This window comes from Pseudomonas sp. ML96 (genome assembly GCF_000761545.1).
Classification (GTDB): Bacteria; Pseudomonadota; Gammaproteobacteria; order Pseudomonadales; family Pseudomonadaceae; genus Aquipseudomonas.
Window position 1 is genome coordinate 228,558 of sequence record NZ_JPMY01000002.1, and the last position, 57,671, is coordinate 286,228.

The 57,671-nt window shown below is 66.6% G+C and carries 49 protein-coding genes and 2 pseudogenes (2 of these 51 cut by a window edge); 39 read left to right on the forward strand and 12 right to left on the reverse strand.

Features of this window, described 5'->3' with window-relative positions:
* Window positions 1-994: the 5' portion of a response regulator gene (locus tag IP89_RS01285; RefSeq protein ID WP_043307080.1), read on the reverse strand. The gene continues 191 nt to the left of window position 1, outside the view; 994 of the gene's 1,185 nt are visible here — the first part of the coding sequence; it begins with the start codon at window positions 992-994; its stop codon lies off the left edge, out of view.
* Window positions 995-1,008: 14 nt separating this feature from the next.
* Complete coding sequence (locus IP89_RS01290) at window positions 1,009-4,500, reverse strand: response regulator (RefSeq protein WP_043307081.1); 3,492 nt, start codon at window positions 4,498-4,500, stop codon at window positions 1,009-1,011.
* A 115-nt stretch (window positions 4,501-4,615) separates the two neighbouring features.
* On the opposite strand from IP89_RS01290, the gene ada reads away from it, so the two are divergent.
* The 9 genes from ada (at window position 4,616) to IP89_RS01335 (ending at window position 12,261) form a co-directional block, all read left to right on the forward strand.
* Entirely contained in the window at window positions 4,616-5,650 is a 1,035-nt protein-coding gene (gene ada, locus IP89_RS01295; RefSeq protein WP_043307082.1) for a bifunctional DNA-binding transcriptional regulator/O6-methylguanine-DNA methyltransferase Ada, read from the forward strand.
* 55 nt (window positions 5,651-5,705) lie between these two features.
* The gene (locus IP89_RS01300) at window positions 5,706-6,008 is read left to right on the forward strand and encodes a nucleotide pyrophosphohydrolase (RefSeq protein WP_043307083.1); all 303 of its coding nucleotides are present in this window, start codon (window positions 5,706-5,708) and stop codon (window positions 6,006-6,008) included.
* Window positions 6,005-6,754 (forward strand): methyltransferase domain-containing protein, encoded by a 750-nt coding sequence (locus IP89_RS01305; protein ID WP_043307084.1) that lies wholly within the window; start codon window positions 6,005-6,007, stop codon window positions 6,752-6,754. Before IP89_RS01300 ends, IP89_RS01305 begins: the two co-directional genes overlap by 4 nt.
* Before the next feature lie 54 nt (window positions 6,755-6,808).
* On the forward strand, window positions 6,809-7,402 hold the full coding sequence (locus tag IP89_RS01310; protein WP_043307085.1) for a DUF4136 domain-containing protein: 594 nt from the start codon (window positions 6,809-6,811) through the stop codon (window positions 7,400-7,402).
* A 64-nt stretch (window positions 7,403-7,466) separates the two neighbouring features.
* Window positions 7,467-8,030, forward strand: a complete 564-nt coding sequence (locus tag IP89_RS01315; protein ID WP_043307086.1) for a DUF4136 domain-containing protein — start codon at window positions 7,467-7,469, stop codon at window positions 8,028-8,030.
* 117 nt (window positions 8,031-8,147) lie between these two features.
* Window positions 8,148-8,591, forward strand: coding sequence for a DMT family transporter (locus tag IP89_RS01320; RefSeq protein WP_043307087.1), 444 nt, complete (start codon window positions 8,148-8,150; stop codon window positions 8,589-8,591).
* Between the two features lie 84 nt (window positions 8,592-8,675).
* A complete protein-coding gene (locus tag IP89_RS01325; RefSeq protein WP_043307088.1) occupies window positions 8,676-9,803 on the forward strand; it encodes a GGDEF domain-containing protein in 1,128 nt (375 codons plus the stop codon).
* Between the two features lie 65 nt (window positions 9,804-9,868).
* The gene (locus IP89_RS01330) at window positions 9,869-11,215 is read left to right on the forward strand and encodes an MATE family efflux transporter (protein ID WP_043307089.1); all 1,347 of its coding nucleotides are present in this window, start codon (window positions 9,869-9,871) and stop codon (window positions 11,213-11,215) included.
* An 11-nt stretch (window positions 11,216-11,226) separates the two neighbouring features.
* Window positions 11,227-12,261 (forward strand): sensor domain-containing diguanylate cyclase, encoded by a 1,035-nt coding sequence (locus tag IP89_RS01335; RefSeq protein ID WP_043307223.1) that lies wholly within the window; start codon window positions 11,227-11,229, stop codon window positions 12,259-12,261.
* Window positions 12,262-12,287: 26 nt separating this feature from the next.
* Here the strand turns inward: IP89_RS01335 and IP89_RS23835 are convergent, their stop codons facing one another.
* Together IP89_RS23835 and IP89_RS23840 are read right to left on the reverse strand one after the other, a co-directional pair.
* Entirely contained in the window at window positions 12,288-13,025 is a 738-nt protein-coding gene (locus IP89_RS23835; RefSeq protein WP_371261926.1) for a methyl-accepting chemotaxis protein, read from the reverse strand.
* A 129-nt stretch (window positions 13,026-13,154) separates the two neighbouring features.
* Window positions 13,155-14,216, reverse strand: a pseudogene (locus IP89_RS23840) (cache domain-containing protein); the annotation flags it as partial.
* A gap of 492 nt (window positions 14,217-14,708) precedes the next feature.
* On the opposite strand from IP89_RS23840, the gene IP89_RS01345 reads away from it, so the two are divergent.
* Window positions 14,709-15,167 (forward strand): DUF2214 family protein, encoded by a 459-nt coding sequence (locus tag IP89_RS01345; protein WP_043307091.1) that lies wholly within the window; start codon window positions 14,709-14,711, stop codon window positions 15,165-15,167.
* A gap of 156 nt (window positions 15,168-15,323) precedes the next feature.
* On the forward strand, window positions 15,324-15,785 hold the full coding sequence (locus tag IP89_RS01350; protein ID WP_156114960.1) for a hypothetical protein: 462 nt from the start codon (window positions 15,324-15,326) through the stop codon (window positions 15,783-15,785).
* Between the two features lie 71 nt (window positions 15,786-15,856).
* Here IP89_RS01350 and speA read toward each other — a convergent pair whose 3' ends face one another.
* The 4 genes from speA to IP89_RS01370 all read right to left on the reverse strand — a co-directional run bounded on the left by speA (window position 15,857) and on the right by IP89_RS01370 (window position 20,116).
* The gene (gene speA, locus IP89_RS01355; RefSeq protein WP_043307093.1) at window positions 15,857-17,770 is read right to left on the reverse strand and encodes an arginine decarboxylase; all 1,914 of its coding nucleotides are present in this window, start codon (window positions 17,768-17,770) and stop codon (window positions 15,857-15,859) included.
* 118 nt (window positions 17,771-17,888) lie between these two features.
* On the reverse strand, window positions 17,889-18,260 hold the full coding sequence (locus tag IP89_RS01360; protein WP_043307094.1) for a translation initiation factor Sui1: 372 nt from the start codon (window positions 18,258-18,260) through the stop codon (window positions 17,889-17,891).
* A 252-nt stretch (window positions 18,261-18,512) separates the two neighbouring features.
* The gene (gene yfcD / locus IP89_RS01365; RefSeq protein ID WP_043307095.1) at window positions 18,513-19,046 is read right to left on the reverse strand and encodes an NUDIX hydrolase YfcD; all 534 of its coding nucleotides are present in this window, start codon (window positions 19,044-19,046) and stop codon (window positions 18,513-18,515) included.
* The gene (locus tag IP89_RS01370) at window positions 19,046-20,116 is read right to left on the reverse strand and encodes a DUF2333 family protein (protein ID WP_043307225.1); all 1,071 of its coding nucleotides are present in this window, start codon (window positions 20,114-20,116) and stop codon (window positions 19,046-19,048) included. The genes yfcD and IP89_RS01370 overlap by 1 nt, the downstream gene beginning before the upstream one ends.
* Before the next feature lie 230 nt (window positions 20,117-20,346).
* On the opposite strand from IP89_RS01370, the gene IP89_RS01375 reads away from it, so the two are divergent.
* From IP89_RS01375 to purD, 12 genes and pseudogenes are all read left to right on the forward strand, one after another.
* Window positions 20,347-21,978 (forward strand): PleD family two-component system response regulator, encoded by a 1,632-nt coding sequence (locus IP89_RS01375; protein WP_305809603.1) that lies wholly within the window; start codon window positions 20,347-20,349, stop codon window positions 21,976-21,978.
* Window positions 21,979-23,512: 1,534 nt separating this feature from the next.
* A pseudogene (locus tag IP89_RS23845) lies at window positions 23,513-24,022 on the forward strand (methyl-accepting chemotaxis protein); the annotation flags it as partial.
* 117 nt (window positions 24,023-24,139) lie between these two features.
* Entirely contained in the window at window positions 24,140-25,936 is a 1,797-nt protein-coding gene (locus IP89_RS01385; protein WP_043307098.1) for a protein-disulfide reductase DsbD, read from the forward strand.
* Window positions 25,937-26,058: 122 nt separating this feature from the next.
* Entirely contained in the window at window positions 26,059-26,502 is a 444-nt protein-coding gene (gene aroQ / locus IP89_RS01390; protein WP_043307099.1) for a type II 3-dehydroquinate dehydratase, read from the forward strand.
* A 25-nt stretch (window positions 26,503-26,527) separates the two neighbouring features.
* Entirely contained in the window at window positions 26,528-26,986 is a 459-nt protein-coding gene (accB, locus tag IP89_RS01395) for an acetyl-CoA carboxylase biotin carboxyl carrier protein (RefSeq protein ID WP_043307100.1), read from the forward strand.
* 16 nt (window positions 26,987-27,002) lie between these two features.
* Complete coding sequence (gene accC, locus IP89_RS01400) at window positions 27,003-28,358, forward strand: acetyl-CoA carboxylase biotin carboxylase subunit (protein ID WP_043307102.1); 1,356 nt, start codon at window positions 27,003-27,005, stop codon at window positions 28,356-28,358.
* Between the two features lie 123 nt (window positions 28,359-28,481).
* Window positions 28,482-29,360 carry a 50S ribosomal protein L11 methyltransferase gene (gene prmA / locus IP89_RS01405; RefSeq protein WP_043307103.1) on the forward strand — a complete coding sequence of 293 codons (879 nt, stop codon included), beginning with the start codon at window positions 28,482-28,484 and terminating at the stop codon, window positions 29,358-29,360.
* A gap of 64 nt (window positions 29,361-29,424) precedes the next feature.
* Window positions 29,425-30,789 (forward strand): DUF3426 domain-containing protein, encoded by a 1,365-nt coding sequence (locus IP89_RS01410; RefSeq protein ID WP_043307104.1) that lies wholly within the window; start codon window positions 29,425-29,427, stop codon window positions 30,787-30,789.
* Between the two features lie 212 nt (window positions 30,790-31,001).
* Window positions 31,002-32,000 carry a tRNA dihydrouridine synthase DusB gene (gene dusB / locus IP89_RS01415; RefSeq protein WP_043307226.1) on the forward strand — a complete coding sequence of 333 codons (999 nt, stop codon included), beginning with the start codon at window positions 31,002-31,004 and terminating at the stop codon, window positions 31,998-32,000.
* Entirely contained in the window at window positions 31,997-32,332 is a 336-nt protein-coding gene (gene fis, locus IP89_RS01420; protein WP_043307105.1) for a DNA-binding transcriptional regulator Fis, read from the forward strand. The genes dusB and fis overlap by 4 nt, the downstream gene beginning before the upstream one ends.
* 87 nt (window positions 32,333-32,419) lie before the next feature.
* Window positions 32,420-34,027 carry a bifunctional phosphoribosylaminoimidazolecarboxamide formyltransferase/IMP cyclohydrolase gene (purH, locus tag IP89_RS01425; protein ID WP_043307106.1) on the forward strand — a complete coding sequence of 536 codons (1,608 nt, stop codon included), beginning with the start codon at window positions 32,420-32,422 and terminating at the stop codon, window positions 34,025-34,027.
* A 222-nt stretch (window positions 34,028-34,249) separates the two neighbouring features.
* Complete coding sequence (purD, locus tag IP89_RS01430) at window positions 34,250-35,542, forward strand: phosphoribosylamine--glycine ligase (RefSeq protein WP_043307107.1); 1,293 nt, start codon at window positions 34,250-34,252, stop codon at window positions 35,540-35,542.
* A gap of 58 nt (window positions 35,543-35,600) precedes the next feature.
* On the opposite strand, the gene IP89_RS01435 is transcribed toward purD, so the two are convergent.
* A complete protein-coding gene (locus IP89_RS01435) occupies window positions 35,601-37,277 on the reverse strand; it encodes an MFS transporter (protein WP_156114961.1) in 1,677 nt (558 codons plus the stop codon).
* Window positions 37,278-37,639: 362 nt separating this feature from the next.
* On the opposite strand from IP89_RS01435, the gene IP89_RS01440 reads away from it, so the two are divergent.
* From IP89_RS01440 to IP89_RS01485, 10 genes are all read left to right on the forward strand, one after another.
* Complete coding sequence (locus tag IP89_RS01440) at window positions 37,640-40,363, forward strand: hybrid sensor histidine kinase/response regulator (protein ID WP_156114963.1); 2,724 nt, start codon at window positions 37,640-37,642, stop codon at window positions 40,361-40,363.
* A 68-nt stretch (window positions 40,364-40,431) separates the two neighbouring features.
* Complete coding sequence (locus IP89_RS01445; RefSeq protein ID WP_371261927.1) at window positions 40,432-41,025, forward strand: MarC family protein; 594 nt, start codon at window positions 40,432-40,434, stop codon at window positions 41,023-41,025.
* Window positions 41,026-41,182: 157 nt separating this feature from the next.
* On the forward strand, window positions 41,183-42,979 hold the full coding sequence (gene atzF / locus IP89_RS01450; RefSeq protein WP_043307111.1) for an allophanate hydrolase: 1,797 nt from the start codon (window positions 41,183-41,185) through the stop codon (window positions 42,977-42,979).
* A 4-nt stretch (window positions 42,980-42,983) separates the two neighbouring features.
* Window positions 42,984-43,685 (forward strand): GntR family transcriptional regulator, encoded by a 702-nt coding sequence (locus IP89_RS01455; protein WP_043307112.1) that lies wholly within the window; start codon window positions 42,984-42,986, stop codon window positions 43,683-43,685.
* 81 nt (window positions 43,686-43,766) lie between these two features.
* Entirely contained in the window at window positions 43,767-45,032 is a 1,266-nt protein-coding gene (gene urtA / locus IP89_RS01460; protein ID WP_043307113.1) for an urea ABC transporter substrate-binding protein, read from the forward strand.
* Window positions 45,033-45,187: 155 nt separating this feature from the next.
* Window positions 45,188-46,762, forward strand: coding sequence for an urea ABC transporter permease subunit UrtB (gene urtB, locus IP89_RS01465; protein WP_043307114.1), 1,575 nt, complete (start codon window positions 45,188-45,190; stop codon window positions 46,760-46,762).
* The gene (gene urtC, locus IP89_RS01470; protein ID WP_043307115.1) at window positions 46,762-47,868 is read left to right on the forward strand and encodes an urea ABC transporter permease subunit UrtC; all 1,107 of its coding nucleotides are present in this window, start codon (window positions 46,762-46,764) and stop codon (window positions 47,866-47,868) included. Before urtB ends, urtC begins: the two co-directional genes overlap by 1 nt.
* Window positions 47,865-48,716: an urea ABC transporter ATP-binding protein UrtD gene (gene urtD, locus IP89_RS01475; RefSeq protein ID WP_043307116.1), complete on the forward strand. Its 852-nt coding sequence runs from the start codon at window positions 47,865-47,867 to the stop codon at window positions 48,714-48,716. Before urtC ends, urtD begins: the two co-directional genes overlap by 4 nt.
* A gap of 3 nt (window positions 48,717-48,719) precedes the next feature.
* Window positions 48,720-49,418 (forward strand): urea ABC transporter ATP-binding subunit UrtE, encoded by a 699-nt coding sequence (gene urtE, locus IP89_RS01480; RefSeq protein WP_043307117.1) that lies wholly within the window; start codon window positions 48,720-48,722, stop codon window positions 49,416-49,418.
* A 166-nt stretch (window positions 49,419-49,584) separates the two neighbouring features.
* Window positions 49,585-50,346 carry an SDR family NAD(P)-dependent oxidoreductase gene (locus tag IP89_RS01485; RefSeq protein WP_043307118.1) on the forward strand — a complete coding sequence of 254 codons (762 nt, stop codon included), beginning with the start codon at window positions 49,585-49,587 and terminating at the stop codon, window positions 50,344-50,346.
* Window positions 50,347-50,367: 21 nt separating this feature from the next.
* On the opposite strand, the gene eutC is transcribed toward IP89_RS01485, so the two are convergent.
* From eutC to eat, 3 genes are read right to left on the reverse strand one after another with little or no spacing between them, the layout of a single operon-like run.
* Window positions 50,368-51,183 (reverse strand): ethanolamine ammonia-lyase subunit EutC, encoded by an 816-nt coding sequence (gene eutC / locus IP89_RS01490; protein ID WP_043307119.1) that lies wholly within the window; start codon window positions 51,181-51,183, stop codon window positions 50,368-50,370.
* 18 nt (window positions 51,184-51,201) lie between these two features.
* Window positions 51,202-52,596 (reverse strand): ethanolamine ammonia-lyase subunit EutB, encoded by a 1,395-nt coding sequence (locus IP89_RS01495; RefSeq protein ID WP_043307120.1) that lies wholly within the window; start codon window positions 52,594-52,596, stop codon window positions 51,202-51,204.
* 49 nt (window positions 52,597-52,645) lie between these two features.
* Window positions 52,646-54,010: an ethanolamine permease gene (gene eat / locus IP89_RS01500; protein ID WP_043307121.1), complete on the reverse strand. Its 1,365-nt coding sequence runs from the start codon at window positions 54,008-54,010 to the stop codon at window positions 52,646-52,648.
* Window positions 54,011-54,310: 300 nt separating this feature from the next.
* Here eat and IP89_RS01505 point away from each other — a divergent pair, with 300 nt between their 5' ends.
* The 6 genes from IP89_RS01505 to ureC form a co-directional block, all read left to right on the forward strand.
* Window positions 54,311-55,360, forward strand: a complete 1,050-nt coding sequence (locus IP89_RS01505; RefSeq protein WP_043307122.1) for an AraC family transcriptional regulator — start codon at window positions 54,311-54,313, stop codon at window positions 55,358-55,360.
* Window positions 55,361-55,414: 54 nt separating this feature from the next.
* On the forward strand, window positions 55,415-56,251 hold the full coding sequence (locus IP89_RS01510) for an urease accessory protein UreD (protein WP_043307123.1): 837 nt from the start codon (window positions 55,415-55,417) through the stop codon (window positions 56,249-56,251).
* A 1-nt stretch (window position 56,252) separates the two neighbouring features.
* Complete coding sequence (gene ureA / locus IP89_RS01515) at window positions 56,253-56,555, forward strand: urease subunit gamma (protein ID WP_043307124.1); 303 nt, start codon at window positions 56,253-56,255, stop codon at window positions 56,553-56,555.
* A 157-nt stretch (window positions 56,556-56,712) separates the two neighbouring features.
* Window positions 56,713-57,225 (forward strand): GNAT family N-acetyltransferase, encoded by a 513-nt coding sequence (locus IP89_RS01520; RefSeq protein ID WP_043307125.1) that lies wholly within the window; start codon window positions 56,713-56,715, stop codon window positions 57,223-57,225.
* Window positions 57,222-57,527, forward strand: coding sequence for an urease subunit beta (locus IP89_RS01525; protein WP_043307126.1), 306 nt, complete (start codon window positions 57,222-57,224; stop codon window positions 57,525-57,527). The genes IP89_RS01520 and IP89_RS01525 overlap by 4 nt, the downstream gene beginning before the upstream one ends.
* A gap of 73 nt (window positions 57,528-57,600) precedes the next feature.
* Window positions 57,601-57,671 carry the start of an urease subunit alpha gene (ureC, locus tag IP89_RS01530; RefSeq protein ID WP_043307127.1) on the forward strand. 1,630 nt of this gene lie beyond the right edge of the window, so the window shows 71 of its 1,701 coding nt (coding positions 1-71); it begins with the start codon at window positions 57,601-57,603; its stop codon lies off the right edge, out of view.

Here is a 57,671-nt window from a genome sequence, read left to right on the forward strand (position 1 = left end):
GCGCCTCGGCATGCTCCAGCGACTGGCGATAGGTGTGGCGGCTGGTCAGCTCCTCGTAGCAGCCGACCACCGCCATCAGCCGCGCGGCCAGCGGCGACTGCTCGCCACGCAGGCCCTGTGGATAGCCGCCGCCATCCCACTGCTCGTGCTGGCTGTAGACGATGTCACGGGCATCGCGCAGGAAGTCCGGCACGTTGCCCAGCTTGGCCTCGGCCGCCAGCAGTGCGTCGCGCCCGGCCAGGGCATGACTGTGCAGCAGCTTGAGGTCATCGCCCTGCAACGGCACCGGGCTGAGCAGGATGCGATCGGGCAGCACCAGCTTGCCGATGCCATGCAGCAGCGCCGACTTGCCCAGCTGGGCGATGCGTTCACTACTCAGCTCGCCAGCCAGCAGCGGCTGCTGGCGTGCCAGCGTGCTACTCAGTGCCAGCATGTAGCGCTCGATCCGCGCCAGGTGCTTGCCGCAAGGGTTGTCGCGCATGGCGGCGAGGTTGGCCATGGCCTCGATGGTCACCTCCTGCAGCTGCTGGATATCGCGGGTGCGGCGGCGCACCTCCCACTCCAGGTATTCGCTCTTGTCGCGCAGAAAATCCGCGCTGGCCTTGAGCTGCAGCTGCGCCCGCACCCGCGCCAGGACGATGGGCGGGCTGATCGGCTTGGTGATGTAGTCCACCGCGCCCAGGTCGAAGCCCTGCTGCTCGTCGGCGATCTCCGTCTTGGCGGTGAGGAAGATCACCGGAATCTCGGCGGTGGCCGGGTCGGCCTTGAGCCGGCGGCAGACCTCGTAGCCATCCATCTCCGGCATCATGATGTCGAGCAGGATCAGGTCCGGCTGCGCCTCGCCGGCAGCGATACGCAGGGCCTTGGCGCCGTTGTTGGCGACCTTGATCCGGTAGCTGTCGGCCAGCAGCTCGCTCATCAGCGTGAGGTTCTCCGGTGTGTCGTCCACCAGCAGCACCAGCGGCTGGTCGGGCCGGTCGAGCATATCCGCCATCATCCTTCTCCCGCTCAGAACACAATTCCGTGTTGGGTTGCGGCCTGACGCAGCAGCGCCTGGGCCCGTTCGAAGTCGAAGCCTTGCACCGCCGCTGCCAGCGCGACGTACTCATCATTAAAGGCGCTGCGCAGCAGGTCGGCCTGCTCCTCGAAAATCTTTCCGGCGCGCGGATCGTCATCGCCGAATAGCTGCAGCAACTGCCGGCACAACGGCTGCAGCTGCGCCTGATCGACGGCCACCGGCGCGACCAGTGGTTCGAGTGCGGTAATCGCTCCGATCAGGCCGGCGAGGCTGCCTTCCAGCTCGACCAGCAGCGCCTCCAGCTCGTCGTGGCGAGCGTCCTTGATCGCGCTTTCCACGGCCGCGGCCTGGGTCGCCAGATCGACCGCACCGAGGTTGCCAGCCAGACCCTTGAGGCTGTGCGCCTCGCGCTCGGCGCCCTCCTGCTCGCCGGCGGCCAGGGCCGCACGCGCACGCGCGGCGAAGTCGGCCTGGCTGGCGGCGAACTTGTCCAGCAGGCGCCGGTACAGCTCCGGTTTGCCCAGCACCCGGCGCAGGCCGCTGGCCAGGTCCACGCCGGGCAGCGCCCACTGTGGCAAGGCCGGACGATCCTCAGCTGCGGCTGCTTCGCCGCTCTCGCGCAACCAACGGCCCAACGTGACCCACAGCTCGCCCGGCTCGATCGGCTTGCCCAGGTGATCGTTCATCCCCGCAGCCAGGCAGCGTTCGCGATCGGCCGGCATGGCGTTGGCGGTCATCGCCACGATGGGCAGACTGGCGAAGCGCAGCTCGCGGCGCAGCGCCTCGGTAGTGGCGATGCCATCGAGCACCGGCATCTGCATGTCCATCAGTACCAGGGCGTAATGGCCGTCGGGGTTGTCCTGCAGCAGATCGATGGCGATCTGCCCGTGCGCCGCCTCGTCGATCAGCAGGCCGCTCTCCTGCAGCAGACCACAGGCCACCTCGCGGTTCAGCTCATTGTCTTCCACCAGTAGCACGCGCTGACCGGAGAAATTTGGCACCACTTCACCCACCGGCAGGCGGGCGAAGCCCTGCGCGCTGGCCTGGCCGCCCAGGCTGCGGATCACCGCATCGAACAGCAGCGAAGGGTTGAGCGGCTTGAGCAGCACTTCCTCGATACCTGCCCGCTCGGCGCCCAGCAGCACTTCCTCGCGACCGTAGGCGGTGGCCATCAGCAGGTGCGGCTGTGGGTCGAATCCCTGCGCGCGAATGCGCTGGGCGCACTCCAGGCCATCCATCACCGGCATCTGCCAGTCCAGCACCACCAGCTCGAAAGGCTCGCGCCGCAGCGCCGCCTCCTGCAGCCGTTGCAGCGCGGCCTGGCCGGACTCCACCGCCTCGCAGCGAAAGCTCATGCTCTCCAGCATGCCGCGCAGCACCTGGCGCGCGCTGGCGTTGTCGTCCACCACCAGCACACGGCGCCCGCGCAGATCGGCCTGGGCCAGCAGATGCGGGCCCTGCTCGACGGCTACGCCGAGCGGCAGCCGGCACCAGAACAGGCTGCCGCGCCCCGCCTCGCTGTCGACCCCGACGGTGCCGCCCATGGCCTCCGCCAAGCTCTTGCAGATGGCCAGGCCGAGGCCGGTGCCGCCGTACTTGCGGGTGGTCGAGCTGTCCGCCTGCTGGAACGATTCGAACAGCCGCGCCTGCTGTTCGTGGGTCAGGCCGATGCCGGTGTCGCGCACCCCCATGTACAGCTGCAGGCCCTGCGGGCCGTGGCCCTCGCCGCGCAGGATCACCTCGATTTCGCCGCGCTCGGTGAACTTCACCGCGTTGTTGGCGTAGTTGATCAGGATCTGCCCCAGGCGCAGCGGGTCGCCGAGCAAGTGCTGCGGCAGCTCGGGGTCGAGGTTGAACACCAGCTCCAGGCCCTTGCCGCCAACCTTGTCGCCGATCAGCCCGGCGACGTTCTCCAGCACCTGCTGCAGGTCGAATTCGATGTGCTCGATGGTCAGCTTGCCGGCCTCGATCTTGGAGAAGTCGAGGATGTCGTTGATGATCCCCAGCAGGTGCTGGCCGGCATGCTGGATCTTGTTCAGGTAGTCGCGCTGGCGCGGGTCGAGGTCGGTCTTCATGGCCAGGTGCGACATGCCGATGATGGCGTTCATCGGCGTGCGAATCTCATGGCTCATGTTGGCCAGGAAGTCCGACTTCAGCCGCGCCGCCTCCTCGGCCAGCTCCTTGGCCTTGGCCAGCTCGGCCTCGGTCTGCTTGCGCACGGTGATGTCGCGGCTCACCCCGACCAGGCCGAGCAGCCGACCCTGGTCGTCGTGGAAGGTGGTGCGCAGGGTGTCGAATACCGCACGCCGGCCATCCGGGTACAGTGACCAGCCCTCGCTCTCGTAGGGGCCAGGCCAGTTCAGCGCGGTCAGGTCGTGCTCGGTGCGGGTCGCCGCCCAGTCCGGATGCAACAGGTCCTCGTCGCGCAGGCCGCGCATGTCGCCGCGCGGGCGGCCGAACAGCTCGGCGCAGGCCTGGTTGACCCCGACATAGCGGCCCTCGGTGTCCTTGAACCAGATCGGGTCGGGAATCGCGTTGATCAGCGCCTCCAGGGTGCTGCGCTGACGCTCGGCCTCGGCCTCGGCGCGCTGACGCTCGATGATCTGGATCGACAGGCGACGGTTCCACACCAGGACGAAGGCGATCAGCGCCAGCATCCCCAGCAGATAGGGCCAGCCCACCTGCAGCAGACGCCGCCAGTTGAAAGCGGTCAGCGGCGGCAGCCAGCGCGCCTTGATCGCCTCTTCCTCCTGGTTGCTCAGGCTGGCCAGCGCCTTGTCCAGCAGGGCCACCAGCTGCGCATTGTCGCGCTGGGTGGCGAAGCGGAACTCGCTGCTGGACAGGCCGGTTTCGCCGCGCAGTTCGAGGTTGGTCAGGTTCAGCTCGCGGGTCAGATAGCTGGCGACGATCATGTCGCCGACATAGGCATCGGCGCGCCCGGACGACACCGCGCGCAGCGCATCCTCGGTGTCGGCCACCTCCAGCAGCTGCACACCGGGCACCTTCTCGCGCAAGGCCTGCTGCAACACATAGCCCTTCTCGATGGCCACCAGCTTGCCGTCGAGGTCGGTGACCCGCTGCACGCCCTGATCGCCGCGGGTGAAGATCAGGCTGCTGCTGACCAGATAGCTGCGCGAGAAGGCCATGTAGGCCTCGCGCTCGGCGGTTTGCGCCACCGACGGCAGCAGGTCGACGCGCTTCTCGCGCAAGGCCTGCAATGCGGCGCTCCAGTCGTCCAGCAGCACGGTTTCCACGCGCAGGCCTAGGCGCTGCGCCAGCAGCTGCAAGTAGTCGCCGCTGAGGCCGGTATGTCGGCCCTGCGGGTCGATCACATCGAAGGGCGGCCAGCCGTTGCGCTCGACACCTACGCGCAGCACCGGATGCTCACTCAGCCAGGCGCGTTCGGATTGCTCCAGCTGCAGCGCGGCAGGCGCGCTCAACGGCAGCAGGCAGAGCAGGAACAGGCAGCACAGACGCGGCATGGCGGCTTCCTAGCGGAGCGGGGGCATCATCAGCATAGGCTTTGAAAGTCAGATACGGATTGGCAGCCAGGGCCGGCGGATCGACAATCGCCACAGAGATATTCGGGAGATCGTCATGCTCGATCAGAACCAGTGCTGGCAGGCCTTGTGCGACCGCGACGCGGCGCATGACGGGCGTTTCGTGTTCGCCGTGCGCAGCACCGGCATCTACTGCCGGCCGAGTTGCCCGGCGCGGCGGCCGCGGCGTGACAACGTCAGCTTCCATGATGACCCAGCCAGCGCCGAGGCGGCCGGCTTTCGCCCATGCCGACGCTGCACACCGCAGGGCCAGAGCCCGGCCGAGCAGCTGGACGCACTGGTGGTAGCCGCCTGCCGCCTGCTGGAAGGCAGCGACAAGGCGCCGACCCTGGAGCAACTGGCGGCGCGCATCGGTATTTCCGCCTCGCACCTGGCGCGGGCCTTCAAGGCGCGCACCGGCATGACTCCGCGCGCCTGGTTCGATGTGCAACGCCGGCAGCGTCTGGAGGCCGCTCTGCCACAAGCAGAATCGGTGCTGCAGGCGGCACTGGATGCCGGCTACTCCGGCACCCGCGCTCTCTATGAAGAGCCCTCCGCACTGAGCCCGGCACGCCGCCGCCAGCAAGGCGCCGGCGAAGTTCTGCGCTACGCCATCAGCGACTGTTCTCTGGGCCTGCTGCTGCTCGCCGCCAGCGAGCGCGGCGTCTGCGCCCTGCTCTTCGGCGACGACGAGAGCGAACTGGAATGCGAGCTGCAGCAACGCTTCGCCGCCGCCGAGCTGCGCCGCGACCAGCGCGGTCTGCGCGACTGGCTGCGCGAGGTTCTGACCCAGGTGCGCGAGCCGAGCCGCGCCGCCAGCCTGCCATTGGACCTACGCGGCACCGCCTTCCAGCAACAGGTGTGGCAGGCCCTGCGCGAAATCCCGCCAGGGCAGACACGGCGTTATGGCGAGCTGGCCGCCCAGCTTGGCAGCCACGCCCGCGCCGTGGCCCGTGCCTGCGCCAGCAATCCGCTGGGCCTGCTGGTGCCCTGCCACCGGGTGATCGGCGCCAGCGGCGCACTCACCGGCTACCGCTGGGGAGTGCCGCGCAAGCGTGCGCTGCTGGAGCAGGAAGGCGCGCCCGTCGAGTAACGGGCTTGCGGGGCGCACGCTTCGGGCCGAAGCTATGCGGCCTGAAGGAGAGCCCATGGATATCGCCGAACTCACCCGCCGCCTGCACGCCATTCGCGACCACAACGACTGGCGCCGTTTCCACAGCCCGAAGAACCTGGCCATGGCCGCCAGCGTGGAGATGGCCGAGCTGGTGGAAATCTTCCAGTGGCTGAGCGAAGACGAGTCGCACCGCCTCTCCGCTGAACAACGCGAGCACGCTGGCCAGGAGGTCGGCGACATCGTGCTCTACCTCCTGCTGCTGTGCGCCGAGGCCGGCATCGACATGGAACAGGCGGTACGCGCCAAGCTGGCCGACAGCGAGAGGCGCTTCACATGAGCGACCGCCACTTCGACGAACTGGCGACCCGCTTCGCCGAGAAGATCTACGGCGGCGCCAAGGGCGCGATCCGCCTGGCCGTACTGCAGGCCGACCTCAAGGAAGCGCTGCCGGAACGACCACTGCGCGTGCTCGACGTCGGCGCCGGCCTCGGTCACATGAGCCTGTGGCTGGCCCAGCGCGGCCACAGCGTAACCTTGGCCGAGCCGGCCGAACCGATGCTCGAAGGCGCGCGCCAGCGCTTCGCCGAAGCCGGCGTGGCCGCGCAGTTCATCCAGGCGCCGTGGCAAGACCTGCTCGGCCAGCTCACCGAACCCTACGACCTGGTGCTGTGCCACGCGGTGCTGGAATGGCTGGCCGAGCCGCACGCCATCCTGCCCGTGCTGCACCAGCTGGTCGCGCCCGGCGGCTGGTTGTCGCTGGCTTTCTACAACAAGGACGCGCTGGTCTACCGCAACCTGCTCAAGGGCCATTTCCGCAAGCTGCGCAAGGAGCGTTTCGCCGGCGAGGGGCAGAGCCTGACCCCGCAGAAACCGCTCGACCCGCGCGAGCTGGCGGCGCAACTCGACGGCCACTGGCGGGTCGAAAGCCAGAGCGGCGTGCGCGTGTTCCACGACTACATGCCGAGCGAGTTCCAGGCCAAGGCCGAGCTGGCCGACCTGCTGGAAATGGAGCTGGCGCACCGCCGCCACCCGAGCTTCGCCGGTCTCGGTCGCTATCTGCACTGGGTCTGTCGGCCGCTCTAAACTGCCTATTCGAGCTACGCTGAGGTGAATGCCGAACGCATTCCACGGACTGTCATGAAACGCCTTTCGCTCCTGCCCGCCCTGCTCCTGCTGAGCGCCTGCCAAAGCAGCAACCCCTATCTCGCCGACGGCAAGCCGCTGCCGCCGGCGCCGGCCAACGCCGCCAATCATTTCGACCGCAGCGCCTACCCGGCCACGCCGCGCGACTTCGCCCGCTATCGCGACTGGTCCTGGCGCGAGCAACCGGCTGGCAGCGCCTGGGCCGATGGTGCGCTGGTCGCCGAAACCGTCGGCGGTGGCCTGGATCAGCGTGGCCTGCGCCCGGCCCATGGCGGCAAGGCCGCCGACCTGCAGGTGAGCGCCGCGGTGAACCTGGAGCGCCGCCAGTACCAGGTGCGCGACGACTACGGCGGCTACTACGGCAACGGCCCCTGGGGCGACCACTACGGCATGTATGGCAGCGTGCCGCTGGTGCGCACCTACGAGGTGGAAGTCGCGGTGGTGCAGATCGAGCTGTACGACGGCGCCAGCGGCCAGCCGGTGTGGAGCGGCAGCGCCGAGGCGCGCAACCAGGGCAGCCAGAGCGAGCGCAGCGACGCCCTGCGCCGCGCCGTGGAAGACGCCCTGGCGGCCTACCCGCCGAACTGATCCGGCGCTTGCCGAACGTCACGAACTGGAGTTGGATAAAGGCTCTGCCACGGAGGTTTCGATCATGCTGTCCCGCCTGTTGCTGGTCCCGGCCCTGCTGTTCCTGGCGGCCTGCCAGAGTCCCCGCGTCGAACGCGATTTCGACGCCAGCCGCGACTTCGCCAGCTACCGCAGCTGGAGCTGGCAGGAGCCGGCCCTGCAGTACAGCCCGGACGACCCGCGGATCAAGAGCGACCTCACCGAGCAGCGCATCCGCAGCGCCATCGGCCAGCAACTCGACCAGCGCGGCCTGCGCCCGGCACAGCCGGGCAGCACGGGCGACCTCAAGGCGCAGGTCTGGCTGATCGTCGACGAGCGTCAGGACCAGGTCAGCACCAACTACGGCGGCGGCTACTGGGGCGGTTATTGGGGAGGCTACTGGGGCGGGCCGATGTACACCGAGACCCGCACCGTGGACTACAAGGTCGCCACCATCCAGGTCGACCTGTTCGACGGCAAGGACGGCAAGCTGGTCTGGCGCGGCAGCGCCGAGCAGATCATGCGCCAGTCGCCGCCCAGCCCGAGCGAGCGCGAGGCGGCGATCCGCGAGACGGTGAGCAAGGTGCTGGCGCAGTACCCGCCACAGTGAATGCCAGGCGCGCGTGGCCTACCCCCGCGCCGCCCTCCCGACGGGAAGAAGACCAGCCAAGCTGACTGCCTGGTCAAAAAAACGCATAATGCCCGGCCCTCTTCCCTGGAGAACCTCATGACCAACTGGTGGCTCCTCGCCATGGCCCTGGTCGCGGGCGCCATGCTGCCGCTGCAGGCCGGCATCAATGGCCAACTGGCCCGGCACCTGCCAAACACCCTCACCGCCGCGTTGATTTCCTTCCTGGTCGGCAGCGTCGCCTTGCTCGCCCTGGTGCTGCTCAATCGCGGCGTACCAAGCATGGCCGCGCTACGCGAGCTGAGCTGGTGGCACTGGAGCGGTGGCCTGCTCGGCGCCTTCTTCATCGGCGTCGCCGCCTTCGCCGGTCCGCGCATCGGCGCCCTGCTGTTCATGGTCCTGGTGCTGGCCGGGCAATTGGGCATGGCCGTACTGCTCGACCACAACGGCTGGGCGGGCTTTCGCGAAGCACCGATCACCGCTGGCAAGATCGCCGGGCTGCTGCTGATCGTCGGCGGGATCTGGATGATTCGTCGCGGTTGACGACGAAATACTGGCACTTTGCCTTGCACGGCTCGGTGGCAAGCCTATGATGTTGATACGCCGCATTTGTGATCACATCAGCACATGGCCACCGACCCGCAGTTCTCTCCCAACACCACCTTTACTCTGCTCCGGGAAAGCCAGGACACCCACGTCCGCACCCGCCTGGGCGGCATCTATTACCTGCTCGCCTGGCTGCTGACCTGGGGCTTCTCCGCAGCACCTGGCTCCATGCCGGTGCTGGGCACCGTCGCCACCCTGTTCTTCGCCGCCATGATGCTGCTGCGCTGGCTGCATCGCCTGCCCAGCGAAGAAGGCGATGCAGCGCTGCATCGCTGGATCGACCGCCACTGGCTGCTGATCCTCGGCACCAGCCTGGGCTGGGGCCTGGCCCATGCCTGGGCACTGCTGCGCCCGGAGTTCGAGCCCTCGCGGCTGATCGCCACCCTCAGCACCGTGGCCTTCAGCACCGCCATGGCATTCAACTTCCCCATGCGCAAACGGCGCTGCGTCAGCGCCATTCTCCTGCTCTACCTGCCGGGCCTGGCCGTACTGGGCTGGCACTGGCCGGCACAGGAGGCGCTGGCGGTGACCCTGGCGTTCTACCTCAGCTATCTGCTGCTCGCCCTCAACCGCAGCCACCGCGAGTACCACGGCACCCTGGTCATGGAGCAGCAACTGGTCGACCAGCGCGAGCGCTACGACCAGCTCAGCCGCACCGACAGCCTGACCCAGCTGGGCAATCGCCTGCAGTTCAACAACCTGTTCCCGGCCATGGTCGCCGAGGCCCGCCGCATGCGCACCCCGCTGTCGCTGGTGCTGCTGGACATCGACTTCTTCAAACGGATCAACGACGAGCACGGCCACGCCAGCGGCGACACCTGCCTCAGTGCCTTTGCCGAGCGCATGCGCCAGGTGTTCCGCCGCGACAGCGATGCCCTGCTGCGCCTGGGCGGCGAGGAGTTCGGCGTGCTGATGCCCAATACCCCGCTGGAACAGGCACGCGAGCTGGCCGAGCACTTCCGCCAGCAACTGGCCGAACAAGGTTTCTCCCTGCCCGGACAGACCCTGCCGCTGACCAGCAGCCTGGGCGTCGGCTGCCTGGATACAGAACATAACGAGAGCGCCGAGGCCTTCTTCAAGCGGGTCGACGACGCCCTCTACCGGGCCAAGGCCGAGGGCCGCGACCGCCTGGTACTGGCCACTCCCTGAGTGCTGCCGCAGCCACCGTGACGGTGCGCTGCCGGCCTATACTGCGGCCTTTTCCGGGAGCCCTCATGTCCGCACTGCTCGACGCCTGGCGACACGCGCCGACCCATCGCCGGGTCTGGGCGCTGGCCGCGCCAATGATCCTCTCCAACCTTTCGGTGCCGCTGGTGGCGCTGGTTGACGCCGCGGTGATCGGCCACCTGCCGCACACCCAGCAGCTCGGCGCGGTGGTGGTCGGTAGCAGCCTGTACGCCATGCTGGTGGGTGTGTTCGGCATCCTGCGCATGAGCGCCACCGGCTTCGCCGCCCAGGCTACGGGCCGTGGTGATGGCGGCGCACTGCGCCAGGTGTTGCTGCAGAGCCTGGCGCTGGCCGGGCTGATTGCCCTGCTGGTCGGCCTGCTGGCGTTGCCACTGAGCGGCCTGGCCCTGCAGCTGATGCAGCCCTCGGCGCAGCTCGACGCGCTGACCCGCGAATTCTTCCACGCCCGCCTGTTCGGCCTGCCGGCAACCCTCGCCGGCGCCGCGCTGGTCGGCTGGCTGCTGGGCACGCAGAATGCCCGCGGCGCCCTGGCGGTGATGTTGACCACCAACCTGCTCAACGTCGCGCTCAACCTGTGGTTCGTCCTCGGCCTGGACTGGGGCGTGCTCGGCTCGGCGCGCGCCTCGGTGGTCGCCGAGTGGTGCGGCGCCCTGCTCGGCCTGCTGCTGGCCTGGCGCACCCTCGGCCGCCATCCCGGACAGATCGACACGGCAGCCCTGCGCCAATGGCGCAGCTGGAGTGCGCTGCTGGCGGTGAACCGCGACATACTCATCCGCACCCTGGCGCTGCACCTGGTGTTCTTCCTCATCACCGTGCAGGGCACGCGCCTGGGCGACGCCACCGTGGCGGCCAACGCCCTGCTGCTCAACGGCCTGCTGCTCGCCGCCTTCGCCCTAGACGGCCTGGCCCACGCGGTGGAGGCCCTGTGCGGGCATGCCATCGGCGCCGGCGATCGCCTCGCCCTGCGTCGCTCGCTGGTGGTCGCCGGCGGCTGGTCGCTGTGCGGCAGCCTGCTGTTCGCCCTGTTGTTCCTGCTCGGCGGCCAGCTGTTCGTCGACCTGCAGAGCGACATCGCCGAAGTGCGCAACGCCGCCTACCCTTATCTACCGTACCTGGCGCTGTTGCCGTTGATCGCGGTGTGGAGCTACCTGCTCGACGGCCTGTTCATCGGCGCCACCCGGGCGCGGGAAATGCGCAACGCCATGCTGCTCAGCGTGGCCCTGGGCCTGCTGGTTGGCTGGCTGTTGCGCGGCCTAGGCAACCACGGCCTGTGGCTGGCCTTTCTATGCTTCATGTTGATGCGCGGCCTGTGCCTGGCCATCCAGGCCCGCCAGTTGCAACTTAGAGACGCCTGGCTCAGCGCCGGCCATTGAGGGAGATGACCATGCTGCCTGCCCCCTGTCCCATCGACGAGCCCCAGCGCCAGCGGGCGCTGGACAGCCTCGAGCTGCTCGACACCCCCGCCGAGCTGTACCTCGACACCCTGGTGCGCCTGACCCGCGAACTGTTCGAGGTGGAGACGGTGCTGATCAGCCTGGTGGATCGCGACCGCCAGTGGTTCAAGGCACGCATCGGCCTCGACGTGGCCGAGACGCCGCGCGATATTTCCTTCTGCGGCCATGCCGTCGCCGCGCGCAGCCCGCTGATCGTGGAAGACGCGCAGCAGGACCCGCGCTTCTCCGACAACCCGGTGGTCACCGGGCCGCCCTTCATCCGCTTCTATGCTGGGCAACCGCTGTTCCACAGCGACCAGCCGATCGGCACCCTGTGCCTGCTGCACCCCGAACCACGCGGTCTGAGCCAGCAGGAGCGCCTGCGCCTGCGCGACCTCGGCACGCTGGTCGAGGGCTACCTGCAGCTGCGCAGCATGAGCCGCGAGACCCACAAACTGCGCGAAGCGGTGGACCGCGAGCAACGCAAGGCGCTGATCGACCCGCTGACCCAGCTGTGGAACCGCTCTGCACTGCTGCAGTTCTTCGCCCGCGAACAGAACGGCGCGCGCGATGCCGGCCTCAAGCTGGGGGTGATCTACGCCGAGCTCGATCATTTCGACACGGTCAAGAATCGCAGCAGCACCGCTGGCGCCGACCAGGCCCTGTGGGAATGCTCGCGGCGCCTGAGCGCGACACTGCGGCCGGATGACCTGCTGGTGCGCCTGGGCGGAGAAGAGTTCGTCACTGTGCTGGCGGTGCACGATGCCGGCGAGCTCGGCCAGGTCACCGAACGCATGCGCAAGACCATTGCCGACACCCCGGTGACCGCCGCCGGCCAACCGCTGGACCTGAGCCTCAGCCTCGGCAGCGCCCTGCTGCTACCTGGCGAAACCCAAGCCCAGGTGCTGGAACGCGCCTCGCGTGCGCTGTACCGCGCCAAGCAGCTGGGGCACAACCACGCGGTGCACACCGACGACGCCTTCTAGACCATCGTCGGCGCGCCGCTAGCGGCTTACAGGCGGAAACGCCCCATCTGCCGGCTGAGGTCCTCGGCCAGGCGGTGCAGAGTGCGGCAATCCTCGTTGCAGCTCTGCACCTCACTGGCGGTCTGCAGCGCCAGGTCGGCGATGCCCTGCACGTTGCGGTTGATCTCCTCGGTCACCGAGCTCTGCTCCTCGGTGGCGGCGGCGACCTGATGGTTCATGTCGCTGAGGCGCTCGACCTGCTCGGCGATCTCCTCCAGCGCCCGCCCGGTGCTCTCGCTGGCCTGCACGCCGATGCCGGTGGCCTGCTGGCCTGCTTGCATCGAGCTGACCGCGGTGTCGGCGCCCTGCTTGAGGCGCAGGATCATCTGCTGGATTTCCGCCGTCGAATTCTGCGTGCGGCTGGCCAGGGTGCGCACCTCGTCGGCGACCACGGCGAAACCACGGCCCATCTCGCCAGCCCGCGCCGCCTCGATCGCGGCGTTGAGCGCGAGCAGGTTGGTCTGCTCGGCGATACCACGGATCACCGCCAGCACCTGATCGATGGAGGCCACCTCGGCGGCCAGTTCGCCGACCGCGCCGGCGGCCTCGCCAATCTCGCCGGACATGCTCTGGATATGCGCGATGGAGCCGCTGACCTCGCGCCGCGCGGCGGTCGCCTGGCTGCGTGCATTCTGCGAAACCTCGGCCGCCGAGCCGGCGTTACGCGCGATCTCCTGCACGGTCAGGCCCATCTCGTGCACCGCCGTAGCGACCATGTTGGTCATCTCCTGCTGGCGGTCGGAGCGCTGCGCAGTGTTGTCCACCACCTTGGCCACCTGCCCCACCGAGCCGCGCAGGCGTTCGCTGGTTTCCAGCACCTCGCCGATCAGCTGGCGCTGCCCCTCGAGGAAGCGGTTGAAGCCGCGCGCCAGGTCGCCCAGCTCGTCGCGGCGCGACTCATCCAGGCGCCGGGTCAGATCGCCGCCACCGCCACCGATCTCCACCAGCGCCTCGGTTACGCGCTGGATCGGCCGCACCAGGCCACGCGCCAGCAGGACCACCAGGCCCAGGCTCAGCACCACTACCAGCAGGCCGGTCAGGGCGCTGGTGAGCAGGGCACGCCGCGCCTCGCCATAGACCTGCTCCTCGGGAATCTCGGCCACCAGCTGCCAGTCGACCGACTGCAGCGGCAGGGCCATGGCGAAGAACTGCTCGCCCTCACGCTCGAACGACACCACCTTGCCGGACTGCGCCGTCAGCTGGCCCGCTGCGTCGTTACCGAGCAGCTGCGTCAGGCTGGCCTGATCGCTGAGCGCCGCGTCGGGGTGAATCTTGACCTTGCCAGCGGCATCCACCAGGTAGATGCGCCCAGCCTCGCCGAGGCGGAAGCCGCGCACCAGGTCGGACATGGCGCTCAGCCCCAGGCCCAGGCCGCCGACACCGAGCGTCTTGCCGTTGGCAGCGATGCGCTGGTTAATGAACAGGGTGGGCACCTTGGTGGTGGTATCGATGTCGATATCCAGCGCGCGCTGCTTGCCGCCATCGATGAAGCTGTAGAACCAGGCGTTCTCAGGCGAACGCGTCAGCGTGCGGTCGAGGCCCTGGTCGGTCAGGTAGTGGCCGGTTTCCAGGGCGACGAGGAAGGTGGTCAGCGTCTTGCCGGCGATCTTCTCCTGCTGCAGGTAGCGCTGCATGGCGTCGAGCTGGGCCGGGTCTTCGCCGCCGGCCATCCAGTCCGCCACCAGGCTGTTGCCGGCGATGGCGCGGGCCTGCTCCAGCGGCGTGGCGAGCACGCGTTCCAGATCGTTACGTACCGCCTCCACCCGCGCCGGCAACTCGCCGTTGACCAGGTAACGCTCGACCTGGCGGTTGGCCACGCCGGAGTAGATGAAAATCACCACCAGCACGCTGACCAGCAGCGCCGCCCCCATGCTCAGAATCAACTGCCGGCCGATACTGCGTTGCCAGAACTGCATGCTTCACCCTCACGATTCGCGACGTGGACGCCGCTTGTTGGATACGGCCCGGAATGCGACCGGAGCGATATTGAGCAAGGATCACGCCACCACGAAAGAGCCCCGCCCTAGAGGCACCGCGGCAAATCCAAGCGGAGATTGCGACCAAAACAGAAACAAATAAGTCACAAAATCACACACCACTGCACACAACTGGCGCACTGCCGGGCAGGCGCCTTCTCCTGTTCATCGGCCTGCGCCCGCCAGTAATGAAGCCCGCGCGATGCAAAGCGATGGACGGTCATGCCTACACACGAGCGCCGCGGGCACACGTCTGCGCAATTCGCCACGCACATCGCAGGCTGGTCCGGCAAAACGGCTTGCGCGACTAGCAAGCGCTCCAGGCTGGGCTACAGTGCCTGGCAGCTGCGGCGCGCCAGGACGGGATCAGCGACCGCAGCCACACCCTACAAGCAGGCAGCCGACCTGCATCGCCCGATCGAGGAAACCACCATGGCCGACGCCATTGCCGCCAGCCTGCACTACCTGTCGATCTTCGTACTGTTCGCCCTGCTCACCTGCGAGCACATGCTGTTCCGCAGCGACATCGACCATGCCACGGCGCGGCGCCTGCTGCGCATCGACATGGCCTACGGCATGGCCGCCGGCCTGGTACTGGTCACCGGCGCGGTGCGGGTGGTCTGGTACGGCAAGGGCCTGGATTACTACCTGCATAACTGGATTTTCCACGCCAAGGTCAGCCTGTTCATCCTGGTCGGTCTGCTGTCGATCCTGCCGACCCTGACCTTCTTCAACTGGCGCAACGAACTGCTGGCCGGCAAGGCGCCGAGCATCTCCCCGGCCCAGGCGCGCCGCACTATCATGGTCATCCGCCTGGAGCTGCTGATCCTGGTCTGCCTGCCCTTCCTCGCCAGCCTGATGGCGCGTGGTACGGGCTTCTTCCTCAGCTAGACAGAGCCTGCCTCGCCCACAAATAATGGCACCTAGCCATACATTGGCGACTCCTGACCTCCATGAACCCCGCTGGCCTCCTTGCAGCGGCTCTGCGAGCCGGTAGAGCTACAAGCAAGCAATCATCTTTCTATTACTTAGACCCCGGGATATCGCATGAAAAAAGTACAGTTACTCAGCCTGATTGCCGCACTCGCAGTAGCTGCTCCGGCCTTCGCCCAAGGCCCAGGGGAAGGCAGCATGTCCAAGTCGGGAGTAGAGATTGGCGACTGCGTCGCCAATAACGTCGATGTGAAATGGCAGCTGGACAGCCTGATGGGCGAGCCGACCGTCAACGGCAGCTTCCGCTGGGATGGCGCCGAGTGCGAGCTACCGAGCAGCACCGTCGTCTGGCTGAAGCTCGGAGAGATCAACGGCACGGGCTCCGGCTGGGTCAACATCGCCCCGGTAACACCCGAAGCCAATGGCGACTATGGCTACAACACGACCGGCTCTCCCGACTGGGCTGAAGTGGTCTGCGGCTTCAACGGTGCCCAGGCGACCGAGTGCGTGTCGCGTGATGAGGCCATCAACCTGTGGAAAACCGGCGCCGTGACCGACTTCGTGGTGGCCTGGTAAATCGCTTCAGGTTGCAGCAGCTCTAAATGAAAAAGCCCGGCACTGGCCGGGCTTTTTTATGCGCTGACCAATCAGGTCGCGAGGTAGGACGAGCGGGTCAGGCCCAGACGCAGTGCGTCGAGGTACTGCGCGCGCTCGTTGGCGGTGAGCTTGGCGCCGGCCACCTTGTCGCGGTAGTAGGTCATCAGCTCCTCGGGCGACAGGTGCACGTAGCGCAGCATGTCCTCGATGGTGTCGTGGGTCTCGATGCCGGTGTGGGCCACGCTGCCGTCCGGGCGCTGGTAGATGTTCACCGAGTCGGTGTCGCCGAACAGGTTGTGCATGTCACCGAGGATCTCTTGATAGGCGCCGACCAGGAACACGCCGAGCACGTAGTCCTCACCCTCGCGCACTTCGTGCACCGGCAAGCTGGTCTCGATCGACTGCTCGTCGACGTACTGGCGGATCTTGCCGTCGGAGTCGCAGGTCAGGTCCTGCAGCACGGCGCGGCGCAGCGGCTCTTCTTCCAGGCGGGTCAGCGGCAGGATCGGCAGGATCTGGCCGATGGCCCAGGTGTCCGGCAGGCTCTGGAACACCGAGAAGTTGCAGATGTACTTGTCCGCCAGCTTGTCGTTGAGCTCGTCGAGCACCGCGCGGTGCGAGCGCTGACGGGCCTTGAGCTGGTTGTGCAGGCGGCGGCAGATGGCGAAGTAGCACTGCTCGGCCAGGGCCTTCTCGGTCAGGTTGAGCTTGCCGGCGGAGTACTGCGCGGCCACTTCCTCGATGTAGTGGGTGGCGCGCCAGTAGGTCTCGGCGACCATTTCCGGGTCGCTGTCGGCCAGCAGTTCGATGAGGTTCTGCAGCACTTCCGGCTGCTCGACGGCCGCATCGATCTCCGGCACGTCGTCGTTGTGACGCTCGACGTCAGTCACCTGCACCACCAGCACGGCGTGGTGCGCGGTCATGGCCCGGCCGCTCTCGGAGAAGATATGCGGGTGCGGGATGTCCTGGCGGTCGCAGAACTCCTTGAGCATGTCGACCACGGTGGAGGCATAGTCCTCCATGTCGTAGTTGATCGAGCTGGCGTTGCGCGAGTGGGTGCCGTCGTAGTCCACGCCGAGGCCGCCGCCGACGTCGATATGATCAACCGGCAGGCCCAGGCCGCGCAGCTCGCCGTAGTAGCGGATGGCCTCGCGGAAGCCCTTGCGGTAGTCGGCGATGTTGGCGATCTGCGAGCCCATGTGGAAGTGCAGCAGGCGGATGCCCTGCTCCAGCTTGGCCGCCTTGAAGCGCTCGACCACCGAGAGGATCTGCGCGGCGGACAGGCCGAACTTGGATTTCTCGCCGCCGGTATCGGCCCACTTGGAAGACGCCAGCGAGGACAGGCGCACGCGCAGGCCCACCTGCGGAGTGACCTTGAGCTTGGCCGCCTCCTCGATGACGAACTGCACCTCGGATTCCTTCTCGATCACGATGAACACGTTGTGACCGAGCTTCTGCCCCATCAGCGCCAGGCGGATGAACTCGCGGTCCTTGTAGCCGTTGCAGACGATGGTGCCGCCCTTCGGCGCCAGCGCCAGCACGGCCATCAGCTCGGGCTTGGAGCCGGCCTCCAGGCCGATGGAGACGTCCTGGGTGGCGATGATGTTCTCCACCACCGCTTCCTGCTGGTTGACCTTGATCGGGTACAGGGCGGTGTAGCGGCTGCCGTATTCGAGGCGCTCGATGGCGGCGTCGAAGGCGCCGGTCAGCTGGCGTACGCGGTACTGCAGGATGTCCGGGAAGCGTACCAGCAGCGGCAGCGACAGGCCGCTGCCACGCAGGCCGTCGAGCTGGGCGTAGAGGTCGATGGGCGCGCTGTCCGGGCCGTTCGGGCGGACTTCCACCCGGCCGGCGTCATTGATCGAGAAGAAGCCGGCGCCCCAGTGGCGAATGCCATATACGCTGCGGCTGTCCGCGACTGTCCATTGGCTGCCATCGTCTTTGCGGGTGCGTCGTGCGGCCATCGAGATCTCCTGTAGGCAAGAAAAAGGGCTGCCGCCCGGCAGCTCTTGTACGGTACGAATATGAAGGTTGCAGGAGAGTGGACTCCCCCTCCTGCATGGAAGTTTAGGAAGTGCCGCGTCAGCCGCCGGACTTCTTGGCCTTGAAGCCGCGCTTGCTCAACTCTTCGAGGAGCAACTCGACCATGTCGCCCTGGATCTCGATGACCCCGTCCTTGAGCCCACCGCCGCAGCCGCAGCGCTTCTTCAGCGCGCTGGCCAGCTCTTTCAGCTCGGCCTCGGCCAGGGGCACACCGGTGACGGTGGTGACGGTCTTGCCGCCACGGCCCTTGGTCTCGCGGCGCACGCGGGCGATGCCATCGCCTTCAGGAATCTGGCTCTGCTTGCAGATGCAGGCGGCCACGGGCTGGCCACAGTCGGGACAGTGCCGACCGGCATCGGTGGAATAGACGAGACCGCTCAAGGCGGAGAACGACGAAGCTTTCTTGACCACCGGCTTTTCCTCATAGGGGTCAGGATAGCGACTGGCCGGCGGGGTGCCGACCGCGAAGCCCCACTCAGGCAGGGGCAGCGCAGCCAGGCATGCCGCCTGGCTTTGAAGGTGGCGCAGTGTAAGGGCAAAAGGCCGGGTTGCTAAGTGCGAAATTGCGCCATTGATCGACGGATTGGCGACCTCGTTTGGCATCATGCACAGCGCGACCGGAAATACTGCACAAAACCACGCCCGGCGCGGCCTGGGCGCTCGCTAGCGTTGTGCCAGATACAGGCGCAAGGCCTGTAGCGAGTCCGGGCAGAAGTCCTGCTCGGCAGCGGCGGCCAACGCCTGCTCGGCTGTCATGAAACGCGCCTCCATGACCTCCTCCGGCTGCAACAGCAGCGGTGCATCGGAGACGGCGGAAAACACCGCGCCCCACAGGCGATTGCCAGGCTGGTCGAAGTAGAAGCGGCCATGCTCGCGCAACGCCACACCGGCGATGCCCAGCTCTTCCTGCAGCTCGCGCGCGGCGGACTCGGAGTAGCTCTCGCCCTCGCCAACCATGCCGCCGGCCGCCACGTCCCAGTAGCCAGGGTAGATGGCCTTGCTCAGAGTGCGGCGATGTACGCACAGCTCGCCACGCGAGTTGAACAGCAGGATGAAGGTGCCGCGGCCGATCAGGCCGCGCTCGCGCAACTCGGCCCGCACCAGGCCGCCGAGCAGTTGGTCCTGCTCGTCGACCCAGGCCACGCGCTCGGCGTCGGAGGCGGCGCGATGCACCGCCTCGCGCTCGGAGATGGCCATCAGCCCTGGCTCAGCAGAGTACGCAGGTCGATGATCGCGGCGTTGGCGCGGGAGATGTAGTTGGCCATCACCAGCGAGTGATTGGCCAACACGCCGTAGCCACTGCCGTTGAGCACCATCGGGCTCCACAGAGTTTCCTGGGCCGCTTCCAGCTCACGGATGATCTGGCGCACGCTGACGGTGGCATTCTTCTTCGCCAGCACATCGGCGAAGTCCACCTCGATGGCGCGCAGGATGTGCGACAGCGCCCAAGCCTGGCCACGGGCCTCGTAGAACACGTTGTCGATCTGCAGCCAGGGGGTCTTCACCTCCTCCTCACGCACCGGCACGATCTGGCCTTCCGGCACCGGCTGGTTGGGCTCGGCATCGGTGTTCAGGCGTACCCGGCCGACGCTGGCGGACAGGCGCTGGGACAGCGAACCCAGGCGCGTGGCGACGTCGCCCAGCCAGTTGTTGAGGTTGTCGGCCCGCGCATAGAACTGGGTGCGCTGCTGGCTGGGGTTACTCAGGTTGGCCAGGTAGCGATCCAGCGACTTGATGCCTTCGGCATACTCCGACTCGGACGCCGGCAGAGCCCAGCTCTTGTTGTCGAAGTTGAAACGCGGCTCGGCCTTGGCCAGGTCCGGGTCCTCGGTGGACTGCGACTGCGAGCGGGCGAAGTCCTTGCGCAGCGCACGCGACAGGTCGCGCACCTGCACCAGCACGCCGTATTCCCAGCTCGGCATGTTGTCCAGCCACAGGCCGGGCGGGGCGACGTCGTTCGACAGGTAGCCACCGGGCTTGTTCAGCAGGGTCTCGGACACCTGCTTGAGGGTCTCCACCGTGGTGTAGCCGCTGACCAGCTTGCGCTGCGCCTGCTCGGCCGCGGCCTGGGCACGCTGTTGCACGGGGAACAGCTCCGGTTCCTGGCTCCAGTACCAGCCCACCAGCATGGCGCCCAGCAGATACAGACCCAGCAGGGTGCCCAGGGTCTTGCCGACCCAGCCGCCACCGAAGTAGCTGCGCACGCCATCCATCGAGTCCTCGGCATTGCCGCGCAGGTCGCCCGCGCGATTCTTCCAGTCCAACATGATCATGGTCCTTGCTTGCGTGTTCGCTTGATCCGACCTCATCCGCGGCGGATCGTTGACCTGCACTATAAGTGAAGCGCAGAAGCGAGGCAGTCACAGAATGGCTCGCATGATGCCGATTCGGCCAAAAGCTGGAAAATTGGCGTCAAATGACCGATGGTTGTATTCAGGGTTATTACCAGTGGTAGCATCAAGCCATCATTCAGCCCGCAAGGCTGCATAACGATCCGATGTCAGTCATGAACGAGCAAGAAGACCCCAGCCGCGACCGGCTCAAGCAACACTTCGCCAAGCGCGTTATTTACCAAGCGCGCCAGGTGCTGGAAGTGTGGCAGCGCCTGCAGCAGGAAGAATGGGGCACCAGCGTGATGGCCGAACTGGTCGAGGCCAACCTCGGCCTGCTGCGCTATGCCGAACGTTTCGAACAGGACCTGCACATCCAGCTGGCCCGCTCCATCGGCCATTGCCTGGAGGGGGTGGAAGCCAACCGCGGCCGCCTGACCAGCGCCCTGATCACCGAGCTCAACCAGCTGATGCAGCGCCTGTCGCGCACCGGCCTGCGGCATGGCGACCAGTACGAGCAGACCTACCTGCCGCCACTGCGCAAACCGGTCTACCTGGCCCTGCAGGATCATGATCGCGCCGAACGCCTGGCCCAGCAGCTGGAGTTCTTCGGCCTCAGCGCCCAACAACTGGACAACGCCGCCGCCTTCCGCGCGGCCATGGCCGAGCGCCACCCCTCGGCCATCCTGATGGAGGTCGACTTCGCCGGCCCCGGCCAAGGTCTGGTCCTGGCCAGCGAGGCGCAGCAGGGCCTGGAACAGAAGCTGCCGTTGCTGTTCTTCAGCCATGAAGATGTCGACACCCCAACCCGCCTGGCCGCCGTACGCGCCGGCGGCCAGGAGTTCTTCACCGGCACCCTGGACGCCTCCGGACTGATCGAACGCATCGAAGTGCTGACCAACGTGGTCCACTACGAACCCTACAAGGTGCTGATCGTCGACGACTCGCGGGCCCAGGCCACGCATACCGAGCGCGTGCTGAACAGCGCCGGCATCGTCACCCGCACCCTGACCGAGCCGATCCAGGCCATGGCCGAGCTGGCCGAGTTTCAGCCGGAACTGATCATCCTCGACATGTACATGCCTGACTGCAGCGGCACCGAGCTGGCCAAGGTGATTCGCCACAACGACCGCTACGTCAGCGTGCCGATCATCTACCTGTCCGCCGAGGACGACCTGGACAAGCAGCTCGACGCCATGAGCGAGGGCGGCGACGACTTCCTGACCAAGCCGATCAAGCCGCGCCACCTGATCGCTACCGTGCGCAACCGCGCGGCGCGAGCGCGCAACCTCAAGGCGCGCATGGTGCGCGACAGCCTCACCGGGCTGTTCAACCACACCCATACCCTGCAGCTGCTGGAAGATGCGCGCTTCCGCGCCCGTCGCGACGGCCAGCCGCTGACCTTCGCCATGCTCGACATCGACCACTTCAAGAAGGTCAACGACACCTACGGCCACCCCATGGGCGACCGGGTGATCAAGAGCCTGGCGCTGTTCCTCAAGCAGCGTCTGCGCAAGACCGACCACATCGGCCGCTACGGTGGCGAGGAATTCGCCGTGGTTCTGCCGGACACCGACGCCGCCACCGCGGCCAAGGTGCTCGACGAGATTCGCCGGCGCTTCGCCGAGATCCACTACCCGGCGCAACCGCATGATCTGTCCTGCACCTTCAGCTGTGGCATCGCCGAAATGACCGAGGGCATGGACAGCAACAGCCTGTCCAAGCAGGCCGACGAAGCGCTCTACGTCGCCAAGCGCGGCGGGCGTAACAAGGTCGAGGTGTACCGCGAGGAAGCGTGACGCGCTTCACGCAGTCATCAGGCTGTAACCAAACCGCAATAACCTTTCGGGCACCACCTCAGTCGTTTTCTGGTGCCCGAACATGCGTCTCAAGCAGCTCACTAACCTCTCCACCGCGCTCCTGGTAGCCGCCTGCGTCGCCCTCGGCGCCACGCTCTGGTGGTCGGAGGGCGCCCTGGAGCGCCCCTACCTGCTGATGCAGCGTTATCTGGGTCTGTCCCAGCAGTTCCAGCAGCAAGTCGCGGACAACGTCCAGGCCTACCTCGGCAGCGGCGACGCCCTGCGCCACAAGCAGGCCCAGCAAGCCATCGAGCAACTGGAAGGCCAGCTCGCCGAACTGCCGCCGGAGTTGGCCGACAAGCTGCGCCCGAGCCTGGGCGAGCTGAACCAGTTCGTCGCCGGCGACCTGCTGGCCGCCGGCAAGCTGGCTGGCGATCCCCAGGGCCTGCTGCTGCAGGCCGAACGCGAGATCGACGGCGCCCTCGACCAGTTGCACAAGTATGCGGCGGACAGCGGCAACGTCCAGGCCGCGCTGTACTCCAAGCCTCTGTTCCAGGCCGCCCAGCACCTGGTGCGCCTCAGCCATGCTCGCGGCAAGCTGGTCACCAGCGGCCGCGAGGAGCTGGCCGCCGATGTCGAGCGCGAGCTGGCTGCACTGACCCAGAACGCCAGCGAACTGGACAGCCTGCCGTTGCTCGGCGTGGCCGACAGCAGCGACTCCAACAACAGCTTCGCCGCCATGCTCGGCCTGGCCAGCGATGGCGAACAGGAGCAGGCCGAGGACAAGGGCATCGCCCTCAAGCGCGAGCTGAGCAGCCTGATCAAACGCTACCCGGCCGAGCTGCAGCGCACCCAGGCGCTGATCCGCCAGCGCGCGGAACTGGCCAGTGCCAGCAGCGCGCGCATCGATGATCTGCAGCAGGCACTGGCCGCGCTGGAGCCGCAGGTGCGCGCCGAACACGGACGCATCCAGGGCGAAGTGCGCCTGGTCCAGGGCCTGGTGATCGGCCTGATCCTGCTTATCGCCCTGGGCCTGGACCGCATCCAGCGGCGCCTGAGCAATCTGCTCGGGCGCCTGGCCCCGGAACTCTCCACCTGGGCCGCTGGCGACTTCTCCGGCGAGGTGCGCCTGGACTCGAATACCCGCGAGCTGCGCGATATCGAGGAATCACTCAATCACCTGCGCCGCTACCTGGTCGAGCTGGTCGGCACTATCCACCAGCACGCCGGCGAGGTGGCCGGCAGCAGCCGCACCCTGGCCGAACTGAGCCAGGGTCTGCATGGCGGCGCCGAGCGCCAGTTGACCGACACCGCGCAGATTCGCGATGCCCTGGGCGAGCTGGAAGGCACCATCGCCCAGGTCGCCGACGACGCCAGCCAAGCCGCCGAGGCCAGCCGCGCGGCCAGCCAGGCAGTGGAACAGGGTCAACGGGTGATCGAGCAGAGCCTCACCGGCCTGCATGCGCTGGTCGGCGAGGTGCAGGGCAACGCCCAGTCCATCGAACAGCTGGCCGCCGAGACCGCCACCATCGGCTCGGTGCTGACGGTGATCCGCGGCGTGGCCGAGCAGACCAACCTGCTGGCGCTCAACGCTGCCATCGAGGCCGCGCGCGCCGGTGAAGCCGGGCGTGGCTTCGCCGTGGTGGCCGACGAAGTGCGCTCGCTGGCGCAGCGCACCAGCGGCGCCACCGAGGAAATCCAGCAACTGATCGCCCGCCTGCAGCAGGCCGCCCAGCAATCGGTCTCGGCGATGCGCGCCCAGGTCGAGCATGCCGAAGCTACCGCCGGCCAGGCCGAACAGGCCGACGGTGCCCTCGACGAAGTGGTCGGCGCCATCCGCACCATCGCCAGCATGGCCGAACGCATCGCCGAAGCCACTGCCCAGCAGGGCGGCGCCGCCAGCGAGATTCGCGACCGCAGCGAACGCATCCATCACCTCGGCGGCGACAACCTGACCCGCATCGGCGAGGGCCGCGTCCAGGGCGAACAGCTGCTGCAACTGGGCGGCCGCCTGCACACGGCGGTGCAGGCCTTCCGCGTGTAGGCCGGGCGCGGCCGTCCGTCATCGGCAATATCCGCTCATGCACTGCGCCGTTGCGTCGCCTAGGGTCGCTCGCCCGACTTGGGTATGATGCCGCCACGTCTCTCGTGCGAGCCCGCCATGCGCCGTCTGCTGCCCCTGCTCCTGCTGCTGTTCACCCTGCCGGCCATGGCCGGTCTGTTCGATGATCCCAAGCCGCGCGGCGTGATCGACGACGCGCCGCTGAACAACAGCGGCGACTTCCTGCCGGTGCGCGATGCGTTCCGCCTGAGCCTGGTGAGCAGCGACGCCAAGTCGGTGAAGCTGCGCTTCGTCAACGCCGAGGGCTACTACCTCTACCGCCACCGCTTCCAGTTCCGCATCGAGCCCAGCGACCTGGCCAAGGGCGAAGCCGTGCTGCCGGCCGGCGAGCCCAAGCACGATGAATACTTCGGCGATGTCGAGGTGTACTACGGCATCACCGATGTCGAACTGCCAATCGACAACCCCATCGACCTGCCCTTCACCGTGCATGTCAGCTACCAGGGCTGCGCCGACAAGGGCCTGTGCTATCCGCCGGAGAACGAGCGCATCGAGGTCGACGGCAAGGGGGCTGCACCGGCCAACAGCGCGGCCACGGCCCCTGCTCCAGCCGCCACACCCGCCGGCTGGACCTGGAAGGAGCTGGCACTGTTCTTCCTCGGTGGCCTGGCCCTGACCTTCACCCCCTGCGTGCTGCCGATGCTACCGATCCTCACCGGCGTGGTCCTGCGTGGCCGCCCGGGTGGCGCGCGCAGCCTGGTGCTGTCGCTGGCCTACGTGCTGCCGATGGCGCTCAGTTTCGCCATCCTCGGCGCGCTGATGGGCCTGTTCGGCGCCGAACTCAACCTGCAGGCACGCCTGCAGTCGCCCTGGGTGCTGGTGCCCTTCGCCATCTTCTTCGCTCTGTTCGGCGCGGCCAGCCTAGGCTTCCTCGAACTGCGCCTGCCAGCCGCCATCGACGGCCCGCTGCAACGCCTGAGCCAGCGCCTGAACGGCGGCACCGTGTTCAGCGCCGCCGCCCTTGGCGTGCTCTCCAGCCTGCTGGTCTCGCCCTGCGTGTCGGCGCCACTGGCCGGCGCCCTGCTCTATATCAGCGCCAGCGGTGATGCCCTCGGCGGCGGCCTCAAGCTGCTCGCCCTGGGCCTGGGCATGGGCGCGCCACTGGTGCTGTTCGCCGTCGGTGGCGGCGCCCTGCTGCCGAAGTCCGGCAACTGGATGATCGGCGTGCGCAACCTGTTCGGCGCCCTGCTGTTGGCCGTGGCCATCTGGCTGCTGGAACGCGTCGTGCCCGGCCAGGTCAGCCTGGCGCTGTGGGGACTGTGGGCCGCTGGCATCGCCCTGTGGCTCGGCGTGCTGGAACTGACGCCCAAGACCCACCACCAGAAACTGGCCCAGCTGTTCGGCCTGCCGCTGCTGGTCTACGCAGTAGTCGCCTGGGTCGGCGCCCTACAGGGCGCGAGCGACCCGCTGCGCCCCCTGGGCCATGCCGAGGCCGCCGCCAGCGTACAAACCAGCGTCGCGCACAGCGAATGGCAGACCATTACTACCCCGGCCGAGCTGGACGCCGCCCTCACCGAGGCGAAGAGCGCCGGCCAGCCGCTGCTGCTGGACTGGTACGCCGACTGGTGCATCAGCTGCAAGGTGATCGAGCGCGAAGTACTGACAGCGCCGAGCGTGACCGCGCAGCTGGGCGGCTATCGGCTGATCCGCTTCGACATCACCGAGAGCAACCCAGAGCAGCGCACCCTGCTCGACCGCTACCAGTTGTTCGGCCCGCCGGCGATTCTGTTCTTCGGCAAAAAGGGTGACGAATGGTCGGATTTGCGTGTCGTAGGTGAAATCAGCGCCGCCGACTTCGCCGAACGCCTGACCCGCGCCGCCGCCCGCCAGAACTGACCTCGTCATATTTCTGCCGTAAATTTCGTCCATCTTGCCGGCTACTCCCGGCAACTGGACAGCCCGCAGCGCTTTCGGCATAGTCCCGGCCATTCCAAGGTCAGAACAACAAGGAAGCGCCCATGGCCACTCTCCTGGTGCTGCACGGCCCCAACCTCAATCTGCTGGGCACCCGCGAGCCCGACAAATACGGCGCCACGACCCTGGCCGAGATCAATCAGGACCTCGAGCAGCGCGCCCGCGCCGCCGGCCATCACCTGATGTACCTGCAGAGCAACGCCGAGTACGAACTGATCGACCGGATTCATGCGGCGAAAGGTGAAGGAGTCGACTTCATCCTGATCAATCCGGCGGCTTTTACCCATACCAGCGTCGCATTACGTGACGCATTGCTGGCAGTGAGCATCCCATTCATCGAAGTGCACCTGTCCAACGTGCACAAACGCGAACCTTTCCGCCATCACTCCTACTTCTCCGACGTAGCGGTGGGAGTGATCTGCGGCCTTGGCGCCAGCGGTTACCGACTGGCCCTGGAGGCCGCCCTGGAACAATTAGAACGCCCCTGACCTCACCCTTGGGAGTTGCAAAACTATGGATATCCGTAAAGTCAAAAAACTGATCGAGCTGCTGGAAGAGTCCGGTATCGACGAGCTGGAGATCCGCGAGGGCGAAGAGTCCGTGCGCATCAGCCGCCACAGCAAGCAGCCGGCCTACGCCCCGCAGCCGGTATACGCCGCCGCTCCGGCTCCGGCCGCCGCACCTGTTGCAGCTGCCGCTCCGGCCGAAGCCGGCGCCCCGGCCGCCGCCAAGCTGAACGGCCACGTGGTCCGCTCGCCGATGGTCGGCACCTTCTACCGCGCTGCTTCGCCGACCTCGGCGAACTTCGCCGAAGTCGGTCAGACCGTGAAGAAAGGCGACATCCTGTGCATCGTCGAAGCCATGAAGATGATGAACCACATCGAGGCCGAGGCCAGCGGCGTGATCGAATCGATCCTCGTCGAGAACGGCCAGCCGGTTGAGTACGACCAGCCCCTGTTCACCATCGTCTGATGACGGGGAGCCCGTAATGCAGAAGCTGGAAAAAGTCCTGATCGCCAACCGTGGCGAAATCGCCCTGCGCATCCTGCGCGCCTGTAAGGAAATGGGCATCAAGACGGTCGCGGTCTACTCCACCGCCGACCGCGACCTGATGCACCTGGGGCTGGCCGACGAGACCGTGTGCATCGGCCCGGCGCCGGGCGCGCAGTCCTACTTGAGCATCCCGGCGATCATCAGCGCCGCCGAAGTCACCGGCGCCACTGCGATCCACCCGGGCTACGGCTTCCTCGCCGAGAACGCCGACTTCGCCGAACAGGTGGAGAAATCCGGCTTCGCCTTCATCGGTCCAACCGCCGACGTGATCCACCTGATGGGCGACAAGGTTTCCGCCAAGGACGCCATGATCAAGTCCGGCGTACCGGTGGTACCCGGCTCCGACGGCCCGCTGCCGGAAGACGAAGAAGAAGCGCTGCGCATCGCCCGTGAAGTGGGCTACCCGGTGATCATCAAGGCCGCTGGCGGCGGCGGTGGTCGCGGCATGCGCGTGGTGCACAAGGAAGAAGATCTGATCAAGTCGGCCAAGCTGACCCGCACCGAGGCCGGTGCCGCGTTCGGCAACCCGATGGTCTACCTGGAGAAATTCCTCGGCAATCCGCGCCACGTGGAAGTCCAGGTACTGTCCGACGGCCAGGGCAATGCCATCCACCTGTACGACCGCGACTGCTCGCTGCAGCGCCGTCACCAGAAGGTCCTGGAAGAAGCTCCAGCCCCGCTGATCGACGAGAAGGCCCGCGCCGAAGTGCTCAAGCGCTGCGTCGATGCCTGCGTCGAGATCGGCTACCGCGGCGCCGGCACCTTCGAGTTCCTCTATGAAGACGGTCGTTTCTACTTCATCGAGATGAACACCCGCGTGCAGGTGGAGCATCCGGTCACCGAAATGGTCACCGGCATCGACATCGTCAAGGAGATGCTCAGCATCGCCGCCGGCAACAAGCTGTCGATCAAGCAGGAAGACGTGAAGATCATCGGTCACGCCCTGGAGTGCCGGATCAACGCGGAAGACCCGGACAACTTCATGCCCTGCCCCGGCAAGGTGAAGCACTACCACGCCCCGGGCGGCAACGGCATCCGTGTCGACTCGCACCTGTACAGCGGCTACTCGGTTCCGCCGAACTACGACTCGCTGATCGGCAAGCTGATCAGCTACGGCCGTACCCGCGACGAAGCCATGGCGCGCATGCGCAACGCCCTGGAAGAGATCGTGGTCGACGGGATCAAGACCAACATCCCGCTGCACCGCGACCTGACCCGCGACAAGGGCTTCCTCAAAGGGGGAGTGAACATTCACTACCTCGAGAAGAAGCTGGGCATGGACAAGCACTAAGCCGTCCTGCCACACACAGGGGCCGCCTTCGGGCGGCCCCTGTCGTTTCGGCGCCTGAACTGGCGGGCCGCCGCCCCCTCAAGTAAGCTGCGCGCCCACGCTACACCGCACACGAGGTTCGCCATGCCCTGGTTACAAGTCCGTCTCGCCATCACCCCGGAACAGGCGGAGACCTACGAGGATGCCCTGCTCGGCGTCGGCGCCGTGTCGGTGACCTTCATGGATGCCGAGGATCAGCCGATCTTCGAGCCGGACCTGGGCACTACCCCGCTGTGGTCCAACACCCACCTGCTGGCCCTGTTCGAGGCCGACACCGACCCGGCCAACCTGGTCGCGCACCTGCAGTTGCTCACCGGTGGCGAGCTGCCGGCCCACGAGATCGAGCACATCGCCGATCAAGACTGGGAACGCAGCTGGATGGACAACTTCCAGCCCATGCGTTTCGGCCGGCGCCTGTGGATCGTGCCGAGCTGGCACGCCGCGCCGGAGCCGGAAGCGGTCAACCTGCTGCTCGACCCGGGCCTGGCCTTCGGTACCGGCACCCATCCGACCACCGCGCTGTGCCTGGAATGGCTCGACGGCCAGGAGCTGAATGACTGCACGGTGATCGACTTCGGCTGCGGCTCAGGCATCCTCGCCATCGCCGCCCTGCTGCTCGGCGCACCGCAGGCCATTGGCACCGATATCGACCCGCAGGCCCTGGAGGCCTCGCGCGACAACGCCGGGCGCAACGGTATCGATCCGGCGCGCTTCCCGGTCTACCTGCCCGCCGACATGCCGCAACAACCGGCCGAGGTGGTGGTAGCCAACATTCTGGCCGGCCCGCTGGTGTCGCTGGCGCCGCAGATCACTGCACTGGTCAAAGCCGGCGGCCGCCTGGCGCTGTCCGGCATCCTCGCCGAGCAGGCCGAGGAAGTACGCGCCGCCTATGAGGGCGCCTTCGACCTCGATCCGACCGCGATCAAGGACGGCTGGGTGCGTATCAGCGGGGTGAAGCGCTAGCAGCGCTTGTATTCCCAGGCCCCTGCTTGGGTAAACTAGCGCCCTGTTTCGCACGGACCGCCGCATGACCGACAGCTTCGTCACCCAATGCCCCCACTGCCGTACCAGCTTCCGCATCAGTCGTGCGCAGCTGGGCGCAGCCCATGGCGCGGTCCGCTGTGGCGCCTGCATGCGCGTGTTCAACGCCGCCCAGCAATTGCTGGTGGACCAGAACCGCGCCAGCAAGCCGGCCACACCAACGCCAACGCCGCCGCCCGCTCCTGCTCCGGCCAAGCCGGCCGCGCCCGTTGCAGCGGCGCCTGTCGCCCCGATGCAGCCCAGCGCACCGACGCCGCCAGCCCCCGTAGCTCCGGCACCCGTGGCCACACCGAGCCCGGCGCCTGAGAAGAAGTCCGTCGACACCCTGTGGATTCACGACGACCTGGACCTCGACAGCCTCGACCTGGACGAGGAGCTGGCCAAGCTCGAAGAGCAAGAGCTGCAGCTGTCCCGCGAATTCCTGGCGATGGACAGCTCGGCCAAGCCCGCCGAGCACCTGCCGCACCAGGACGAAGAAGACAATCGCCACGACGAAAGCTGGGCCGAATCGCTGATCAAGGACGAGCCGCCACGCAAGCCGGCGCCGCTCAGCGTTGCCCGCCCGCCCGTGGAGGCGCCGGTCGAGCCGATTTTTGCCGCCCGAACCGAGCCAGCAGAAGCAGTACCTGCGCCCGTCACCAAGCCCGTCACCGAGCCACCGCGCGAACGCGACGAGCCGGCCATCGGCGACCTGCGCGCCGACGACGAGGATGAGAGCGAGGAAATCGGCGACGGCGACTACCGCGTCGCGGCCGAGCCCGTGGTGGTGCCCAGCAAGCCCGCGCGCAGCGAGCCAGCTCTGCGCGACAATGGCCTGCTCGACCTGAATGACGATCCGCTGCAGCTGGACTGGCAGCAGCCGAAGAAACCCTGGGGCCGCTGGATCGGCTGGGGCCTGCTGAACCTGATCGCCGCCGGCGCCCTGGCCACCCAGTACGTGGCCTACCACTTCGAGGAACTGGCGCGCCAGGACCAGTACCGCCCCTGGTTCGAGACCATCTGTCCGGAGATCGGCTGCACCCTGCCGTCCAAGGTCGATATCGCGCAAGTGCGCAGCACCAACCTGGTGGTGCGCAGCCATCCGCAGTACATGGACGCGCTGATGGTCGACGCCATCCTCTACAACCGCGCCCAGTTCGCCCAGCCCTTCCCGCTACTGGAACTGCGCTTCGCCGACCTCAACGGCCAGCTGATCGCCAGCAGCCGTTTCCGCCCCAGCGAATACCTCAGCGGCGAGCTGGCCGGCCAGGACGAAATGCCGCCGCAGACCCCGATCCACATCTCCCTGGAGATCAAGGACCCGGGCGCCAGAGCGGTCAACTACAGCCTCAGCTTCTACTCCCCGGAATAGCCTGCAAGCGCCGGATTTCCGGCACTTGCAGGCTGTCACCTAGCCAACGGCAATAACCCGATGGCTGCTCATAATTTGTTCAAAACAGCCTTTATCCGGTCACCGAGAGCGGGTATCATGCCCTCCCTTTTTCGCACTCCCCCGATCGCCGTTCCGCACTTTGGCAGGCTACGCCATTGCCGGAAACGACCCTCGAGACAACAGGGATGACCATGTCGGTGGTACACATCGGCCCTTACACACTGCCCAATCAGCTGATCCTCGCCCCCATGGCGGGCGTCACCGATCAGCCGTTCCGGCAGCTGTGCCGGCGCCTGGGCGCCGGGATGGTGGTCTCCGAGATGGTCACCAGTGACGTGCGCCTGTGGAACAGCCGCAAGTCGCGCCTGCGCCTGATCCACGAGGGCGATCCCGAGCCACGCTCGGTGCAGATCGCCGGTGGGGACCCCGAGATGCTGGCCGAAGCCGCCCGTCGCAATGTCGAACTGGGCGCGCAGATCATCGACATCAACATGGGCTGCCCGGCCAAGAAAGTCTGCAACAAGGCCGCCGGCTCGGCGCTGATGAAGGATGAAGAGCTGGTGACGGCGATCCTCGATGCGGTGGTCAAGGCGGTCGACGTGCCGGTGACCCTGAAGATCCGCACCGGCTGGGACCGCAGCAACAAGAACGGCATCACCGTGGCCAAGATCGCCGAACAGGCCGGCATCAGCGCCCTCGCCGTACACGGCCGCACCCGCGCCGACCTGTACACCGGTGAAGCCGAGTACGACACCATCGCCGCGATCAAGCAGGCGATCTCCATTCCGGTGTTCGCCAATGGCGACATCGATTCACCGCACAAGGCCAAGGCCGTGCTCGACGCTACCGGCGTCGATGCGCTGCTGATCGGCCGTGCGGCGCAAGGGCGACCGTGGATCTTCCGCGAAATCGCTCATTACCTGGCGACCGGCACGGAGCTGCCGGCACCAACACTATACGAAGTAGAACGGATCCTGCTGGAGCACCTGGCCGCCTTGCACGCCTTCTATGGCGACCTGATGGGCGTACGCATCGCCCGCAAGCATGTCGGCTGGTACCTGGCAACTCTACCCGGCGCCCGCGAGTTTCGCGCCGAGTTCAATCGTCTGGAAAGTACGGACGCACAGTGCACCGCCGCTCGGCAGTTTTTCGCCGAGCAGAACAACAAAGGAGAAGGGGTGGCCGCATGACGAGGATGACCGAGCCTTTTTTTGAGCAATCAGTTTTTGATGGGGCAGTACCCGTGAGCGACAACGCCAACCTGAAGCAGCACCTGAACACTCCGTTCGAGCAGGGCCAAACCCTGCGCGACAGCGTGGAGAAGGCTCTGCACAACTACTTCGCCCATCTCGAGGGGGCCGACGTCACCGACGTCTACAACCTGGTCCTCACCGAGGTCGAGGCGCCGCTGCTGGAGACCGTGATGAACTACGTCAAGGGCAACCAGACCAAGGCCTCCGAGCTGCTCGGCCTGAACCGCGGCACTCTGCGCAAGAAACTCAAGCAATACGATCTGCTGTAAGCCTCGAATACATGGAAAAGGGCGGCCCCCAATACAAAAAAGGGCTCGCCCTTTTTTACTGAATCTCCAGCTCCGATGGACTTTGCAATGACCGACCAGACCACCCGCCTCCCCGTTCGCCGCGCCCTGATCAGCGTCTCCGACAAGACCGGCATCCTCGAGTTCGCCCGTGAACTCGTCAGCCTGGGCGTGGAAATCCTCTCCACCGGCGGCACCTACAAGCTGCTCAAGGACAACGGCGTCGCGGCCGTGGAAGTCGCCGATTACACCGGCTTCCCGGAAATGATGGACGGCCGGGTGAAGACCCTGCACCCGAAGATCCACGGCGGCATCCTCGGCCGTCGCGCGCTGGACGGCGACGTGATGGAGCAGCACGGCATCAAGCCGATCGACCTGGTCGCGGTCAACCTCTACCCCTTCGCCGCCACCGTGGCCAAGCCGGGCTGTGACCTGGCCGACGCCATCGAGAACATCGACATCGGCGGCCCGACCATGGTCCGCTCCGCGGCGAAGAACCACAAAGACGTGGCCATCGTGGTCAACGCCAGCGACTACGCCGGCATTGTCGAGTCGCTGAAGGCCGGTGGCCTGAGCTACGCCCAGCGCTTCGACCTGGCACTGAAAGCCTTCGAGCACACCGCTGCCTACGACGGCATGATCGCCAACTACCTGGGCACCATCGACCAGAGCCGCGACACCCTGAGCACCGAAGAGCGCGGTTCCTTCCCGCGCACCTTCAACAGCCAGTTCATCAAGGCCCAGGAAATGCGCTACGGCGAGAACCCGCACCAGAGCGCGGCGTTCTACGTGGAAGCCCAGAAAGGCGAGGCCAGCGTCGCCACCGCCATCCAGCTGCAGGGCAAGGAACTGTCGTTCAACAACGTGGCCGACACCGACGCCGCGCTGGAGTGCGTGAAGAGCTTCGTCAAACCGGCCTGCGTCATCGTCAAGCACGCCAACCCGTGCGGCGTGGCCGTAGCCACCGACGCCGAAGGCGGCATCCGCAAGGCCTACGACCTGGCCTACGCCACCGACACCGAATCGGCCTTCGGCGGCATCATCGCCTTCAACCGCGAGCTGGACGGCGAAACTGCCAAGGCCATCGTCGACCGCCAGTTCGTCGAAGTGATCATCGCCCCGAAAATCTCCCAGGCCGCCCGCGACGTGGTTGCCGCCAAAACCAACGTACGCCTGCTCGAGTGCGGCGAATGGCCGGCCGAGCGCAGCGCTGGTTGGGACTTCAAGCGCGTCAACGGTGGCCTGCTGGTACAGAGCCGCGACATCGGCATGATCAAGGCCGAAGACCTGAAGATCGTGACCAAGCGCGCGCCGAGCGAGCAGGAAATCCATGACCTGATCTTCGCCTGGAAAGTGGCCAAGTTCGTCAAATCCAACGCCATCGTCTACGCCAAGGGCCGCCAGACCATCGGCGTCGGCGCCGGCCAGATGAGCCGCGTCAACTCCGCACGCATCGCCGCGATCAAGGCCGAGCACGCCGGCCTGCAGGTCGCCGGTTCGGTGATGGCCTCCGACGCCTTCTTCCCGTTCCGCGACGGCCTGGAGAATGCGGCCAAGGTCGGCATCACCGCGGTGATCCAGCCGGGCGGTTCGATGCGCGATGCGGAAGTCATCGCTGCGGCCGACGAAGCCGGCATCGCCATGGTATTCACCGGCATGCGCCACTTCCGCCACTAACCGTGGCACGGCCGCGCTGAAGCGCCCGTCTGCGTTGTTGGAGGCCGATTCGCCGATGCTCATTGCCACCAGGCAACTGCGCTCGTCGAACCGACCTCCGCCTAGCAGCCAGAGGTTTCATCACGGCCCGATGGATTGTTAGAAGCAAGATTTTCGTAGGGTGGATAACGTTCTGTTTATCCACCAAACGGGCCCAAGGCCCGCCTCCACTGGGAGAGAAACATGAATGTATTGATCATCGGCAGCGGCGGTCGTGAACACGCCCTGGCCTGGAAAGTGGCGCAGGACAAGCGCGTCGAGAAGGTCTTCGTCGCCCCGGGCAACGCCGGCACCGCCACCGAAGCTAAGTGCGAAAACGTGAGCATCGACGTGCTGGCCATCGAGCAGCTGGCCGACTTCGCCGAGAAAAACGTGCAGCTGACCATCGTTGGCCCGGAAGCGCCGCTGGTGAAGGGCGTGGTCGACCTGTTCCGCACCCGCAAGCTGGACATCTTCGGCCCCACCGCCGCCGCCGCCCAGCTGGAAGGCTCCAAGGCCTTCACCAAGGACTTCCTGGCGCGCCACAACATCCCCACCGCCGACTACCAGAACTTCACTGAAGTCGAGCCGGCGCTGGCCTACCTGCGCGAGAAAGGCGCGCCGATCGTGGTCAAGGCCGACGGCCTGGCCGCCGGTAAAGGCGTGATCGTCGCCATGACCCTGGCCGAAGCCGAAGAAGCCGTGCGCGACATGCTGTCGGGCAACGCCTTCGGCGATGCCGGCGCGCGCGTGGTGATCGAGGAATTCCTCGACGGCGAAGAAGCCAGCTTCATCGTTATGGTCGACGGCGAGAACGTGCTGCCGATGGCCACCAGCCAGGACCACAAGCGGGTTGGCGATGCCGACACCGGTCCGAACACCGGCGGCATGGGCGCCTACTCGCCGGCCCCAGTGGTCACCGCCGACGTACACAAGCGCGTGATGGACGAAGTGATCTACCCGACCGTGCGTGGCATGGCCGCTGAAGGCAACGTCTACACCGGCTTCCTCTACGCAGGTCTGATGATCGACAAGGCCGGCAAGCCGAAAGTCATCGAATTCAACTGCCGCTTCGGCGACCCGGAAACGCAACCGATCATGGTGCGCCTGGAGTCCTCGCTGGTGCTGCTGGTCGAGGCTGCCCTGGCCAAGGCGCTGGACAAGGTCGAAGCGACCTGGGACCCGCGTCCGACCGTGGGTGTGGTGATCGCCGCTGGCGGCTACCCGGCCGACTACGCCAAGGGTGACGTGATCGAAGGTCTGGACGCCGCTGCCAAGATCGACGGCAAGGTGTTCCACGCCGGTACCGCGCTGAACGCAGCCGGTGAGATCGTTACCGCCGGCGGCCGTGTGCTGTGCGCCACCGCCATCGGCAAGAGCGTGTCCGACGCCCAGCAGCAGGCCTACCGCCTGGCCGAGCAGATCCGCTGGAACGGCAGCTTCTACCGCAAGGACATCGGCTACCGCGCCATTGCCCGCGAAAACGGCGAAGGCTGATTTTCAGCCGATAGAAAAAGGCCCCGCACTGCGGGGCCTTTTCATTTCTGCATCGTGATCAGTGCCAGTCGCGCAGATCGCGGTCCTTGGTCTCCGGCATCAGGAACAGGCCGATGATGAAGGTCATCACCGCCACCACAATCGGGTACCACAGCCCGTAGTAGATGTTGCCGGTGGCGGCGACCATGGCGAAGGCGGTGGTCGGCAGGAAGCCACCGAACCAGCCGTTGCCGATGTGGTACGGCAGCGACATCGCGGTGTAGCGGATGCGTGTCGGGAACAGCTCGACCAGCAGCGCCGCGATGGGCCCGTAAACCATGGTCACGAACAGCACCAGGATGGTCAGCAGCAGCACCAGCATCGGCGTGTTGATCTGCGCCGGATCGGCCTTGGCCGGGTAGCCGTGGCTGCGGATCACCTCGGTCATCTTCAGGTTAAAGGCATCGGACTCGGCCTTGAACTGATCGGCCGGCATACCGGCGCCGGAGAACGAGGCGATGGTCTGCTCACCGATGCGGATGCTCGCCGGAGTGCCGGCCGGCGCCTCCTCGTTGGCATAGTTCACCGAGTTACGGGCGAGGAAGCCCTTGGCAATATCGCAGGAGCTGACGAACTTCGCGGTGCCCACCGGGTTGAACTGGAACGAGCACTCGTTCGGGTCGGCCACCACGGTGACCGGGGCCGAAGTCTGCGCCTGCTCCAGCGCCGGGTTGGCGTAGTGGGTGATCAGGCCGAACAGCGGGAAGTAGGTCAGCGCGGCGATCAGACAGCCGCCGAGGATGATCGGCTTACGCCCGATCTTGTCCGACAGCCAGCCGAAGACGATGAAGAACGGCGTACCGATCAGCAGCGACAGGGCGATCAGGATGTTCGCCGTGGCGGCCTCGACCTTGAGCGTCTGGGTCAGGAAGAACAGCGCGTAGAACTGGCCGGTGTACCACACCACCGCCTGGCCGGCGGTGCCGCCGAACAGGGCGATCAGCGCCATCTTGGCGTTTTCCCAACGACCGAAGGCTTCGGTCAGCGGCGCCTTGGAGGTCTTGCCCTCTTCCTTCATCTTCTTGAACGCCGGGCTCTCGCTGAGGGTCAGGCGAATCCACACCGAGATGCCGAGCAGGACGATGGAGAGCAGGAAGGGAATGCGCCAGCCCCAGGCGGCGAACTCTTCCTCGCCGAGCCAGGTACGGGTGCCGAGGATCACCAGCAGCGAGAGGAACAGGCCCAGGGTCGCGGTGGTCTGGATCCACGAGGTGTAGAAGCCGCGGCGGCCGTGTGGAGCATGCTCGGCCACGTAGGTCGCCGCACCGCCGTACTCGCCGCCCAGCGCCAGGCCCTGGAACAGCCGTAACACGATGAGGATCACCGGCGCCGCGATGCCCCACGAGGCATAGGACGGCAGGATGCCGACGATGAAGGTCGACAGGCCCATGATCAGGATGGTGATGAGGAAGGTGTACTTGCGCCCGACCAGATCGCCCAGGCGACCGAACACGATGGCGCCGAACGGACGCACGGCGAAGCCGGCGGCGAAGGCCATGAGGGCGAAGATGAAGGCTGCGGTCGGGTTAACCCCCGAGAAGAACTGCGCTGCGATGATGGCCGAGAGCGAACCGTACAAGTAGAAGTCGTACCATTCGAACACGGTGCCGAGGGAGGAGGCGAAAATGACTTTCCGCTCCTCCGAGGTCATGGGACCAGCCGGTGCATGGCCGGAGTCTGCAGTTGCCACACTCATGGGTGCCGCCTCCTGACATCCGTCGACAAAGGCGGAATCGCCCTCTTGCGGACGTCTTTCTTGTGATTGTTCTACAAGCAAGGCTAGACGCGGCCTTCAGGAGCGAAATTAGACTTTAGTCTGATAGGCTTGAAATTCCGGGGGAAATCGGCACTGCAGCCGCTGCCGGCGAAAGGTCTAGCGCCAGCTTGCGCCGATTCGTGACGCAACGCCGAGTAAATATGCGGTAAAGCCCCCGTTCACGAGGCAGCCATGGGTGCCTTTTGTCTACGGCCCGTAGCTATAATCCGGGAATCTATCGAAGAAGGGACTCCACCGTGCGCCGGCTCTGGATCGCCACAGGACTCATCGTCAGCCTGTTCATGGCTCTGGCGGTCTCGGCTGCACCGCAGGAAACCACCGACGAGAGCTGGTCCATCCTGCTGGACAAGTCGGCGCAGCTGACCTTCAACGACGTGCAGGCGCAGAACTCGCGCTTCCAGCCCCTCGACCGCCTCGCCTTCACCCTTCCCGCTTCGCCCCAGGCCATCTGGCTGAAAGTCGATACCCGCGCGCTCTCCTCGCCACACTGGCTGTGGCTGTTCGCCCCGCGCGTGCAGTACTTGGACTTCTACCTGGTCAAGAATGGAGTGCTCGAACAGCAGCAGCGCACCGGCGAAGCGCTGACCCTGAGCTCGCGTCCGCTGCCGTCGCGGGCCTATCTGTTCAACCTGCCCAACGACAACCAGCCGCGCACCGCCTACCTGCGCATGACCTCCAACCACGCGCTGATGATGTGGTTCAAGGTGATGGGCGAATCGGAACTGGTGGCCCAGGAAAAGCCCGCCTACCTATTCGGCGCCCTGCTCGGCGGCCTGCTTCTGCTGGCCCTGTTCAACCTGCTGCGCACCGCCTACTCGCCCGCCACCAGCAACCTGTGGCTGGCCGGCATGCACCTGTCCCTGGCCCTGTGCGCCACGGCCAACATCGGCCTGCTCGCCCTGCTGCTGCCGGAGCAGAACTACAACCAGTCGCTGGTCGCCGATCTCTCGGCCTTCGGCGCCGCCTTGTGCCTGCTCGGCTACACCCGTTCCTTCTTCAACGGCACCGCCGCCGAACGCAGTCCGCTGCGCCACATCCTGCATGCCGAGTTCGCCCTGATCGCCGCAGCGGCGGCGATGATCGCCTTCACCGGCCTGTTCTGGCAGAGCTGGCTGGTGTACGGCCTGATGGTGCTGGCCATCGTCACCGTGCCAGCCGTCGCCTTCGTTCACTGGCGCGCCGGCTACCAACCGGCACGCCTGATCTTCGCCGGCCTGGCGGTGTTCTGCCTGGGCTTCGCCATCCTCGGCCCGGTGCTGTTCGGCTTCGACCAGCTCAACCCCGGCTGGCTGGTGCTCAGCCTGTTCAGCGTGGCCATGGTTTCCGGCCTGATCCTCAGCATCGCCCTGGCCGAGCGCCAGCGACAGATCCAGGACGAGACCCTGTCGCAACGCACCAGCGAGGCAGCCACCAGCGCCGAGCTGAAGACCAAGGCCGAGTTCCTGGCCAAGATCAGCCACGAGATCCGCACGCCCATGAACGGCGTGCTGGGCATGACCGAGCTGCTGCTCGGCACGCCGCTGTCGGCCAAGCAGCGCGACTACGTGCAGACCATCCACAGCTCGGGCAACGAGCTGCTGACCCTGATCAACGAGATTCTCGACATCTCCAAGCTGGAGTCGGGGCAGATCGAGCTGGACGACGTGCAGTTCGACCTCAACGCGCTGATCGACGACTGCCTGGATATCTTCCGCGCCAAGGCCGAGCAGCAGCAGGTCGAGCTGATCAGCTTCACCCAGCCGCAGGTACCGCGAGTGATCAGCGGCGACCCGACGCGCCTGCGGCAGATTCTCATGAGCCTGCTGGACAACGCCTTCCGCCAGACCGACGAGGGCGAAATCCTCCTGGTCGCGGCGCTGGACACCGAAGGCAAGGAGCCGCGCCTGCGCATCGCCGTGCAGGACAGTGGCCGGCCGCTGGAAGCCAGCGAGCGCGATGCCCTGCTCAACACCCAGTTGCACAGCAGCGACTTCCTCAGCGCCAGCAAGCTCGGCGGGCGCCTGGGCCTGATCATCGCGCGCCAGCTGGTGTGCCTGATGGAAGGCGAGTTCGGCGTGCAGAGCGGTAGCAGTTCCGGCAGCACCCTGTGGCTGACCCTGCCGCTCGACCCGCAACGCCTGGAGCAGCCCACCGCCGACCTCGACGGCCCGCTGCAGGGCGCACGCCTGCTGGTGGTGGACGACAACGAGACCTGCCGCAAGGTACTGCAGCAGCAATGCACCGCCTGGGGCCTGCAGGTCAGCGTGGTGCCCTCCGGCAAGGAGGCCCTGGCCCTGCTGCGCACCAAGGCGCATCTGCGCGAGTTCTTCGACGCGGTCCTGCTGGACCAGGAAATGCCCGGCATGACCGGCATGCAACTGGCCGCCAAGATCAAGGAAGACCCCAACCTCAACCACGACATCCTGCTGATCATGCTCACCGGCATCAGCAACGCGCCGAGCAAGATCATCGCGCGCAATGCCGGGATCAAGCGCATCCTGGCCAAGCCGGTGGCCGGCTACACGCTGAAGACCACCCTGGCCGACGAGCTGGCCCAGCGTCAGGCCGGCGTGCCACAGCTACCCCACGTCGACACCAGCAGCCTGCAGGTGCCAGAAGACTTCCGCATCCTGGTGGCCGAGGACAACAGCATCTCGACCAAGGTCATCCGCGGCATGCTCAACAAGCTCAACCTGCGCCCGGACACCGCCAGCAACGGCGAGGAAGCCCTGCGCGCAATGCAGGAACAGCAGTACGACCTGGTACTGATGGACTGCGAGATGCCGGTGCTCGATGGCTTCTCCGCCACCGAACGCCTGCGCGAGTGGGAACAGCGCGAGAGCCGCAGCCGCACGCCGGTGGTGGCGCTGACCGCGCACATCCTCGCCGAACACAAGGAGCGCGCGCGCCAGGTCGGCATGGACGGGCACATGTCCAAGCCGGTGGAGATGTCGCAGCTGCGCGAGCTGATCGCCCACTGGGTGTCCGAGCGCGAACGCCGCCAGCGCGACGCCCTGCCCTCCTGATACGGTGGCGGTGGCTGGCCATCGCCTTCTATGCTGTGCCCGTCTGCCCCTGAAGAGCCCTGTCCATGCTGTCGCTGCTGTTCACCGTCTACCTGAAGATGCTGGTCCTCTACAGCCCGTTCTTCGTGCTGTCGTGCTTTATCGGCCTGACGCCGGGCTACAGCGTCAAGGAACGCAAGAAGCTGGCCTGGAAGGTGGCCCTCGGCACCCTGATCGCCAGCGTGCTGCTGTACCTGTTCGGCAAGGCCATCTTCGAGATCTTCGGCATCACCGCCGACGCCTTCCGCATCGGCGCTGGCTCGGTGCTGTTCATCTCGGCGCTGGGCATGGCCCAGGGCAAGTCGGCGGTACAGGCGGACAACGTGCAGCAGGACGTCACCATCGTGCCGCTGACCATCCCGCTCACCGTCGGCCCCGGCACCATCGGTGCGCTGCTGGTGATGGGCATCAGCCAGCCGGAATGGGATGACAAGGTGGCGGCCATCCTTGCCATCGCCATCGCCAGCGCCACGGTCGGCATCGTGCTCTACCTATCCGACAAGGTCGAACGCCTGCTCGGCCAGCAGGGCCTGCAGATCCTCAGCCGCCTGATGGGCCTGTTCGTCTGCGCCCTGGCCGCGCAGATCATCTTCACCGGGGTCAAGGGCTACCTCGCGTCCTGATGCACCAGCGCCGGGCGCACGGCCCCCAAACGGGGCGAGCGCCCGCGCATAATCACCTGCAAGAACTCGATAACTTCATACACATCAGCCAGTTAGGTATCTGGCACAGCTTTCGCTTTATGGACATCAACTTGGATACAAGAAGGAATCTAGGAAGATGTCCCATCGCGGATTCGGCTGGACCCTGAGCGAATGGCAGAGCGCCTATCGCACCGACAACCTGCAACCCGAGGTGCTCGCCGAGCTCCTCGCTGAACTGAGCGCCGATGATCCGGCCTGGATCAGCCTGGCCACGCCGGCCCAGCTGCAGGGCCAGCTCGAGCAGCTGGCCGAGCGCCTGGCCGCCTCCGCAGGTGACCTGAGCAAGCTGCCGCTGTATGGCGTGCCCTTCGCCATCAAGGACAACATCGACGCCGCCGGCTGGACCACCACCGCCGCCTGCCCCGAGTTCGCCTACACGGCCGAGAGCGACGCCACGGTGGTCGCCCGCCTGCGCGCCGCAGGCGCCATCCTGATCGGCAAGACCAACCTCGACCAGTTCGCCACCGGCCTGGTCGGCACCCGCTCGCCCTACGGCGCGGTACCCAACAGCTTCGATCCAGCCTACGTCAGTGGCGGCTCCAGCTCCGGCTCGGCCAGCGTGGTCGCGCGTGGCCTGACGGTGTTCGCCCTGGGCACCGACACCGCCGGCTCCGGCCGCGTGCCGGCCGGCTTCAACAATATCGTCGGTCTCAAGCCGACCAAGGGCTGGCTGTCCACCACCGGCCTGGTGCCGGCCTGCCGCACCCTGGACTGCATCTCGGTGTTCGCCCTGACCGTGGCCGATGCCCAGGCCGTGGCCAACATCGCCGGCGGCTATGACGCCAGCGATGCCTACAGCCGCAAGAATCCGCTCAGCGCCAAGGTCGGCATGCCGGCCAAGCCGCGCCTGGCCGTGCCGGCCAGCCTCGAGTTCTTCGGTGACGCCGGCAACCAGCAGGTGTTCGAGCAGGCGCTGGGCAAGCTGCGCGAGCTGGGCGCCGAACTGGTGGAGATCGACTTCACGCCCTTCCAGCACCTGGCCGAACAGCTCTACTACGGCTCCTGGGTCGCCGAGCGCACGGTGGCGGTGGAAGACGTCGAGTCGGCGCACATCAACCCGGTGGTGCGCGGCATCGTCGAGAACGGCTACAAGTACAGCGCCTGCGACGCCTACAAGGCCGAGTACATCCGCGCCGAGCTGAGCCGCACGATCAACGACGCCCTGGCCGGCTTCGACGCCCTGGTGGTGCCAACCTCGCCGACCATTCGTACCCTGGCTGAAATGGAAGCTGAGCCGGTGCTGTTCAACAGCCAGTTCGGCACCTACACCAACTTCACCAATCTCGCCGACCTCTCTGCCCTGGCCCTGCCCGCCGGCCTGCGCGGCGACGGCCTGCCGGCCGGCATCACTCTGATCGCCCCGGCCTGGCACGACCAGGCCCTGGCTGCCTTCGGCCGGCGCTGGCAGGAGTTCCTCGCCCTGCCACTGGGCGCCACCGGCCGTGCGCTGCCGCCCCAGGCCGCGCCAGCCCAGGCGCCAGGCTGCATCCGCGTGGCGGTGGTCGGCGCGCACCTCACCGGCATGCCGCTGAACTTCCAGCTGGCCACTCGCGACGCGGTGCTGGTCGAGCAGACCACCAGCTCGGCCAACTACCGGCTCTACGCCCTGCCCGGCACCGTGCCGCCCAAACCTGGCCTGGCGCGGGTTGCCGAGGATGGTGCAGAAATCATCGTCGAGCTGTGGGACGTGCCGCAGGCGCGCTTCGGCGAGTTCGTCGCCGAGATCCCGCCGCCGCTGGGCATCGGCAATCTGCAGCTGGCCGACGGCCGCTGGGTCAAGGGCTTCATCTGCGAGCCCTACGCGCTCGACGGTGCCCGCGACATCACCAGCTTCGGCGGCTGGCGCGCCTTCATCGCCAGTCAGCAAGGCTGAGCCGATGCCACCACGCGTCGCACCGCCCAGCCTGGCCGATGGCATCCACCGGCAGCTCAAGGAGGACATCTTCGAATTCCGCCTGCTGCCGGGTGACCGCTTTTCCGAGGGCGAGGTGGCCGAGCGCATGGCGGTCAGCCGCACGCCGGTGCGCCAGGCGCTGTATCGCCTGCAGCGTGAAGGGCACGTGCAGGTGCACTTCCGCAGCGGCTGGCAGGTCTGCCCGCTGGACCTGGAACAGTTCGAGGAACTCTATGACCTGCGCATCCTGCTCGAACTGGAGGCGGTACGCCGTCTGTGCCAACGCCCCGAAGTCGAGCCAAACCCCGCACTGCAGCAGCTCGAGCGCACCTGGATGGTGCAACCCGAGCAACGCCTGGCGGATGGCAGGGCAGTTTCCCTGCTCGACGAACAGTTTCACTGCCTGCTGGTCGAGGCCGGCGGCAATCGCGAGATGGCCCGCGTGCACCAGGAGGTCACCGAGAAGATCCGCATTCTAAGGCGCCTGGACTTCACCCAGACGCCACGGATTACCGCCACCTACGACGAACATGGACGGATTCTTGGCGCAATTCTCACGCGCCACAGCGAAGAGGCACAGCTATTGCTCAAGGCTCATATCGAGGAGAGCAAGGCGGAAGTGCGCAAGATCACCCTGCACATGTTGCACAGCGCTCGACAGAAGGCGCAGGCGACGCAGGGCTGAGGCAACGGCCTTGGTTCTACTGCCAGAACGGATAACTACAAACAGCAGTTCAACACTCGTTTAGTGAATGGAGATCGCACTATGCAACGTCGCAGCCTGATCAAGGCCTTCACCCTTTCCGCATCCATCGCCGCCATGGGCATGACCTGGACCGTGCAAGCCGCCGAGACCATCAAGGTCGGCATCCTGCACTCGCTGTCCGGCACCATGGCGATCTCCGAGACCTCGCTGAAAGACATGGCGCTGATGACCATCGACGAGATCAACGCCAAGGGCGGTGTGAATGGCAAGAAGCTCGAGCCGGTGGTGGTCGACCCGGCCTCCAATTGGCCGCTGTTCGCCGAGAAGGCGCGCCAGCTGCTGACCCAGGACAAGGTCGACGTGGTGTTCGGCTGCTGGACCTCGGTGTCGCGCAAATCCGTGCTGCCGGTGTTCGAGGAGCTCAACGGCCTGCTGTTCTACCCGGTGCAGTACGAAGGCGAAGAGATGTCGCCGAACGTGTTCTACACCGGCGCCGCGCCAAACCAGCAGGCCATCCCGGCCGTGGAATACCTGATGAGCGAAGACGGCGGCGGCGCCAAGCGCTACTTCCTGCTGGGCACCGACTACGTCTACCCGCGCACCACCAACAAGATCCTGCGCAGCTTCCTGCACAGCAAAGGCGTGGCCGACAAGGACATCGAAGAGGTCTACACCCCCTTCGGTCATAGCGACTATCAAACCATCGTCGCCAACATCAAGAAGTTCTCCGCCGGCGGCAAGACTGCGGTGATCTCCACCGTCAACGGCGACTCCAACGTGCCGTTCTACAAGGAACTGGCCAACCAGGGCATCGAAGCTACCGACATCCCGGTAGTGGCCTTCTCGGTCGGCGAGGAAGAACTGCGCGGCATCGACACCAAGCCGCTGGTAGGCCAGCTGGCCGCCTGGAACTACTTCCAGTCGGTAGACAACCCGGTCAACACCGCCTTCGTCGACAAGTGGAAGGCCTACGCCAAGGCCAAGAACCTGCCGAACTACCAGACCGCAGTGACCAACGACCCGATGGAAGCCACCTACGTCGGCATCAACATGTGGGCCCAGGCCGTCGAGAAAGCCGGCACCACCGACGTCGACAAGGTCCGCGAAGCCCTGGCCGGCCAGACCTTCGCCGCGCCGAGCGGCTACACCCTGACCATGGACAAGACCAACCACCACCTGCACAAGCCGGTGATGATCGGCGAAGTCCAGGAAGACGGTCAGTTCTCCATCGTCTGGCAGACCGAAGGCCCTCTGCGCGCCCAACCGTGGAGCCCCTTCATCCCCGGCAACGACAAGAAGCCGGACTACGCGGTGAAGAGCAACTGACAGGCCTGAGGCGCACCGAGACCGCTTTCCGGCGCGCCTGAGCAGCCTGCCCCGCCATCGTTCGATGACGGGGACGGAGGGGCGGATTCGTCCGTCCCTCCACCCTTACCCATCCCACGGGAAGGTTTCGTCCTGCGCACACCAAGGACCCTGGAATGCCCACTGCCCTGATTCCCTTTCTGCTGTCACTGGCACTGCTGATCGTGCCGCTGACTACCCAGGCGGGCGACGCCAATGATTTCGTCGCCGCCAATCCGGCCAAGCAGGCCAAGCTCCTCGAGAGCTGGGCCGCCCACCCCGATGCCGCTCGCCAGCCGCTGCTCGATGCCCTGCAACAGGGCCGCGTCGGCGTCGATGCGAGCAAGGCCGCCTTCTATGAAGTCGACGGCAGCTGGCAGGCCGCCGAAGCCGCCGCTACTGCCGAAGGCACGCCGAAGAAGCTGCGCCTGAACAACCGCCTGCGCGGCCTGCTGGCCAACGTGCAGGCCAGCCAGCAACTGCTCGCCGCAGAGCCGGCCACGCGCCTGGCCGCCGCCCAGCAGCTGCAGAAGAGCGCCAAGCCGGCGCAGCTGGAACTGCTCAACGCCCGCGTCGCTGGCGAACAGGATGACGGCGTACGCACCGCCCTGGCGCTGGCCCTGGCCAACCTGCAACTGGTCGATCCCGATCCGGCCGTACGCCTGAGCGCCGTGCGCCTGCTCGGCGAGAGTGGCGACCCGCTGGCCCGTACCCGCCTGGAAGGCCTGCTGGCCGAAGGCGTGGAAGCCGACGCTGCGGTACGCACCGCCGCCGAGACCAGCCTGGCCCAGGTCAAGCGCCGCCTGCTGGTCGGCGAGCTGCTCGGCCAGGCCTTTAGCGGCTTGAGCCTCGGAAGCATCCTGCTGCTCGCCGCCCTCGGCCTGGCCATCACCTTCGGCCTGCTCGGGGTGATCAATATGGCCCACGGCGAGATGCTGATGCTCGGCGCCTACACCACCTACATGGTGCAGATCGCCTTCCAGAAATTCGCCCCCGGCTACCTCGCCCTCTACCCGCTGGCCGCCCTGCCAGTGGCCTTCTTCGTCACCGCCGCCATCGGCATGGCGCTGGAGCGCACGGTGATCCGCCATCTGTACGGCCGCCCGCTGGAAACCCTGCTGGCCACCTGGGGCATCAGCCTGATGCTGATCCAGGCCGTGCGGGTGATCTTCGGCGCGCAGAACGTCGAAGTCGCCAACCCCGGCTGGCTGTCCGGCGGCGTGCAGGTGCTGCCGAACCTGGTACTGCCCTACAGCCGTATGGTGATCATCGGCTTCGCCCTGTTCGTGGTGGCGCTGACCTGGCTGCTGCTGAACAAGACCCGCCTCGGCCTCAACGTCCGCGCCGTCACCCAGAACCGCAACATGGCCGCCTGCTGCGGCGTACCGACCGGCCGGGTGGACATGATGGCCTTTGGTCTCGGCTCCGGTATTGCCGGCCTTGGCGGCGTGGCGCTGTCGCAGATCGGCAACGTCGGCCCGGACCTGGGCCAGAGCTACATCATCGATTCCTTCCTGGTGGTGGTGCTCGGCGGCGTCGGCCAACTGGCCGGTAGCGTGCTGGCCGCCTTCGGACTCGGCATCGCCAACAAGCTGCTGGAGCCGCAGATCGGCGCCGTGCTCGGCAAGATCCTGATCCTCGCGTTGATCATTCTGTTTATCCAGAAACGTCCGCAAGGCCTCTTCGCACTGAAAGGACGGGTGATCGACTGATGACCATGCCACTCAATCCCATGTCTGTTAACAAGAGCCTGCTGGCCCGCGCCGGTAATGCCCTGGGGCCAAAGGCCTCGCTGGCCGTACTCGGCCTGATCCTGCTCGCCCTGCTGGCCATGCCGCTGCTGCACCTGCTGCCGGCGGACCATGCCCTGCACGTCTCCGCCTATGGCCTGACCCTGGTCGGCAAGATCCTCTGCTATGCCATCGTCGCCCTGGCGCTGGATCTGGTCTGGGGCTACGCCGGCCTGCTGTCGCTCGGCCACGGCCTGTTCTTCGCCCTCGGCGGCTACGCCATGGGCATGTACCTGATGCGCCAGTCGGCCGGTGACGGCCTGCCCGCCTTCATGAGCTTCCTCGCCTGGAGCGAGTTGCCCTGGTACTGGTACGGCACCAGCAACTTCCTCTGGGCCCTGTGCCTGGTGGTGCTGGCGCCCGGTTTGCTGGCCCTGGTGTTCGGCTTCTTCGCTTTCCGTTCGCGGATCAAGGGCGTGTACTTCTCGATCATGACCCAGGCGCTGACCTTCGCCGGCATGCTGCTGTTCTTCCGCAACGAGACCGGCTTCGGCGGCAACAACGGCTTCACCAACTTCCGCACGATTCTCGGCTTCGACATCACAGCACCGGACACCCGCGCCTTCCTGTTCTTCTGCACCGTGCTGCTGCTGGTCAGCAGCCTGGCGCTGGGCTTCGCCCTGGCACGCAGCAAGTTCGGCCGGGTACTCACCGCCCTGCGCGACGCGGAGAACCGCCTGATGTTCTGCGGCTACGACCCGCGCGGCTACAAGCTGTTTATCTGGGTGCTCTCGGCCGTTCTGTGCGGCCTGGCCGGCGCGCTGTACGTGCCGCAGGTGGGCATCATCAACCCCAGCGAGATGTCGCCGACCAACTCCATCGAAGCCGCCATCTGGGTCGCCCTCGGCGGCCGCGGCACGCTGATCGGCCCGCTGCTTGGCGCCGGCCTGGTCAACGGCATGAAGAGCTGGTTCACCGTGGCCTTCCCCGAATACTGGCTGTTCGCCCTGGGCGCACTGTTCATCGTCATCACCCTGTTCCTGCCGAAAGGCGTGATCGGCCTGATCAAGAAGGAGAAGGACCAATGAGAGCCACGCCCATGCCTGAATTCATGCTCGAACCCGCCTTCGACCCGGCCGGCAGTGGCCGCGACGCGGTTGGCCTCGGCAGCGCCGCGGCCAAGGGCCTGGATGTGCGCCACGGCACCATCCTCACCCTGGAAGGCATCAACGTCAGCTTCGACGGCTTCCGCGCCATCACCGACCTCAACCTGTACATCGGCGTCGGCGAACTGCGCTGCATCATCGGCCCCAACGGCGCCGGCAAGACCACCATGATGGACGTGATCACCGGCAAGACCCGTCCGGACAACGGCCACGCCTACTTCGGCGAGACGCTCGACCTGACCCAGATGAGCGAGGTGCAGATCGCCCAGGCCGGCATCGGTCGCAAGTTCCAGAAGCCCACGGTGTTCGAGGCGCTGTCCGTGTTCGAGAACCTGGAGCTGGCGCTGAAGACCGACAAGTCGGTGTGGGCCAGCCTGCGCGCCAAGCTCTCCGGCGCGCAGAAAGACCGTATCGAGGAAGTGCTCAGCACCATCCGCCTGGACGGCTCACGCCATCGTCCGGCCGGGCTGCTGTCGCACGGCCAGAAGCAGTTCCTCGAGATCGGCATGCTGCTGGTCCAGGACCCGCAACTGCTGCTGCTCGACGAGCCGGTGGCGGGCATGACCGACGCCGAGACCGAGTTCACCGCCGAGCTGTTCAAGAGCCTCGCTGGCAAGCACTCGCTGATGGTGGTGGAACACGACATGGGCTTCGTCGGCAGCATCGCCGACCACGTCACCGTGCTGCACCAGGGCAGCGTGCTGGCCGAAGGCTCATTGGAAGACGTGCAGGCCAACGAACGCGTTATCGAAGTCTATCTGGGGCGCTGAACCATGCTGCAAGTCGACAAACTCCACCAGTACTACGGCGGCAGCCACATCCTGCGCGGCCTGAGCTTCGAGGCGAAGATCGGCGAAGTCACCTGCCTGCTCGGGCGTAACGGCGTGGGCAAGACCACCTTGCTGAAATGCCTGATGGGCCTGATCCCGGCCAAGGAAGGCAGCATCAACTGGGAAGGCCAGACCATCAACGGCCACAAGCCGCACCAGCGCGTACACGCCGGCATCGCCTACGTGCCGCAGGGTCGCGAAATCTTCCCGCGCCTGACCGTGGAAGAGAACCTGCTGATGGGCCTGTCCCGATTCGGCGCCAGCGAAGCCAAGACCGTCCCCGAGTTCATCTACGAGTTGTTCCCGGTGCTGCGCGAGATGAAGCAGCGCCGCGGCGGTGACCTCTCTGGCGGCCAGCAGCAACAACTGGCCATCGGCCGCGCGCTGGCCAGCAAGCCGCGCCTGCTGATCCTCGACGAGCCCACCGAAGGCATCCAGCCCTCGGTGATCAAGGAGATCGGCGTGGTCATCCGCAAACTCGCCGAGCGCGGCGACATGGCCATCCTGCTGGTCGAGCAGTTCTACGACTTCGCCGCCGAGCTGGCCGACCAGTACCTGGTGATGAGCCGTGGCGAGATCGTCCAGCAGGGCCGTGGCGAGACCATGGAGGCCGACGGCGTACGCGGTCTGGTGGCGATCTAGACCAAGGTCGCCCCACGCGCGGGTAGGCATAGTCCGACCACGCCCTTACCATTGCGCGCTCAGGCGCCGGCCATGCCGCGCGCGCCCATTCCAGACGGGTTCGTCGCCTGCGACGCCCGCTTCCTGCGCCCCATGCGCAGTGCCATGACCATCAGGGGATCGACTCATGAGCAATGTGGTTTTCATCACCGGCGCTACCTCCGGCTTCGGCCGCGCTACCGCCCGCCGTTTCGCCGAGGCCGGCTGGTCGCTGGTGCTCTCCGGCCGCCGCCTCGAGCGCCTGCAAGAGCTGCAGGCCGAACTGGGCGCCAAGGTGCCGGTGCATATCGCCACCCTCGACGTGCGTGATGCCGCTGCCGTGCAGCAGGTGGTCGCCGAGCTGCCGCAGGCCTTCCGCCGTGTCACCGTGCTGGTCAACAACGCCGGCCTGGCGCTGGCGCCCGAGCCGGCGCAGAAGGTGGCGCTGGAGGACTGGCACACCATGATCGACACCAACATCACCGGCCTGGTCAATGTCACCCACGCGCTGCTGCCGACCCTGGTGGAGATCGGCAAGGGCACCAGCATCATCAACATCGGCTCGGTGGCCGGCGAATGGCCCTACCCGGGCGGCCACGTGTATGGCGCGAGCAAGGCCTTCGTCAAACAGTTCAGCTTCAACCTGCGCTGCGACCTGGTGTCCACCGGCGTACGCGTCACCGACATCGCCCCGGGCATGGCCGAGACCGAGTTCACCCTGGTGCGTACCAAGGGCAACCAGGCCGCCTCCGACGCGATGTACGCGACCACCACGCCGCTGAGCGCCGAGGACATCGCCGAGCAGATCTTCTACGTCGCCACCCTGCCGGCGCACATCAACATCAACCGCCTGGAGATCATGCCGTCGCGTCAGGCCTGGTCTTCCTTCGCCGTCGACCGCGACAACTGATAGACGACGGCCTCAGCCTGTTTAATCGTCGACCAGGAAATTGCCGATGGCGGCAGGCGCTTCGCCTTCCAGGCTGAGCACTTCCGCCTCGTCCTTCAGGCTGACGCCCGACAGCTTGCGCCGCCCGGCCTCGCGCATCAGGTACAGCAGCTTGTGCGCGGCCAGGCCATAGCTGAGGCCTTCTAGGCGCACGTTGGAAATGCAGTTGCGGAAGGCATCGGTCAGGCCGACCTTCGGCGCATAGGTGAAGTACAGGCCGAGGCTGTCCGGCGAGCTCAGCCCCGGACGCTCGCCGATCAGGATCACCACCATCTTCGCGCCGAGCAGCTCGGCCACCTCATCGGCCACCGCCACCCGCCCCTGGCGCACCAGACAGATCGGCGCCAGGGTCCAGCCATCCTCGCTGGCCTGCTGCTGCCAGCGGTCGAGGAAGGCCAGACTGTGGCGCTGCACGGCCAGGGCCGAGAGGCCGTCGGCGATCACCACCGCCAGGTCGTAGCCACCCGGATGGGCGTGAGGATAATCGCGCAGGGTCTGCACCGAGGCGGCGTCCAGGCGCCGGCCGAGATCGGGGCGTTGCAGGTAGGTATGCCGGTCCGCCGCCGCGCTGTGCAGCTGCAGCACCTGGTGGCCGCGCTCGGTGAGACCTGTGGCCAACTCGTCGGCATCCAGCGGCAGATGCACGGCATCGCGCGCCTGGGCGTGGGCGAACTGGAAGTCCAGCTGCGCACCGGTGGGCAGGCTGGTGCCGGCGCGACCGAGGGCGATGCGCGCCGGAGTCAGGCGGCGTAGCGCGGCCCAGGGATTGCTGGCGGGGGTGTCGTCGAAATCGCTCATGCGGACCTGCGAGGAAAACTAGGCGAGCTGCGCCAGGGCATTGCGGAAAGCCGGCGGCACCGGGTCGCCGAGACGCAGGCGGCCGCCCTGCTGGTGCAGGATGTTCATGCGCTCCAGCCACGCCTCGAACTCCGGCGCCGGGCGCAGGCCGAGCAGCTGGCGGGCGTACAGCGCGTCGTGGAACGAGGTGGTCTGGTAGTTGAGCATCACGTCGTCGGAGCCGGGGATGCCCATGATGAAGTTGATGCCGGCCGCACCGAGCAGGGTCAGCAGGGTGTCCATGTCGTCCTGGTCGGCTTCGGCGTGGTTGGTGTAGCAGATGTCGCAGCCCATCGGCACGCCGAGCAGCTTGCCGCAGAAGTGGTCTTCCAGGCCGGCGCGGATGATCTGCTTGCCGTTGTACAGATATTCGGGACCGATGAAGCCGACCACGGTGTTCACCAGGAACGGCTTGTAGTGGCGCGCCACCGCGTAGGCGCGCACCTCGCAGGTCTGCTGGTCGACGCCATGGTGGGCGTTGGCCGACAGCGCGCTGCCCTGGCCGGTCTCGAAGTACATCAGGTTGTCACCCAGCGTCCCACGCTTCTGCGACAGCCCCGCCTCGTAGCCCTCCTGCAGCACCTGCAGGGTGATGCCGAAGCCGGCATTGGCCGCCTCGGTGCCGGCGATGGACTGGAACACCAGGTCCACCGGCGCGCCGCGCTCGATGGCGGCGATGGAGCTGGTGACGTGGGTCAGCACGCAGGCCTGGGTGGGGATCTCGTAGCGCTGGATGATCGCGTCGAGCATCTTCAGCAGATCGGTCAGCGCGCCCAGGCTGTCAGTGGCCGGGTTGATGCCGAACATGGCGTCGCCGTTACCGTACAGCAGGCCGTCGAGAATGCTGGCGGCGATGCCGGATGGATCGTCGGTCGGGTGATTGGGCTGCAGGCGCGTCGACATGCGTCCGCGCAGGCCCATGGTGTTGCGAAAACGAGTGACCACGCGAATCTTCTGCGCCACCAGGATCAGGTCCTGCACGCGCATGATCTTCGACACCGCCGCCACCATCTCCGGCGTCAGCCCCGGCGCCAGGGCGCGCAGGCTGGCCTCGTCGGCGCGTTCGCCGAGCAGCCAGTCGCGGAAGCCGCCGACTGTGAGGTGGGCGACCGGGGCGAAGGCCGCCGCGTCATGAGTGTCGATGATCAGCCGGGTGATCTCGTCGTCTTCGTAGGGAATCAGTGCCTCGCTCAGGAAGTGCTTGAGCGGGATATTGGCCAACGCCATCTGTGCGGCGACGCGCTCGGCATCGCTGCTGGCGGCCACGCCGGCCAGGTAGTCACCGGAGCGCGCCGGGCTGGCCTTGGCCATGACCTCGCGCAGGCTGTCGAAGCGCCAGGTGTGATGGCCGACGGTATGGGCGAATGTGGCCATGAAGTACTCCTGAAACAAGCGCCCGCCGTTGCCGGCGGGCGTGGATCTATTACGGTTGCAGCAGAGCGTCGGCCGGCACGGCGTCGCGCTGGGCGCCGGTCAGCATGAAGTACACCATACCGATGCTCATCAGGCCGAGGAACAGCAGGGCGATGGTGCCGTTGAACCAGATCATCGCGGCCAGGCACACCAGGGCCAGGGCCAGGGCGATGCCCGGTACCACCGGGTAACCCGGCGCCTTGAAGGTACGTTCCAGGTGCGGCTCGCTCTTACGCAGCTTGAACAGGCTGAGCATGCTCATGATGTACATGACGATGGCGCCGAACACGCTCATGGTGATCATCGCCGCGGTCAGGCTCATGCCCTGCAGGGCGATCAGGCCGTCGCTGTAGATCGCCGCGATACCGACCAGGCCACCGGCAATGATGGCGCGGTGCGGAGTGTGGAAGCGCGACAGCTTGGCCAGGGCCGGCGGCAGGTAGCCTGCGCGAGCCAAGGCGAAGAACTGGCGGGAGTAGCCGAGAATGATGCCGTGGAAGCTGGCGACCAGGCCGAACAGGCCAATCCACACCAGCATGTGCAGCCAGCCGGAGTTCTCGCCGACCACGGTTTTCATCGCCTGCGGCAGCGGGTCGTTGATGCCGGACAGGGCCTTCCAGTCGCCCACGCCACCGGCCATCACCATCACGCCCAGCGCCAGGAACACCAGGGTCAGGATGCCGGCGATATAGGCACGCGGGATGGTGCGTTTCGGGTCCTTGGCTTCTTCGGCGGCCATGGCCGCGCCCTCGATGGCGAGGAAGAACCAGATGGCGAACGGAATTGCGGCGAATATGCCGGCGATGGCAGGCATGCCGAACACGTCGCTACCGGCCCAGCCGTTGAGCACGAAGTTGCTGAAGCTGAAGCCCGGTGCGACCACACCCATGAACACCAGCAGCTCGGCGACCGCCAGCACGGTGACCACCAGTTCGAAGGTGGCGGCGATGCTGACGCCGAGGATGTTGAGGGTCATGAAGATGATGTAGGCACCGACCGCCGCCAGTTTCGGGTCGAGCCCGGGGAACTGCACGTTGAGGTAGGCGCCGATGGCCATGGCGATGGCCGGCGGAGCGAAGACGAATTCGATCAGGGTGGCCATGCCGGCGATCATCCCGCCGGTGGGGCCGAAGGCACGGCGGCTGTAGGCGAAGGGCCCACCGGCGTGCGGTATTGCAGTAGTCAGCTCGGTGAAGCTGAAGATGAAGCAGCTGTACATCGCCGCCACCATCAGCGTGGTGACCAGGAAGCCCAGCGTCCCCGCCGCGCCCCAGCCATAACTCCAGCCAAAATATTCCCCGGAAATCACCAGACCCACGGCGATGCCCCACAGGTGCAGGGTGCCGAGCGTCGGTTTCAGTTTCGTTGTTGTCATTGCCAATTCCTCGATGTGAGAGCCACGTCAGACGTCGATCGCTTGGCGAGGATATCCAGCCAACCCCGGCCGAGACTTGACCTTGCAAAGTCCGCGCGCAGCTGCAGAGTCAAGTCGCCACAAGGCCTGCAGAGCGCTCTGCGGCGGGCTTTTGCGCCACATGAGTGCATTTCGTCGAGCGCCCGCCCCAAGGCAATGCACAACCATTCTGATCAGGCGATCAACTTGCTCATCTAGAGCCTTCGCCGAGGGGGCATGAGTATTGCTAAACGTTACCCATCTCTCTGATGCGCGCCGCCCATGTCGCTGAACATCCCCCATCCGCTGGCCATGACCGACGCCCCGAGCAATCTCGGCGTGCTGTCGGCCGCCGCCAGCGGACTGGATCGCTTCATCGGGCTGCAAGGTGGCGACGCCGAACGGGTCTTCGGCGTGGCCGGCATCGACCCCGACCTGCTGCTGCACCCGACCCTGAGCCTGAGCCTGAGCAACTACTGCAAGGTGCTGGAGGAAGCCGCCACGCAATCGGGCTGCGACAACTTCGGCCTGCGCTACGGCCAGCAGTTCCAGCCGCGCGCCCTCGGCCTGCTCGGCTATGTCGGGCTGTGTTCGGACAGCCTGGAGCAGGCCCTGCAGAACTTCGCCCGCGCCTTCCCCTATCACCAGCACGACACGCTGATCCGCCTGGTGGATATCGGCGAGTGCTACCGCTTCGACTATCAGGTGCGCCACCCGGCGATCCTCGACAAGCGCCAGGACGCCGAGCTGACCATGGGCATGGCGCTGAACCTGGTGCGCCATGTACTGGGCCCGACCTGGGCACCGCGCGCGGTGCTGTTCGAGCACGGCAAGCCGGAAGGCTGGCGCGAGCACCAGGCGGTGTTCGATGCGCCGATACTGTTCGGCCAGCCGTGCAACGCCCTGCTGATTCCCAAGCGCGACATCGTCGGCCGGCTGATGCCCGAGCGCGACCCGGTGCTGCTGATGCTGGTGCAGGACGCCATCGCCCGCCTCGGCGGCCAGCAGCACCAGCAGTGCCTGGTCGACCAGGCCCGCGGCCTGGTGCGCGACGCCCTGCCCCTGGGCGAGCCGGCGCTGGAGCAGATCGCCGCGCACCTCGGCCTGACCCCGGCAGCATTCCAGCGCCGCCTGCGTGAACAGAACCTGTGTTTTTCTGCACTGATCGACCAGGTGCGCCGCGAACTGGCCCTGCACTACCTGCGCCGGCGCCTGCCGGTCAGCGAACTGGCGCCGCTGCTCGGCTATTCCGAGACCAGCGCCTTCTCCCGCGCCTTCCGCCGCTGGTTCGATACCAGCCCGAGGCAATGGCTACAGATGAGTACGGCCTGAACCCATGCTCGCACGCTACACTGGCGCCCCATGCGCCCCCGCCGGAATTCTTGGATGACTGCCGCTCAACCCGCGATATTCACTCCCGCCTGGCACGCCGAACTGCAACTGGCCTACGCCCGCCAGCAGGACTGGACACGCCCGGTGCTGCGCCGCCACCTGGGGCCGCTGCGAGTGCAGAAGCACCTGCACGCCGAGGGCCCGCAGGTCTGCCAGCACATCATCGTGCACCCGCCGGCCGGCATCGCCGGCGGCGATACCCTGGACATCAGTGTCGACGTCGGCGAACAGGCCTGGGCCCAGCTGACCAGCCCCGGCGCAGCCAAGTGGTACCGCGCCGCCAGCAGTGCCAAACAGACCCTGGCGCTGCAGGTGCAGCCCGGCGCGACCCTGGAATGGCTGCCACAGGAAACCATCGTCTACTCCGGCGCCCGCGCCGAGCTGAGCACCAGCATCGACCTGCACGGCGACGCACGCCTGTTCTACTGGGACATCGTCGCCCTCGGCCGCCCCGCCGCAGGCGAACGCTTCGCCGAAGGCCATTTCCAGGCGCGCCTGGATATCCGCCGCGACGGCCGCCCGCTGTGGCACGAACGCCAGCGCATCGGCGGCGGCGACGGCCTGCTCGACTCGCCCATCGGCCTGGCCGGCCAGCCGGTGTTCGCCACCCTGCTGATCAGCGGCGAGATCGATGCCGAACTGCTGGAACGCTGCCGCGAATTGCCCTCGACGGTACGCGGCGATCTGACTCAACTGCCGGGCCTGGTCGTGGCCCGCTGCCTGGCCGGCGAGGCGCTGCACGCCCGCGCCTGGCTGATCGAACTCTGGCGCCTGTTGCGCCCTGCCCTGCTCGGCCGCGAGGCCGTGCCCCCGAGAATCTGGAGTACCTGAGATGGATTTGTCGCCTCGCGAGAAGGACAAACTGCTGATCTTCACCGCCGGCCTGGTCGCCGAGCGCCGCCTGGCCCGTGGGGTCAAGCTCAACTACCCGGAAGCCATGGCGCTGATCTCCGCCGCCTTGCTCGAAGGCGCGCGCGACGGCCAGACCGTGGCCGAGCTGATGCATTTCGGCACCACCCTGCTGAGCCGCGAACAGGTGATGGAAGGCGTGCCGGAGATGATCCCGGAGATCCAGATCGAAGCCACCTTCCCCGACGGCACCAAGCTTGTAACCGTCCACCAACCGATTGCCTGAGGAAATCGTCCAATGTCTACTGCGCTTGCCCATGCTGCGTTGCAAGCCGGCTCGGATTGCTCATTGACAGACGTCAACTGCGCATCCTCGCCGACTTGCGCCTTGCCTGAGCTGCGCTCGCTACGACCTTGAACGACTTCCTGGAGACTGAAGAAGAATGATCATTCGCGACGCAGCCGAGGCTGACCTGCCCGCCCTGCGCGACATCTTCAACGACGCGGTGCTCAACACCACTGCGATCTGGATGGACAACGTGGTCGACCTGGCCAACCGCCAGGCCTGGTTCGCCGCCCGCGCCCAACAGGGCTACCCGATCCTGGTAGCCGAGAACGCCGCCGGTGAGGTGGTCGGCTACGCCTCATTCGGCGACTGGCGACCCTTCGACGGCTTCTGCAACACCGTCGAACACTCGGTCTACGTACGCGCCGACCAGCGCGGCAATGGCCTCGGCCCACAGCTGATGGCGGCGCTGATCGAACGCGCCAAGGCCTGCAGTAAGCACGTGATGGTCGCCGCCATCGAGAGTGGCAACGCCGCATCGATCCGCCTGCACGAACGCCTCGGCTTCGTCACCACCGGGCAGATGCCGCAGGTGGGCCGCAAGTTCGGCCGTTGGCTGGACCTGACCTTCATGCAACTGATCCTCACCCCGGAGCGCAGCGCACCATGATCCCCGGCGAATACCAGATTCAGGATGGCGAGATCGAACTCAATGTCGGCCGCCGCACCCTCAGCGTGACCGTGGCCAACAGCGGCGACCGGCCGATCCAGGTCGGCTCGCACTTCCACTTCTTCGAGACCAACGACGCGCTGAGCTTCGACCGTGCGGCCACGCGGGGTATGCGCCTGAATATTCCGGCTGGCACCGCGGTGCGCTTCGAGCCGGGCCAGTCGCGCGAGGTCGAGCTGGTCGAGCTGGCCGGTGGGCGCAGCGTCTACGGCTTCGCCGGGCGGGTGATGGGCAAGCTTTGATAGCGCCGCAGCGCGTCGCCAACTGCATTCCCACGCCGAGCCTGGGAACGATCAACGAATACAGGAAGTGCCGATGAAGATTTCCCGCCAAGCCTACGCCGACATGTTCGGCCCCACCGTCGGCGACAAGGTGCGCCTGGCCGA

Coding starts and splice junctions, on each gene's coding strand:
- IP89_RS01290 (WP_043307081.1), bottom strand. CDS start 4,500: ATGCCGCGTCTGTGCTGCCTGTTCCTGCTCTGCCTGCTGCCGTTGAGC.
- ada (WP_043307082.1), top strand. CDS start 4,616: ATGCTCGATCAGAACCAGTGCTGGCAGGCCTTGTGCGACCGCGACGCG.
- IP89_RS01300 (WP_043307083.1), top strand. CDS start 5,706: ATGGATATCGCCGAACTCACCCGCCGCCTGCACGCCATTCGCGACCAC.
- IP89_RS01305 (WP_043307084.1), top strand. CDS start 6,005: ATGAGCGACCGCCACTTCGACGAACTGGCGACCCGCTTCGCCGAGAAG.
- IP89_RS01310 (WP_043307085.1), top strand. CDS start 6,809: ATGAAACGCCTTTCGCTCCTGCCCGCCCTGCTCCTGCTGAGCGCCTGC.
- IP89_RS01315 (WP_043307086.1), top strand. CDS start 7,467: ATGCTGTCCCGCCTGTTGCTGGTCCCGGCCCTGCTGTTCCTGGCGGCC.
- IP89_RS01320 (WP_043307087.1), top strand. CDS start 8,148: ATGACCAACTGGTGGCTCCTCGCCATGGCCCTGGTCGCGGGCGCCATG.
- IP89_RS01325 (WP_043307088.1), top strand. CDS start 8,676: ATGGCCACCGACCCGCAGTTCTCTCCCAACACCACCTTTACTCTGCTC.
- IP89_RS01330 (WP_043307089.1), top strand. CDS start 9,869: ATGTCCGCACTGCTCGACGCCTGGCGACACGCGCCGACCCATCGCCGG.
- IP89_RS01335 (WP_043307223.1), top strand. CDS start 11,227: ATGCTGCCTGCCCCCTGTCCCATCGACGAGCCCCAGCGCCAGCGGGCG.
- IP89_RS23835 (WP_371261926.1), bottom strand. CDS start 13,025: ATGACCAACATGGTCGCTACGGCGGTGCACGAGATGGGCCTGACCGTG.
- IP89_RS01345 (WP_043307091.1), top strand. CDS start 14,709: ATGGCCGACGCCATTGCCGCCAGCCTGCACTACCTGTCGATCTTCGTA.
- IP89_RS01350 (WP_156114960.1), top strand. CDS start 15,324: ATGAAAAAAGTACAGTTACTCAGCCTGATTGCCGCACTCGCAGTAGCT.
- speA (WP_043307093.1), bottom strand. CDS start 17,770: ATGGCCGCACGACGCACCCGCAAAGACGATGGCAGCCAATGGACAGTC.
- yfcD (WP_043307095.1), bottom strand. CDS start 19,046: ATGGCCATCTCCGAGCGCGAGGCGGTGCATCGCGCCGCCTCCGACGCC.
- IP89_RS01370 (WP_043307225.1), bottom strand. CDS start 20,116: ATGTTGGACTGGAAGAATCGCGCGGGCGACCTGCGCGGCAATGCCGAG.
- IP89_RS01375 (WP_305809603.1), top strand. CDS start 20,347: ATGTCAGTCATGAACGAGCAAGAAGACCCCAGCCGCGACCGGCTCAAG.
- IP89_RS01385 (WP_043307098.1), top strand. CDS start 24,140: ATGCGCCGTCTGCTGCCCCTGCTCCTGCTGCTGTTCACCCTGCCGGCC.
- aroQ (WP_043307099.1), top strand. CDS start 26,059: ATGGCCACTCTCCTGGTGCTGCACGGCCCCAACCTCAATCTGCTGGGC.
- accB (WP_043307100.1), top strand. CDS start 26,528: ATGGATATCCGTAAAGTCAAAAAACTGATCGAGCTGCTGGAAGAGTCC.
- accC (WP_043307102.1), top strand. CDS start 27,003: ATGCAGAAGCTGGAAAAAGTCCTGATCGCCAACCGTGGCGAAATCGCC.
- prmA (WP_043307103.1), top strand. CDS start 28,482: ATGCCCTGGTTACAAGTCCGTCTCGCCATCACCCCGGAACAGGCGGAG.
- IP89_RS01410 (WP_043307104.1), top strand. CDS start 29,425: ATGACCGACAGCTTCGTCACCCAATGCCCCCACTGCCGTACCAGCTTC.
- dusB (WP_043307226.1), top strand. CDS start 31,002: ATGTCGGTGGTACACATCGGCCCTTACACACTGCCCAATCAGCTGATC.
- fis (WP_043307105.1), top strand. CDS start 31,997: ATGACGAGGATGACCGAGCCTTTTTTTGAGCAATCAGTTTTTGATGGG.
- purH (WP_043307106.1), top strand. CDS start 32,420: ATGACCGACCAGACCACCCGCCTCCCCGTTCGCCGCGCCCTGATCAGC.
- purD (WP_043307107.1), top strand. CDS start 34,250: ATGAATGTATTGATCATCGGCAGCGGCGGTCGTGAACACGCCCTGGCC.
- IP89_RS01435 (WP_156114961.1), bottom strand. CDS start 37,277: ATGAGTGTGGCAACTGCAGACTCCGGCCATGCACCGGCTGGTCCCATG.
- IP89_RS01440 (WP_156114963.1), top strand. CDS start 37,640: ATGGCTCTGGCGGTCTCGGCTGCACCGCAGGAAACCACCGACGAGAGC.
- atzF (WP_043307111.1), top strand. CDS start 41,183: ATGTCCCATCGCGGATTCGGCTGGACCCTGAGCGAATGGCAGAGCGCC.
- IP89_RS01455 (WP_043307112.1), top strand. CDS start 42,984: ATGCCACCACGCGTCGCACCGCCCAGCCTGGCCGATGGCATCCACCGG.
- urtA (WP_043307113.1), top strand. CDS start 43,767: ATGCAACGTCGCAGCCTGATCAAGGCCTTCACCCTTTCCGCATCCATC.
- urtB (WP_043307114.1), top strand. CDS start 45,188: ATGCCCACTGCCCTGATTCCCTTTCTGCTGTCACTGGCACTGCTGATC.
- urtC (WP_043307115.1), top strand. CDS start 46,762: ATGACCATGCCACTCAATCCCATGTCTGTTAACAAGAGCCTGCTGGCC.
- urtD (WP_043307116.1), top strand. CDS start 47,865: ATGAGAGCCACGCCCATGCCTGAATTCATGCTCGAACCCGCCTTCGAC.
- urtE (WP_043307117.1), top strand. CDS start 48,720: ATGCTGCAAGTCGACAAACTCCACCAGTACTACGGCGGCAGCCACATC.
- IP89_RS01485 (WP_043307118.1), top strand. CDS start 49,585: ATGAGCAATGTGGTTTTCATCACCGGCGCTACCTCCGGCTTCGGCCGC.
- eutC (WP_043307119.1), bottom strand. CDS start 51,183: ATGAGCGATTTCGACGACACCCCCGCCAGCAATCCCTGGGCCGCGCTA.
- IP89_RS01495 (WP_043307120.1), bottom strand. CDS start 52,596: ATGGCCACATTCGCCCATACCGTCGGCCATCACACCTGGCGCTTCGAC.
- eat (WP_043307121.1), bottom strand. CDS start 54,010: ATGACAACAACGAAACTGAAACCGACGCTCGGCACCCTGCACCTGTGG.
- IP89_RS01505 (WP_043307122.1), top strand. CDS start 54,311: ATGTCGCTGAACATCCCCCATCCGCTGGCCATGACCGACGCCCCGAGC.
- IP89_RS01510 (WP_043307123.1), top strand. CDS start 55,415: ATGACTGCCGCTCAACCCGCGATATTCACTCCCGCCTGGCACGCCGAA.
- ureA (WP_043307124.1), top strand. CDS start 56,253: ATGGATTTGTCGCCTCGCGAGAAGGACAAACTGCTGATCTTCACCGCC.
- IP89_RS01520 (WP_043307125.1), top strand. CDS start 56,713: ATGATCATTCGCGACGCAGCCGAGGCTGACCTGCCCGCCCTGCGCGAC.
- IP89_RS01525 (WP_043307126.1), top strand. CDS start 57,222: ATGATCCCCGGCGAATACCAGATTCAGGATGGCGAGATCGAACTCAAT.